Source organism: Lysinibacillus sp. NPDC093692 (assembly GCF_050280125.1).
Taxonomy (GTDB): domain Bacteria; phylum Bacillota; class Bacilli; order Bacillales_A; family Planococcaceae; genus Lysinibacillus.
This window is the reverse complement of sequence record NZ_JBNNUW010000005.1, coordinates 1-57,671: the sequence shown is the minus strand read 5'-3', so window position 1 is coordinate 57,671 and position 57,671 is coordinate 1. Positions and strand designations below refer to the sequence as shown.

At 37.6% G+C, this 57,671-nt stretch carries 49 protein-coding genes, 1 tRNA gene, 1 riboswitch and 1 other annotated feature (1 of these 52 running past the window's edge); of the genes, 42 read left to right on the top strand and 8 right to left on the bottom strand.

Annotated elements, in window-relative coordinates; genetic code table 11:
* On the top strand, positions 1–175 hold the final stretch of the coding sequence (locus ACQKN4_RS07315) for a sigma-70 family RNA polymerase sigma factor (RefSeq protein ID WP_427483074.1). The gene continues 347 nt to the left of window position 1, outside the view; the window shows 175 of its 522 coding nt (coding positions 348–522); its start codon lies off the left edge, out of view; the stop codon is at positions 173–175.
* 198 nt (positions 176–373) lie between these two features.
* Positions 374–2,536 (top strand): bifunctional diguanylate cyclase/phosphodiesterase, encoded by a 2,163-nt coding sequence (locus ACQKN4_RS07310; RefSeq protein ID WP_427483072.1) that lies wholly within the window; start codon positions 374–376, stop codon positions 2,534–2,536.
* 333 nt (positions 2,537–2,869) lie between these two features.
* Here the strand turns inward: ACQKN4_RS07310 and ACQKN4_RS07305 are convergent, their stop codons facing one another.
* From ACQKN4_RS07305 to ACQKN4_RS07295, 3 genes are all read right to left on the bottom strand, one after another.
* Positions 2,870–3,061: an H-type small acid-soluble spore protein gene (locus tag ACQKN4_RS07305; protein ID WP_079563186.1), complete on the bottom strand. Its 192-nt coding sequence runs from the start codon at positions 3,059–3,061 to the stop codon at positions 2,870–2,872.
* A gap of 13 nt (positions 3,062–3,074) precedes the next feature.
* Positions 3,075–3,236 carry a YfhD family protein gene (locus ACQKN4_RS07300; RefSeq protein WP_197144730.1) on the bottom strand — a complete coding sequence of 54 codons (162 nt, stop codon included), beginning with the start codon at positions 3,234–3,236 and terminating at the stop codon, positions 3,075–3,077.
* Between the two features lie 224 nt (positions 3,237–3,460).
* Positions 3,461–4,876 carry a LysM peptidoglycan-binding domain-containing protein gene (locus ACQKN4_RS07295; protein ID WP_427483069.1) on the bottom strand — a complete coding sequence of 472 codons (1,416 nt, stop codon included), beginning with the start codon at positions 4,874–4,876 and terminating at the stop codon, positions 3,461–3,463.
* A gap of 168 nt (positions 4,877–5,044) precedes the next feature.
* Between ACQKN4_RS07295 and ACQKN4_RS07290 the strand changes: the two genes are divergently transcribed.
* Positions 5,045–6,394 (top strand): FAD-binding oxidoreductase, encoded by a 1,350-nt coding sequence (locus ACQKN4_RS07290; protein ID WP_427483258.1) that lies wholly within the window; start codon positions 5,045–5,047, stop codon positions 6,392–6,394.
* Between the two features lie 331 nt (positions 6,395–6,725).
* Here the strand turns inward: ACQKN4_RS07290 and ACQKN4_RS07285 are convergent, their stop codons facing one another.
* Complete coding sequence (locus ACQKN4_RS07285) at positions 6,726–7,121, bottom strand: (deoxy)nucleoside triphosphate pyrophosphohydrolase (RefSeq protein WP_079563184.1); 396 nt, start codon at positions 7,119–7,121, stop codon at positions 6,726–6,728.
* Between the two features lie 499 nt (positions 7,122–7,620).
* Here ACQKN4_RS07285 and ACQKN4_RS07280 point away from each other — a divergent pair, with 499 nt between their 5' ends.
* The 5 genes from ACQKN4_RS07280 (at position 7,621) to ACQKN4_RS07260 (ending at position 17,750) form a co-directional block, all read left to right on the top strand.
* Positions 7,621–8,385 carry a TrmH family RNA methyltransferase gene (locus ACQKN4_RS07280; RefSeq protein WP_079563183.1) on the top strand — a complete coding sequence of 255 codons (765 nt, stop codon included), beginning with the start codon at positions 7,621–7,623 and terminating at the stop codon, positions 8,383–8,385.
* 1,191 nt (positions 8,386–9,576) lie between these two features.
* Entirely contained in the window at positions 9,577–10,614 is a 1,038-nt protein-coding gene (pheS, locus tag ACQKN4_RS07275; protein ID WP_427483067.1) for a phenylalanine--tRNA ligase subunit alpha, read from the top strand.
* Between the two features lie 12 nt (positions 10,615–10,626).
* Positions 10,627–13,044 (top strand): phenylalanine--tRNA ligase subunit beta, encoded by a 2,418-nt coding sequence (gene pheT, locus ACQKN4_RS07270; protein ID WP_427483065.1) that lies wholly within the window; start codon positions 10,627–10,629, stop codon positions 13,042–13,044.
* 530 nt (positions 13,045–13,574) lie between these two features.
* The gene (locus ACQKN4_RS07265; RefSeq protein ID WP_427483063.1) at positions 13,575–15,542 is read left to right on the top strand and encodes a methyl-accepting chemotaxis protein; all 1,968 of its coding nucleotides are present in this window, start codon (positions 13,575–13,577) and stop codon (positions 15,540–15,542) included.
* Between the two features lie 240 nt (positions 15,543–15,782).
* Entirely contained in the window at positions 15,783–17,750 is a 1,968-nt protein-coding gene (locus ACQKN4_RS07260) for a methyl-accepting chemotaxis protein (protein ID WP_427483061.1), read from the top strand.
* 125 nt (positions 17,751–17,875) lie between these two features.
* On the opposite strand, the gene rnhC is transcribed toward ACQKN4_RS07260, so the two are convergent.
* The gene (rnhC, locus tag ACQKN4_RS07255) at positions 17,876–18,802 is read right to left on the bottom strand and encodes a ribonuclease HIII (RefSeq protein WP_427483059.1); all 927 of its coding nucleotides are present in this window, start codon (positions 18,800–18,802) and stop codon (positions 17,876–17,878) included.
* 133 nt (positions 18,803–18,935) lie between these two features.
* Between rnhC and zapA the strand changes: the two genes are divergently transcribed.
* From zapA to ACQKN4_RS07180, 15 genes are all read left to right on the top strand, one after another.
* A complete protein-coding gene (gene zapA, locus ACQKN4_RS07250) occupies positions 18,936–19,196 on the top strand; it encodes a cell division protein ZapA (RefSeq protein ID WP_079563177.1) in 261 nt (86 codons plus the stop codon).
* 5 nt (positions 19,197–19,201) lie between these two features.
* The gene (locus tag ACQKN4_RS07245) at positions 19,202–19,741 is read left to right on the top strand and encodes a CvpA family protein (protein ID WP_079563176.1); all 540 of its coding nucleotides are present in this window, start codon (positions 19,202–19,204) and stop codon (positions 19,739–19,741) included.
* A gap of 59 nt (positions 19,742–19,800) precedes the next feature.
* Entirely contained in the window at positions 19,801–21,510 is a 1,710-nt protein-coding gene (polX, locus tag ACQKN4_RS07240; protein ID WP_427483057.1) for a DNA polymerase/3'-5' exonuclease PolX, read from the top strand.
* Between the two features lie 18 nt (positions 21,511–21,528).
* Positions 21,529–23,895: an endonuclease MutS2 gene (locus tag ACQKN4_RS07235; protein ID WP_427483055.1), complete on the top strand. Its 2,367-nt coding sequence runs from the start codon at positions 21,529–21,531 to the stop codon at positions 23,893–23,895.
* A 21-nt stretch (positions 23,896–23,916) separates the two neighbouring features.
* Positions 23,917–24,330 (top strand): DUF350 domain-containing protein, encoded by a 414-nt coding sequence (locus ACQKN4_RS07230; protein WP_079563173.1) that lies wholly within the window; start codon positions 23,917–23,919, stop codon positions 24,328–24,330.
* Between the two features lie 889 nt (positions 24,331–25,219).
* Complete coding sequence (locus tag ACQKN4_RS07225; RefSeq protein ID WP_427483053.1) at positions 25,220–26,911, top strand: AMP-binding protein; 1,692 nt, start codon at positions 25,220–25,222, stop codon at positions 26,909–26,911.
* 164 nt (positions 26,912–27,075) lie between these two features.
* Positions 27,076–27,657, top strand: a complete 582-nt coding sequence (locus ACQKN4_RS07220; RefSeq protein WP_079563171.1) for a TetR/AcrR family transcriptional regulator — start codon at positions 27,076–27,078, stop codon at positions 27,655–27,657.
* 14 nt (positions 27,658–27,671) lie between these two features.
* Positions 27,672–28,445: an enoyl-CoA hydratase gene (locus tag ACQKN4_RS07215; protein ID WP_427483051.1), complete on the top strand. Its 774-nt coding sequence runs from the start codon at positions 27,672–27,674 to the stop codon at positions 28,443–28,445.
* A gap of 117 nt (positions 28,446–28,562) precedes the next feature.
* Positions 28,563–29,336, top strand: coding sequence for an electron transfer flavoprotein subunit beta/FixA family protein (locus tag ACQKN4_RS07210; RefSeq protein ID WP_079563169.1), 774 nt, complete (start codon positions 28,563–28,565; stop codon positions 29,334–29,336).
* Positions 29,337–29,387: 51 nt separating this feature from the next.
* The gene (locus ACQKN4_RS07205) at positions 29,388–30,365 is read left to right on the top strand and encodes an electron transfer flavoprotein subunit alpha/FixB family protein (protein WP_079563168.1); all 978 of its coding nucleotides are present in this window, start codon (positions 29,388–29,390) and stop codon (positions 30,363–30,365) included.
* A gap of 220 nt (positions 30,366–30,585) precedes the next feature.
* Positions 30,586–30,819 (top strand) — a binding site (T-box leader).
* Between the two features lie 185 nt (positions 30,820–31,004).
* Positions 31,005–32,354, top strand: a complete 1,350-nt coding sequence (locus tag ACQKN4_RS07200) for an amino acid permease (protein WP_079563167.1) — start codon at positions 31,005–31,007, stop codon at positions 32,352–32,354.
* Between the two features lie 133 nt (positions 32,355–32,487).
* Positions 32,488–32,799 (top strand): thioredoxin, encoded by a 312-nt coding sequence (gene trxA / locus ACQKN4_RS07195; protein WP_004226420.1) that lies wholly within the window; start codon positions 32,488–32,490, stop codon positions 32,797–32,799.
* A 153-nt stretch (positions 32,800–32,952) separates the two neighbouring features.
* On the top strand, positions 32,953–34,749 hold the full coding sequence (gene uvrC, locus ACQKN4_RS07190; protein WP_427483049.1) for an excinuclease ABC subunit UvrC: 1,797 nt from the start codon (positions 32,953–32,955) through the stop codon (positions 34,747–34,749).
* A gap of 623 nt (positions 34,750–35,372) precedes the next feature.
* Positions 35,373–35,551: riboswitch (Lysine riboswitch) on the top strand.
* 214 nt (positions 35,552–35,765) lie between these two features.
* The gene (locus ACQKN4_RS07185) at positions 35,766–36,998 is read left to right on the top strand and encodes an aspartate kinase (RefSeq protein WP_427483047.1); all 1,233 of its coding nucleotides are present in this window, start codon (positions 35,766–35,768) and stop codon (positions 36,996–36,998) included.
* A gap of 385 nt (positions 36,999–37,383) precedes the next feature.
* A complete protein-coding gene (locus tag ACQKN4_RS07180; protein ID WP_079563163.1) occupies positions 37,384–38,643 on the top strand; it encodes a methyl-accepting chemotaxis protein in 1,260 nt (419 codons plus the stop codon).
* A 50-nt stretch (positions 38,644–38,693) separates the two neighbouring features.
* Here ACQKN4_RS07180 and ACQKN4_RS07175 read toward each other — a convergent pair whose 3' ends face one another.
* A complete protein-coding gene (locus ACQKN4_RS07175; RefSeq protein ID WP_079563162.1) occupies positions 38,694–39,128 on the bottom strand; it encodes a YslB family protein in 435 nt (144 codons plus the stop codon).
* 272 nt (positions 39,129–39,400) lie between these two features.
* Between ACQKN4_RS07175 and ACQKN4_RS07170 the strand changes: the two genes are divergently transcribed.
* From ACQKN4_RS07170 to ACQKN4_RS07110, 13 genes are all read left to right on the top strand, one after another.
* Positions 39,401–40,009, top strand: a complete 609-nt coding sequence (locus ACQKN4_RS07170) for a succinate dehydrogenase cytochrome b558 subunit (protein WP_079563161.1) — start codon at positions 39,401–39,403, stop codon at positions 40,007–40,009.
* 66 nt (positions 40,010–40,075) lie between these two features.
* On the top strand, positions 40,076–41,830 hold the full coding sequence (gene sdhA, locus ACQKN4_RS07165) for a succinate dehydrogenase flavoprotein subunit (protein ID WP_079563160.1): 1,755 nt from the start codon (positions 40,076–40,078) through the stop codon (positions 41,828–41,830).
* A 5-nt stretch (positions 41,831–41,835) separates the two neighbouring features.
* Complete coding sequence (gene sdhB, locus ACQKN4_RS07160; RefSeq protein ID WP_079563159.1) at positions 41,836–42,615, top strand: succinate dehydrogenase iron-sulfur subunit; 780 nt, start codon at positions 41,836–41,838, stop codon at positions 42,613–42,615.
* Between the two features lie 385 nt (positions 42,616–43,000).
* Entirely contained in the window at positions 43,001–43,459 is a 459-nt protein-coding gene (locus ACQKN4_RS07155) for an acyl-CoA thioesterase (RefSeq protein WP_079563158.1), read from the top strand.
* Between the two features lie 168 nt (positions 43,460–43,627).
* A complete protein-coding gene (locus tag ACQKN4_RS07150; protein ID WP_004226437.1) occupies positions 43,628–43,849 on the top strand; it encodes a helix-turn-helix domain-containing protein in 222 nt (73 codons plus the stop codon).
* Positions 43,850–43,924: 75 nt separating this feature from the next.
* A complete protein-coding gene (locus tag ACQKN4_RS07145; RefSeq protein ID WP_053484913.1) occupies positions 43,925–44,377 on the top strand; it encodes a MarR family winged helix-turn-helix transcriptional regulator in 453 nt (150 codons plus the stop codon).
* Between the two features lie 10 nt (positions 44,378–44,387).
* On the top strand, positions 44,388–45,185 hold the full coding sequence (gene racE, locus ACQKN4_RS07140) for a glutamate racemase (RefSeq protein WP_079563157.1): 798 nt from the start codon (positions 44,388–44,390) through the stop codon (positions 45,183–45,185).
* A gap of 131 nt (positions 45,186–45,316) precedes the next feature.
* Positions 45,317–46,066 (top strand): ribonuclease PH, encoded by a 750-nt coding sequence (gene rph, locus ACQKN4_RS07135; RefSeq protein ID WP_427483043.1) that lies wholly within the window; start codon positions 45,317–45,319, stop codon positions 46,064–46,066.
* Between the two features lies 1 nt (position 46,067).
* Positions 46,068–46,661 (top strand): XTP/dITP diphosphatase, encoded by a 594-nt coding sequence (locus tag ACQKN4_RS07130; protein WP_427483042.1) that lies wholly within the window; start codon positions 46,068–46,070, stop codon positions 46,659–46,661.
* Between the two features lie 12 nt (positions 46,662–46,673).
* Positions 46,674–47,177, top strand: a complete 504-nt coding sequence (locus ACQKN4_RS07125; protein WP_427483040.1) for a metallophosphoesterase — start codon at positions 46,674–46,676, stop codon at positions 47,175–47,177.
* A gap of 137 nt (positions 47,178–47,314) precedes the next feature.
* Positions 47,315–48,775, top strand: a complete 1,461-nt coding sequence (locus ACQKN4_RS07120) for a protein adenylyltransferase SelO (RefSeq protein ID WP_427483038.1) — start codon at positions 47,315–47,317, stop codon at positions 48,773–48,775.
* Positions 48,776–49,406: 631 nt separating this feature from the next.
* Complete coding sequence (locus ACQKN4_RS07115; RefSeq protein ID WP_427483036.1) at positions 49,407–49,586, top strand: DUF2639 domain-containing protein; 180 nt, start codon at positions 49,407–49,409, stop codon at positions 49,584–49,586.
* Positions 49,587–49,647: 61 nt separating this feature from the next.
* A complete protein-coding gene (locus ACQKN4_RS07110; protein WP_427483034.1) occupies positions 49,648–50,355 on the top strand; it encodes a YqjF family protein in 708 nt (235 codons plus the stop codon).
* Here ACQKN4_RS07110 and ACQKN4_RS07105 read toward each other — a convergent pair.
* Positions 50,352–51,017, bottom strand: a complete 666-nt coding sequence (locus tag ACQKN4_RS07105) for a hypothetical protein (protein WP_427483032.1) — start codon at positions 51,015–51,017, stop codon at positions 50,352–50,354. The genes ACQKN4_RS07110 and ACQKN4_RS07105 overlap by 4 nt on opposite strands.
* 550 nt (positions 51,018–51,567) lie before the next feature.
* On the opposite strand from ACQKN4_RS07105, the gene ACQKN4_RS07100 reads away from it, so the two are divergent.
* Positions 51,568–51,641, top strand: a tRNA-Arg gene (locus tag ACQKN4_RS07100).
* Positions 51,642–51,802: 161 nt separating this feature from the next.
* On the opposite strand, the gene ACQKN4_RS07095 is transcribed toward ACQKN4_RS07100, so the two are convergent.
* Positions 51,803–52,462 (bottom strand): site-specific integrase, encoded by a 660-nt coding sequence (locus tag ACQKN4_RS07095; RefSeq protein ID WP_427483256.1) that lies wholly within the window; start codon positions 52,460–52,462, stop codon positions 51,803–51,805.
* Between the two features lie 96 nt (positions 52,463–52,558).
* Between ACQKN4_RS07095 and ACQKN4_RS07090 the strand changes: the two genes are divergently transcribed.
* From ACQKN4_RS07090 to ACQKN4_RS07070, 5 genes are all read left to right on the top strand, one after another.
* Entirely contained in the window at positions 52,559–52,882 is a 324-nt protein-coding gene (locus ACQKN4_RS07090; protein ID WP_427483030.1) for a hypothetical protein, read from the top strand.
* A gap of 22 nt (positions 52,883–52,904) precedes the next feature.
* Positions 52,905–53,690: a caspase family protein gene (locus ACQKN4_RS07085; RefSeq protein ID WP_427483028.1), complete on the top strand. Its 786-nt coding sequence runs from the start codon at positions 52,905–52,907 to the stop codon at positions 53,688–53,690.
* 299 nt (positions 53,691–53,989) lie between these two features.
* On the top strand, positions 53,990–56,176 hold the full coding sequence (locus tag ACQKN4_RS07080) for a YecA family protein (protein WP_427483027.1): 2,187 nt from the start codon (positions 53,990–53,992) through the stop codon (positions 56,174–56,176).
* 301 nt (positions 56,177–56,477) lie between these two features.
* Positions 56,478–56,672 (top strand): DUF7695 domain-containing protein, encoded by a 195-nt coding sequence (locus ACQKN4_RS07075; protein ID WP_427483026.1) that lies wholly within the window; start codon positions 56,478–56,480, stop codon positions 56,670–56,672.
* Positions 56,673–57,142: 470 nt separating this feature from the next.
* Positions 57,143–57,535 (top strand): hypothetical protein, encoded by a 393-nt coding sequence (locus tag ACQKN4_RS07070; protein ID WP_427483025.1) that lies wholly within the window; start codon positions 57,143–57,145, stop codon positions 57,533–57,535.
* Positions 57,536–57,671 lie beyond the last annotated feature (136 nt).

The window sequence follows — 57,671 nt, the reverse complement described above, 5'->3', positions numbered from 1 at the left end:
GTTTATGTCTCATTTGAAATTAGAGGAAGGAAAAATAATACTACTTTTTTATGTAGAAGGTTATAGTTACTTGGAAATTGCTAAAGAACTAGGTGTATCTGTCGAGGCAGTTAAAAAAAGACGTACAAGAATAATGATTAAGCTTCGTGAGTTGTTAAATTCTATAGAAGAATAGTACTATAAAGCATTAAAGGTATGCTAATATCAGTGAAAAATGAATATTGGCATACTTTTTAAATTTGCATACAATTTCCAATAAAAATGCTATGATTTGTAAGAAGTCAAAGAAAAATACAATTTTTAATTTTATATTTCCTTTGGATAGAACATATTACCTATCTAATTTGATATATATTGGTATGGAGGGTTTCTGTTGGAGAATAGGTTGAATCAATTTGAGATAAAACAGAAAGAGATTTGGTATATAGTATTGCCACTATTGCTAGTGTTACCATTGTTAGGTTTAAGTAATCAAGTACTTGGTTCTTTTAACGAAGAAAGTTATATTTGTTTGAACTTGATTATACAAGTACTAATTATTGTATTTACAATGGCAATCGCTATTCAATCGTGGCTCGTTTTTTCGCATTTATTATCGAATCAAACATTATACATAGGTAATTTATTTTTTATCATCGCCTTGTTTGAATTAGTGAACTTGGCATTGGCTCAATATCCAATGGCTGAAACACTATATTTGGAAATATGGTTGGATTTAATAATGAGTTTATGCTTATCAATCGGTTTTCTCTTTATTATATTAAAGCGAAAAAAACGCTTAACGATGAAAGATCGTAATTATACATATAGCAGTTCCTTATTATTTGTACTACTGAGTCTTTTTCTAGTGTATCTCTCTTCAAAATATTTTTTACTCGAAGAACAATTGTTACTGGAAGCAAGCGCTATTGTTCATTTATTGTCTGCTGTCTTACAAGGTGTAACGATAGTGATTTTAAGTAAGTATAAAAAAGAGTTGCCTAAACGAGTTATGTGGCTTATTAGCGCAGCAATGTATTTAATTATTAGTGATATTTTCTTTGCGTTCATCAAAGATTTGAAATCAATTTGGGGCCTTTCAGCATTAATTTATCAATTTTTTGCATTCTTCTTTTTCCTAAAAGCCATTTACTATACAACTGTTGAAAAACCATTTCAGCAACTTCTAAAAATAAAGCGAGATCTTGAGTATTCGCAGCAGGAGCTTCATTTTCAAGCTTTTCACGATGACATTACAAAGCTTCCAAATGAACATTTATTATTGAAAACTTTAAAAGAGGATTTACAAGACAATAGTCGTCAAAAAGCAATCATTGCGATTGAGATTGATCGCCTTGCCGCTATCCGCTCATCTATAGGTATTAATTATTCTAATACCATGATGAAGCTTGTAGCAGAGAGAATTCAAGCTATATTACCACCTCATTATTTTGCAACAAAGCTTCTTGAAGGGCAGTTTATTATTTATATTAATCATGTGAAGACGAGAGAGGAGTTAGTACAATTTTGCTTGAATTTGAAGAGCGCTATGAAAAGACCATTGCAAGTACAACTATTCACACTCACCGGTAATCTTAATATTGGAATTGCCCCGCGTGAAGAAAATTGCTCAGGTGAAGAGCTTTTAATGCATGCTCAGTTAGCAATGAGAGAAGCGAGCCAAATACCTCAAAGAGTTCTCTTTTATAAGCCGGATATGTCAAATGGTCTTGCTGATCGTCTATTGCTTGAACAAGAGCTCCATAAAGCATTAGCTAATGAAGAATTTTACTTAGATTTTCAGCCACAAGTAAATTTAAAAACGGGTAATATTGACTCTGTAGAAGCACTAGTACGTTGGCGTCATCCAACTCGCGGATTTGTTTCACCTGAGTTGTTTATCCCCATTGCAGAAGAATCTGGCCTAATTATTCCTTTAGGGAAATGGATTTTAGAGACGGCGTGCGCTCAAGCAAAAATATGGAGGGAGCAAGGTTTGCCACCGATGAAGGTTGCCGTAAATTTATCTATCGGACAATTATTCCAGCAAGACTTAGTGCATATGGTACAAGAAATTTTACAATGTACAAAATTAGAACCAAAATACTTACAATTAGAAATTACGGAAAGTATGACGATGAACATCGATCAAATTACGCAGCTACTTCATGAATTAAAGGAAATCGGTATCCAAATCGCTGTTGATGACTTTGGGACAGGGTATTCGTCGCTTTCATATTTAAAAGATTTTCCGATTGATTGTTTGAAAATTGACCGGGCTTTCGTACGAAATATTCAACATAATCCAAATGATGAAGCGCTCGTTTCTATGATTTTATCCATGGCAAAGCATTTAAGATTAAAGGTTGTTGCCGAAGGAATTGAAGAAGTGGAGCAGCTTGCTTTCCTCATAGCCGGTGGCTGCGATTATATTCAGGGCTATTTATTTAGTAAACCGATTTCCGCAGAAGAGATTTCCAATAACTTTCACGAATTACATAGTCGAGCAAGAGATGTTTTAAAAGAGTTTAAATATGAAGAGGGTTTCGTAATATAAAGTTAGGCTTATAGAGGCGGGAAATAGAGCGACGGGAAGAAGAGCCTGAGCGATGGAAAGAAGCCAGGGCGACGGAAAGTAGAGTCAAAGCGACGATAGAACGGCCAATCGTGGATAGAACCCTCGAAATCGCGGATAGAACCGCCAAAATCGTGGATAGAACCGCCAAAACTACGGATAGAAATTGGGATGACATGCCAGAATAAACACTCATTTTACCGAATTACAATACTTTTTTAGATAGGATACTTGCCTTAATTCATTGAAATAGTTTTTCTCAACATAAAAACTGCTTACTTCAATTTCATCATTGAAAGTAAGCAGTTTTTTTATTTAATGTGCGAGGTACTCTTCTTTTAATTCTCCTATGTCCACTTCGGATCGTTCCTCTAAAGAACGCCGTAAATGAACAGTTGCTGTTTTACCATCATCGTGAAGCTTGTCAATCCAGATTGATACGCCATTATAGCTTACTTCATATTCTTTTGGTGAGGCGACAATTTCTTGTGCACGTTCAAAATCCAATTGAAGCCCCCCCTTATTTTTTTGTCTTACCTTCTTTAGTAACCGTATTAATCAGGTTCATAAACTCTTGAGAAAATTCTTCACTAACTTTGTTTGGTGCTATTTTTTGGTTTTTTGGTGTTTGAGGTAATGACCCCTTGTTAGCGCTTTGGCCTTGCTTATTGTCTCTTCCCATGTTTAGTTTCTCCTTTCGTTTTGATATTTCTTAATATGGCTTTGATTTGATTTTTTATCATGGGAAAAAATAGGGAAAGGTAAGAATTTATTGTAGAAATGTTTAGAACTTTTTGGGTTAATAATAAAGCCTTAAATGCGCAAACTAAGTCATAATAACACCTTCGTAAAACCGCACATCGGACATTCTAGAAAGCATCTAGTCTAGCGAAGTCACCCCACGTTTTATAATGAAACTTTTTGAATGGAAAAATCATTATTTAATAGCGCCCAGTTTTGAGGGAAAGGAAAACCTAATGCCCAATAACTTATACCTCGAAGATTATATTGCTTCGTCATGTCAAACTTAGCTTGCGCACTTCTAGCATCTTCAAACCATACCTCATGATTTCTACCTTGTTCATCGACATAACGGAAATACGGTGACTGTGCGGTCCTATCATATTGAATGGTTGCGCCATATTTTCTTGCTCTGTTAAGTGCTTCTTGAGAGCTAAATGTTTCTGCCTCTTGACCTTTAACATGCGGTAGAAGCCAATCGCGAGCATAAATTTGAAAGCCTAAAAATATTTTGTCAGCAGGCATAACTGATAATGCATATTCCACAACTTTTCTCATTTCGTTAATAGGTGAAATTGCTTGTGGTGGACCAAGTCGATATCCCCACTCATATGTCATCAAAATAACAAAGTCTGCAATTCTTCCGTGTGCTTCATAATCATGTGCCTCATATAAAGTGCCTGCCTGCGTTGCACTCGTTTTTGGCGCAAGTGCCGTTGATACTAGGAATCCTTTTGGATGAAGAGTATCAACAGCTAATTGGAGGAAAATGTTATAATTTTCCCGATCTGCCGGAAGAACGTTTTCAAAATCGACGTTTAGAACTTTATAGCCCTTTTCCTGCATCACTTGTAAAGTGTTGTCGATGACCTTTTTCCTTAATTCTGCACTAGATAAAATAACATGTGATAAGTTGGAACCGGCTTCTGTGGAAGAGAAATTCGTAAGTGTCAGCATAGGAGTGACGTTTTTGGCAATGGCAGCATCAATCATTTCTTTATCCTTTATAGGCTGTAGTGTTCCATCCTCCTTCACCATATAAGCAAAGGGGCTAAAATAAGTTAGTAGATGACCAACCGCGTTTATCGACTGCACAGCTTCTTTAGGCTCTTCATACGTATAAGCATTTACTTCAATGGAAGGCTTTGCTCTCGGGATAATCAAATGCGTACCAGCGTAAATCATGTTTGGATTTGAAATTTCATTTTCTAAAACAATTGCTTGCACAGTCGTTCCATATTGCGTGGCAATTTGCGATAAAGTCTCCCCTGGTAGCACAATATGTGTAGTGGGTGGAATAATTAGTCTAGTGCCAGGTGTTAAAACATCTGGATTCGTTAAATGGTTTTCTGTGATAATCGATTGCATAGACACCCCATATTGTTGGGAGATTGACCATAAGGTATCACCCCTTTTTACAATATGGGTTGTGTAAGGAGAAGGGATAACGAGTGATTGTCCGATTACTAATTGATTTGGATTAGATAAAGCGTTTAATTGGATAATGGAATTGATAGGTACGGAATAGCTGTTTGCAATTTGCCAAAGCGTTTCACCAGCGCTCACCACATGAATAATCATTAGGACACCTCCTTAGTGGTTTCAATATAGCATCATATGTATGAATAAAGGGAATGAGCATTTATCTTTCATTTTTATGTGATAAAAATTGCAAACTTCATATTCTTTCGAAGTGATATGCATAGGATAAAACATATGCAATGCATCATTTGAGAGAGGAGCTGTATGTTGAAGAAAGTAAAGCTCACAGGAAGAATTGTTACCCCTAAAGATCCGGACTATGAGCAAGCAAGAACAAATAATAATTTAAATGATCCTAAATTTCCGAGTATTATTGTATTTTGTCAAAAGGCGAAAGACGTTATCCATGCATTAAGATGGGCGAGAGAAAATAACGAACCATTTCGAATCAGAAGTGGGAGACATAACTATGAAAATTATTCATTACTAAATGAAGGTCTTGTTATAGATGTTAGTGAAATGAATGAAATAACAATTAACCAGAAAGATATGACAGCGAGAATTGAAGCGGGTGCTAATTTAGGAAAAGTGTATCGAGTATTATGGGAAAATGGTTTTACAATCCCGGCAGGAACTGAAGGTAGTGTAGGGGTTGTTGGTTTGGCGCTTGGTGGAGGGATTGGTATGCTATCTCGTCCATTTGGGCTAACATGCGACAATCTGCTAGAAGTTGAAATGGTTGTTGCAAGTGGTCATGAAGGGGCTGAAGTAATCCAAGCTGACAAGCAGAGAAATAGTGATTTATTTTGGGCGAGTTGTGGCGGAGGCGGTGGGAATTTTGGCATCGTTACAGCACTTACATTTAAACTGCATCCTATTTCAAACGTATCGATTTTCTCCATTACATGGGGATGGGAAGATTTTGAACGAGCCTTTGACGCATGGCAAAAATGGGCACCCTATACAGATGAACGCTTGACTTCACAGATTGAGCTTAAATCAAAGGAAGTTGGAGAAATTGTAGCTCAAGGTGAATTTATAGGTACAGCATCTGAGCTAAAGAAACTACTCCGACCTATAAGAAAAACAGGCTCACCAACGAGCATATGGATAAAGGAAGTACCGTATATTAAAGCTGTAGAATTTTTTGACTTACCGAGCGGCAATAAACCAGCTCTTCGTAAAAGGTCAGGGTCCTTTATTGAAAGGCCATTCCCTCATGCTGCCATTGTACAAATGAAAGAATTTTTATCTAACGCACCCAATAGAAATGCGTCCATTTGGCAGCAATCGCTTAGAGGAGCAGTAAGTCAAATTGCATCAAGTCGAACAGCTTATTATTATAGAAATGCTTTAATTGCTCAGGAGTATATTACTTCGTGGAAAAAGCCTAAAGAGGAAGAAAAAAATATTCAATGGGTAGAGAATTTAAGGCGGGCTCTTTCACCGTTCACTACTGGTGATTATGTGAATTTCCCAGATCGTTTTATAGAAGATTGGCCAACTGCCTATTATGGTCGTAATCTTAGAATGCTTAGGGAAGTAAAGGGAAAATACGATCCGTTTAATGTATTTAATTTTCCTCAAAGTATTCCACCAAATAGAAAATGGCTTTAACTTCTTTCAGCAAAAACATCCGCTGAAATAGAGGAACTCAATCTAAGAACGCCACGTCCTATGGCATTACCGAAATGACCGACATCGTGTCGTCCCTCGTGTTGCTGACGCTACGTTAGCACCGCGCTTTCGCACAAAAAACATCTGCAAGCCTAAGCACAAAGCTGATTCCGGACACAATTATGCCGAGGCATAATTGATATGAAAGTCAAAAAAGAGCAGTATGCAGAGATTAAACAAGCATTGCTGCTCTTTTAAGCCCGATTGATGAGGACGACTACTCAGTGGGAGATGAAGAAAATCCCATTGAATTAATTCACTTTATCACTACTTACTTTTCTGCAAGTATTTTATTTATCGCTGGAATATCAGCAGGTGCAAAATTAAGATTTAGAAGTTCATGTCGAGGAACCCATCTAATGGCAGTATGTTCAAGTAGAACGGGCTCTCCTTGTATAATCGATGCTTTAAATGTTTCTAAGCGTACTATAAATTTTTCGTATTCATAAATGGTATCCTCAACCTTTTTATCAACCCGTATAGAGCAATTAAATTCCTCTAATATTTCACGAGTTAAAGCTTGCTCAGGCGATTCTCCCTCTTCGATTTTACCACCAGGAAATTCCCAATAATTTGCTAGTACCATATTAGGATTTCTTAACGCACAAAAAATTTCATGCTTTTCATTTTCAATAATGGCACCTACTACATGTACATTTTTTTTCATTTATTATCATCCCCGCTGTGCATTCTTAAAATATTGAAAATTATAACATATATCACTGAATTCCCCCATTATCTAGTAGGGAATAATTTTGCTCATTTCCATAGCGTGGGGTTGATTTCCGTTCCGGCTGTGCGTTTTGTAGCTGCCGCTTTGCTTTCGCTACAGAAAACATTTGTTGTTGCTGCCGCTTCGCTTTCGCACAGAGCAGAGCTTCCTAGGAGCATCCGATGAGCCGCCCATCCTCTACTACAATCAACTTATTCACATGGTATACGTTTTAACAAAATGTCATTCCAAAATTCAGATGATGGCAATTTTATTAGCATGTATAGCTCATCGTCATAGCGTGGGGTTGATTTCCGTACCGTATAGGGGGCTTTTTTCCGATAATTGGTAAACAGAGAAATAACAATAAACTGTTTTTTGCATGACTATGTAATTGTCGTTTTCTACTGTATAATAATGAACATTATATAGGAAAAAGGCGGTACGAGGAACGATGAAAAAAATTGAATCTACGCAAAATGCGTTAGTGAAATATTGGAAGAAACTAGCAACTACGCGAAAAGAGCGTGAAAGATCTGGAGAATTCATAGTAGAGGGATTCCATTTAGTGGAGGAAGCATTAAAAAATAAGGAGCAGGTGCTGCAGCTAATTGTACGTGAAGGTGTAGATTTACCAATGCTTTGGCCGATTGATAATGTAGCGACAATAGAAGTAACTGCGGCTGTTGTCAAAGAGTTTGCTGAAACGGAGACATCTCAAGGTGTATTTGCAGTTTGTAAGCAGCCTTTGTTAAAAGATGATGTAATGGCTTCATGGCGCAAGGTACTACTAATTGATGCCGTCCAAGATCCAGGAAATATTGGGACGATGATTCGTACTGCTGATGCCGCTGGTTTGGATGCAGTAATTCTCGGCAAGGGCTGTGCTGATCTATATAACCCTAAAACGCTTCGTTCTGCACAAGGATCACATTTCCATATTCCTGTCCTTCGTGGTGATTTAGAGGAATGGATTGAGCAGCTACAAGATAATGATGTGCCGGTATTTGGTACTGCTTTAGATGAGGATGCAGTTGTCTATAGTGATATTGAACATACTGGTGCGTTCGCTATCATGATGGGGAATGAAGGTAGTGGCATTCAACCACAACTACTTTCAATGACAGATCAAAATATGATTATTCCAATTTTGGGACAAGCAGAGTCTTTAAATGTAGCAGTAGCAACAGGAATCGTTTTATATGGATTTGTGAAGTAGGTAATAAAAGCAATCACAACTGTAATTGCAAGAATAGGGTGAAATCGTTAAAATTGATGGTCATTACCATAAAGTGTGGTTGATTTCCGTTCCGACGGGGCGCTTTGTTGCTGCCGCTTCGCTTTCGCACAGAAAACATCCGCTACGCTGCAGGGTCTTGGGCCAACAGATGTCTTTTGCGCGAAAGCATGGGTGCAACGTAGCGACAGCAACAGGATGTTGGTCACGAAGGCGTTATCACAGGACGTGATGTTTTTAGCCTTCGTTCCTCTATATCGCTGATCCCCAATGAGTCGCCCAGTCTCCACTCCAATCAACTAATATATGGAATGTGTTTTCACAAATGTCATCTGCAACTTTTAGTGATGAGCCTAAAAATTGCCGTTAGAACCATTATTATTGATGCAATAGGCACATGGCTCTTGATTTGAATTGGTATAGTATTGTATAATCACATGTAAAATGTATATATGAATACTAAATGCTTTGACCGGGAAGTAGTAAAGATTGTGAATGGACAACAGGGAGCGTAGGCCGGAGATTGAGAGCCAGCGCCGTACCAATGCAGTTTTGAATTCATCTCGCGAGCAGCTACCGGGACCAGCGAAATGCTGTAAAGGTTTGCCGGCTTTAATCTAGTCGTTATGTCAATGAAGTGATTGTGAGGAGTTTGCCTTGCAATAACTAGGGTGGTACCGCGAATATGTCCTCGTCCCTTTTTTTAGGGGCGAGTTTTTTTGTGCCATCGAAGTATCGGCATTAATCTTCATTCAGCAAATCTTTTTGAGCGAAAGTGAAACGTCAGCTACAGAAGGCTCCCACCTTTGAAGGTGGTGAGATAAATGCGGATGTGGTTCCTTTTCAGTTGGTGTCCAAAAAACTATTGAATGAAGATAAAGCCTCCGGCGGGTGTCACGGATTTTCAAAGGAATGCATTTAAGGATGTTAGCCTAAAAATCTTCGCATCCTGCGAAAACGGCTAGCTGACCTGCATCGGTTAAAACGCCACGTCCTGTGGCATTACCGAAATGATCGACATCGTGTCGGCCCTCGTGCAGGCCTGGGCACAATTCAAAATCCGGACGCATTGTTTATCTGTAGCGACAGCTACAAATGTTTTCTGTGCGAAAGCGAAGCGACAGCTACAATTACGCCAAGGCGAAATTGATTTAATCAAGGAGGGTTTATTACATGGAAGAGCAATTAAAACAATTAGAGCAAGAAGCACTTGCTAAAATTGAAGCGGCAGCAAATTTAAAGGAATTAAATGATGTGCGAGTAGCGTATCTAGGAAAAAAAGGACCTATCACTGATTTATTAAAGGGGATGGGGAAATTATCAGCTGAGGAACGTCCTAAAATGGGTGCCTTAGTTAATACAGTTCGTGAAAATGTAACTGCTGTATTAGAGGAAAAGGTTACTTTACTAGAGGAAGCGGCAATTGCTGAAAAATTAGCAAGTGAGTCGATTGATGTCACTTTACCTGGTCGTGAAATTAAAGTTGGGAATCGTCATCCTTTAACACGCGTTATTGAAGAAATTGAAGGTTTATTTATCGGTATGGGCTATGAAATTGCAGAAGGTCCGGAAGTGGAGAAGGATTATTATAACTTCGAGGCGCTGAATTTACCGAAGGGACACCCTGCTCGTGATATGCAAGATTCGTTTTATATTTCCGAGGAAATATTATTACGTACGCATACATCTCCTGTGCAAGCTCGCACAATGGAAGAGAAAAAAGGTGAATCGATTCGCATTATTTGCCCAGGGAAAGTATTCCGTCGTGACAACGATGATGCTACACACTCTCACCAATTCATGCAAATTGAAGGATTAGTGATTGGTGAAAACATTCGCATGAGTGACCTTAAAGGTACTCTTGATACATTAGCGAAAAAAATGTTCGGTGCAGACCGCGAAATTCGACTTCGCCCAAGCTTCTTCCCGTTCACAGAGCCATCTGTTGAAATGGATATTTCTTGCTTCAAATGTGGTGGTTCTGGCTGTAACGTATGTAAAGGTACAGGCTGGATTGAAATTTTAGGAGCTGGTATGGTGCATCCAAATGTACTTGAAATGGCTGGCTATGATCCGAAGAAAGTATCAGGCTTTGCATTCGGTATTGGTGCTGAACGTATCGCAATGTTGAAATATGGTGTCGACGATATTCGTCATTTCTATACAAGTGACACACGTTTCTTATCACAATTTGAGCGAACAGAGGCGTAAGGAGGATAAATAATGTTAGTATCATTAGAATGGTTAAAAGATTATGTAAGTGCACAGGATTTAACGCCTGAACAGTTAGCTGAAAAAATTACGCGCTCTGGAATTGAAGTAGATGCAGTAATTGACCGTGCTAACGGAATGGATAAAATTGTTGTCGGCTATGTCGTATCAAAAGAGAAACATCCAGAAGCTGATAAATTAAATATTTGCCAAGTGGATGTTGGTGAAGCTGAGCCACAACAAATTATTTGTGGTGCTCCAAACGTTGATGCTGGTCAAAAAGTAATTGTCGCTCGTCCAGGCGCACATTTACCAGGCGGCATTAAAATAAAAAAAGCAAAACTTCGTGGACATGAATCAAACGGTATGATTTGTTCATTACAAGAGGTAGGAATTGAAGGTAAACTTGTACCTAAAGCATATTCTGAAGGGATTTATGTGCTGCCTGCCGATGCTGAGGTTGGTTCAGATGCCCTTGCTATTTTAGGTCTACGTGACACAGTATTAGAGCTTGGCCTAACACCAAACCGCTCAGATGCATTGTCAATGCTAGGTGTAGCGTACGAGGTTGGCGCAATTCTATCTGAAGAAGTGAAGTATCCAGAAATCGTCTACAACACATCTTCTGAAAAAGCTGAAGACATGTTAAAGCTTCGAGTGGAAGATTTACAAGCAAACCCAATGTATGTAGCAAAAGTTGTGAAAAACGTAAAAATCGCAGAGTCACCTATGTGGCTACAAAATCGCTTAATGGCAGCAGGTGTACGCCCGCATAATAACGTTGTCGATGTAACGAACTACATTTTAATGGAATACGGTCAACCGCTTCATGCCTTTGACTACGATAGCCTAGCAACAGGTGAAATCGTAGTGCGTAAAGCAATAGAGGGCGAAAAAATTACTACTTTAGATGAGCAAGAACGCACATTAAAAGCTACAGATTTAGTCATTACAAATGGCAAAGAGCCAGTAGCTATCGCAGGTGTAATGGGCGGTGCAAACTCTGAAGTAAATGATTCTACAACAACTGTTGTAATCGAATCTGCTTACTTCGACGGCTTATCTGTACGTCAAACATCGCGTCATCTTGGACTTCGTTCAGATGCTTCTGCTCGCTTTGAAAAGGGTGTAGACCCTAACCGTGTGTTACCTGCTGCAGAGCGTGCTGCAGCGCTACTAGCTGAATTAGCTGGTGGTGAAGTGTTAGAAGGAACGTGCATCGTTGATGAACTAGATAAATCACCAGCACGTGTTGTCGTTTCGCCAGATTTCATTAATGAACGTTTAGGTATGAAAATTTCATTAGAAGATATGCTATCTATTTTAGAGCGTCTTAAATTTGGTGTAGAAGCAGCAAATGGTTTACTAATCGTTGATGCACCAACACGTCGTCAAGATATTAAAATTGAAGAAGATATAGTAGAGGAAATTGCTCGTCTATACGGCTATGATGAAATTCCGCTGACTTTACCAGAGGGAGCAAACCAAGTAGGCCGTCTAACACCATATCAAGCGAATCGTCGTATAGTTCGTAATTATATGGAAGGCGCAGGTCTTTACCAAGCTGTAACTTACTCATTAACTTCAGAGGCATTGTCACAACGCTTTGCATTGAAAGCTGAGCCAGTAACACGTTTACTAATGCCAATGAGCGAGGACCGTTCAACTCTACGTCAAAGTCTTATCCCGCATTTAATTGAAGCGGCTGCTTATAATGTTGCTCGTAAGGCTGACAATGTGGCATTGTATGAAATTGGTTCAGTATTCCTTGGTCAAACAGAAGAAGGGCTACCATATGAGGAAGAGCATGTGGCGGCAGTAGTAACAGGAAAATGGCTTGACCATGCTTGGCAGGGTGAGAAAAAAGCAGTAGATTTCTTCGTCTTAAAAGGCATTGTAGAAGGTGTTATCGGTAAGCTTGGTTTAGAGGACCGTATTTCATTTGTGAAAGCTGAGGTAGATGGGTTACACCCAGGACGTACTGCAAGCATTCTTTTTGATGGTGAACAAGTCGGTATTATCGGTGGATTACATCCAGCAGAACAAAAAGCATGGGGTGTAAAAGACACATATGTAATGGAGATGAATCTCGTAACATTATTAAATGCTAATGCAAAAGAAGCGCCTCTTGCCTATACACCAGTGCCTCGTTTCCCAGCAATGTCTCGTGATATTGCGCTTATCATGAACCGTGCAACAACTGCTGGTGAGGTTATTACTGCGATTCGTTCTGCAGGCGTGAAATTATTGAAAGACGTTCGTGTATTCGACGTATATGAAGGTGAAAAAATGGAAGCTGGTAAAAAATCAGTCGCATTCTCCCTAACATACTTCGATCCAGAACGTACATTAACAGATGAAGAGGTTGTTGCAGCACATAATAAAGTGTTAAAAGCTATTGCAACAATTGAAGGCACAGAAGTACGCTAAATTAATTATTTTTTTGTGAGCTGTCTCGTAATGAGGCAGCTTTTTGTTTTGTTTAACTTCTTTCAGCTAGTGTCCAAACACCCGCTGAAATTTTTGTACTCAGACTAAGAACGCCACGTCCTGTGGCAAAGACTGAGTGATCAACATCGTGTTGGCCCAAAGCCCCAGCGGATGTCACGGAATCGGAGAGGAGTTCAGAGGATTTTAGGCTAAATGACCTGCATGGTGTTGTTGTTGCCGTTTCGCTTTCGCACAGTCCAAAACCAGTTGCTGCTGCTTCGCTATCACTGCGCTTTCGCACAAAAAACATCTGCAGGCCTAAGCACAAAGCCGATTCCGTACGCAATTATGCTGAGGCATAATTGATAATCATACAACTGCTACAAGTAGATTTTTGCAGGAAGTGTTAGAAAAATAAAGCACGAGAGAAAAGGTTATCAATATTTAGAAATAACAAAAAATAAATTTTTGATCCATATTATATGTATAGTAAGTTTTGGATAGAAAATTTTACTATAGGGTGGGTTATTATGAAAAATCATCGAAAAAGAAGAGGCCTTTCTGTGCGAGCCCGATTAATATGGGCGTTTGCTTTGACACTTTTAATTCCCAGCATTGCTATTGGTTCGTTTTCGTATTTGAAGTCTTCTGATCAATATCATAAGGAATTAAGTGAAAGTTCACGCGAAAATGTAGATTTATTAAATACACTCATCTCAAATGAGATATCACCTATTCAAAGTGATGTGGAATATTTAGCTGCTTCTTTTAATAAGAATGTGCAAGATGCAGATGCTTTGAAGGAAATGGAAAAATATAATGCTTTACATAGCAACGTCTCTGTTGTCAATTTGGCAATTGAGGGGCATAAATTTATGCGTGAACCACAAGCTGAATCTTCAACGGATTATGATCCATTTACACGACCATGGTACTTAACAGCTATTGAATCACCTGGCAAAAACGTTATGATTGATCCATATAAATCAACGATTACAGGTGAATTAATATTAGCAGTATCAGCTGGTTTACAGGATCGTTCAGGGGTTATTTCTATTGGTCTAAATTTAGACGGAATTTCCGAGCTAGTGAAATCAGTGGAAATTGGTGATAATGGCTATGCTACATTAGTAAATGCCAATAATCTTATTATTGCTGATCCACAGTTAGAGGTAGGATCGGAACTCAAAAAGTCATATATAGAAAAGATGCAAGGAAAAGAAGATGGTAGTTTTACCATTAAGGAAGATGGAAAAGAGTATCAAGTATTTTTCACTACCAATAAACTTACAGGTTGGAAAATCGTTGGTACTATGGATTTAGCAGATGTAGCAACTGTCACAAAACCAATTTTAACAAACACTATGACAGTCATTGTTATTGCTCTTATCATGTTTGGAATCATTGGTACCTTCGTTATAAGATCAATCATTCAGCCATTACAAAAGTTGTCAACAGTAGCTGAGCAGGTAGGAGACGGTGATTTACGCAATTTAATTGAAATTAAAAGAGAAGATGAGATAGGTAAATTGGCGGATATATTCAATAAAATGATCTTATCTTTGCGTGGTGTAGTTGGTAACATTGGTGAGGAATCAAATCAGTTAGCTGCATCATCGGAGGAACTTACAGCAAGTACATCAGAAAATAAACGAGCGACATCACAAATTGTTGATTCCATTCAAACATTTGCTGAAACGGTTGATGTGCAAGCAGAAACAATTAATGATAGCACTAACGCTGTACTTGAAATGTCTTCATCGATTCAACAAATTGCAGTAAAGGCTGATACTGTTAATGAGATGTCGAATAAAGCAATGGAAGCTGTTAAGATAGGAGACAAAACTATTCAAACAGCAATTGGCCAAATGGAAATGATTCAAAGTACTGTTCAGGAACTGGAAAGTACGGTACAAACATTAAGCGATCGTTCAAATGAAATCGGACGTATTGTAGAGGCAATTACGCAAATTGCTGATCAAACAAATCTTTTAGCTTTAAATGCTGCAATTGAAGCTGCTCGTGCTGGTGAGCATGGAAAAGGTTTTGCAGTTGTTGCTGATGAGGTACGAAAGCTTGCAGAGCAATCCGCACAATCAACAATGCAAATAAAAGATATCATTGGTTATATTCAAACCGATACAAGACTAGCAGTTGAATCAATGACTGCTGGCTCAGCTGAAGTCGTAAAGGGAATTGAAGTAACAAATATGGCAGGAAAGTCATTCAAAGAAATTAATAATAATGTACAAAGCGTAACCTATGAAATAGGAGAAATTTCAGAGACAGCAAAAGTTATTTCTGAACACTCCAATCAAGTGGCAATCGGAATTGAAAGTGTGCTTCAGCAAACAAATGAAAATACAGCAAATACACAAAATATATCTGCCGCAACAGAGGAACAGCTTGCTTCTATGGAAGAAATCGCTGCATCGGCCGAAGCCCTTGCTAAAATGTCTGAAAATCTACAACAAACAATTAAACAGTTTAAATATTAAGGCTAAACAAAAATCCAGAAATAATTTTTTTTGTGAGCTGTCTCGTAATGAGGCAGCTTATTTAGTTGGAAGACCGTCAGGCGAACGTATTAATATTTTATGAGTAAGTAGCCACTGTGTACTTTTTGGATATTTTGCGTTTTTAATAATATTTTGAAATTACAAAAAATAAATCTTAAGTATTTATTATGTGTATAGTAGAAATTGGATAGAAAAAAATAGTAAGAGGAGATAATGATTTTGAAAGAGTATCGAAAAAGAAAAAGCTTATCTGTGCGTGCTCGGTTAATCTGGGCTATTACAATGACACTCTTAATTCCGAGTATTGCAATTGGTACGTTCTCATATTTGAAATCAGATAATTTATATTATAACGAATTAAGTAATAAATCTCTTGAGAATGTCGATTTAATAAATACTTTAGTAACAAAAGAAATTTCCCCAATCATAAGTGATGCAGAATATTTGGCTGCTTATTTTAATAAGGATTGGGAAGATGCAGCTGCATTAAAGGAATTAGATAAATACAATGCTTTACATAATAGTGTTTCAGTAGTCGCTTTAACTCTAGAAGGCCATGATTTTTTACGAAATCCATATCATGAAATGCCTTCTGATTATAATCCATTTTTGCGTCCTTGGTATATAAAGGCTATAGAGTCGCCAGGTAAAGGCGTCGTGATGGACCCCTATAAATCAAATATTTCAGGCGATTTAACTTTAACTGTAGCGGCAGGATTGCGTGACAAATCCGGGGTTGTTTCTATAGATTTGAAACTTGGCGAAATTTCAGAGCTCATAGATGCTGTAGAGATTGGGAAAAGTGGCTATGCCTCATTAGTGAATGCCAATAATCTTACGATAGCAGATCCGAATGTTGAAGTAGGAACTAAGCTGAAAGATTCATACATAGAAAAGATGCAAGGAAAAGAAGAAGGTAGCTTTACAATTCAGGAAGATGGCGAGGAGCATCAAGTATTTTTCACTACTAATAAACTAACAGGATGGAAAATTATCGGTGTTATGGATGTAGCGGATGTTACAGCTGTCACAGCGCCAATTTTAAAATCGACTATAGCAGTCATTGTTACTGCTTTAATTATTTGTGGGATCATTGGTGGTATGATCATTGCCTCAATCATTCGTCCACTAAAAGAACTATCGACAGTTGCTGAACAAGTAGGAGAAGGCGATTTACGTAACTTTATCGACATAAGAAGAAATGATGAAATCGGTAAATTAGCTACTATTTTTAATAAAATGATTTCTTCGTTACGTGAAGTAGTTGGTAATATTGGTGAGGAATCAAATTTATTGGCCAATTCTTCAGAGGAGCTGACTGCAAGTACTGCAGAGAATAAGCGAGCAACATCACAAATTGTTGATTCCATTCAAACACTTGCTGAGACGATTGATATGCAGGCAGAGACTGTTAGTGAAGGTAATAGTGCTGTACTGGAAATGTCATCATCTATTCAGCAAATTTCTGCAAAAGCAGGTGCAGTAAGTGATATGTCTAATAAAGCTATGGACGCTGTTATGATCGGTGATGAAACTATTCAAACAGCTGTTCAACAAATGACCATGATTCAAAATACTGTACAAGCACTAGAAAATACAGTGCAAACATTAGACAAGCGTTCTCACGAAATTGAGCACATTGTTGAGGCTATAACCCAAATTGCTGATCAAACGAACCTATTAGCTTTAAACGCAGCAATTGAAGCCGCACGTGCGGGTGAACAAGGAAAAGGCTTCGCGGTCGTAGCTGAAGAGGTACGAAAGCTAGCGGAACAATCCGCACAATCCACGCTGCAAATTAAGGGTATTATTTCACAGATTCAAGAAGATACAAATCTAGCAGTTGAATCAATGGCTGCTGGTTCAGCTGAGGTCGTTAAGGGGATTGATATAACAAACATGGCAGGAAAGTCATTTGAAGAGATTCGTACGAATGTACAAAGTGTAACCTCTGAAATAGGACATATTTCAGAAGCATCTAAAGTTATCTCTCAACACGCCAATCAAGTGACGATAGGGATTGAAAGTGTGCTTGAACAAACGAATGAAACTACAGCAAGTGCCCAAAATATTTCCGCTGCAACTGAGGAGCAACTTGCCTCTATGGAAGAAATCGCAGTATCAGCCGCTACTCTTGCTAAAATGTCTGAAAATCTTCAACAGACGATTCAACAATTCAAATATTAAGTTGAAACGAAAACTTTTTGATAAGTTTTTAATATAAAAAATTTCGCTAACTCCAGTAGAAAGCAAGTTGTATAAAACTTGTCATCTGCGGGAGTATAGCGAAATTTTTTGTCTATAAGTCCAATTTATTTCATCTTTTTAGCTTTCTCGGTATTCGCAAAATGCCATTTCGTAATGCAACGTAAAAATTCCTCACCTTGTTTTCGCCAAATGCGAGCTGCTAAGGCATCTACTTTTGCTGAAGCCCCCTTCAACAACTCTATCCCGGCAATCTCACTCAGTCGGTCCATTTCTTTTAAAAACGCCGCACGAGCTAATATCGATGCAGTTGCTACTGAAACATGTAATTGCTCGGCCTTCGTAGAAAATAGCACATCATCTCGAACAATATCTCGTTCATTTTTTAAATAATTGTAATACACGCCACGTTCCGCAAACTGATCTATCAAGATCTGTTCTGGTTTTTCGGGAGCCATTTTTGACAGTGTATTTTTAAGTGCCTTATTATGCATCATAGCTTTCATTTTACCTTGTGAGTAGCCTCGTGACTGTAATTCGTTGTATTTTTCATTGCGTAGTACAAGTACACTATGGACGCAAGCTGCACGTAAATCGGGTGCTATTTTACGCATGTAATCATCTGTTAGCATTTTGGAGTCTTTGACACCAAGTTCGTTAATAAGCGCAATTTTTGATGAAGGGACATATACGGCTGCAACTGTAATTGGACCAAAGTAATCGCCAGTACCTGTTTCATCTGAGCCTAGCACCGACATCGTAGCAAAACCTTCTGGCAGGGTGTCACCCTTTGCTCCAATCGATGATGTTTTCTGTGTGTTTGTTACTTCTACGCTTCCCCAGCGTGCAGCTTCTCGCTCAGCGCCTCCCCCTTGGAACATTAATTTTCCTGATTTGTACATCGTAATGGCTGTATCAGGGAGCTTTGCAGCAAAGATTACCCCTGGTGCTTTACGTTCTACAAAATGGTTTGCGTAGTAGGACATCACCTCTTTTTGTATATTTGTTGATATTGAAAGTACAATATTTGACATTTCCTCGTTCCTTTCTGTCCTCGTTGTTCACAATTTTATACCTTTCATGGTATGATAATAAATAGCTTTTTTGTGTAAGTTGCTCACAATCGGAAAAATCGTGAGCACAAAAATTAAAAAGGGGGGTGCGACTATGGGAAATCAAGAAAAGAATAAAATTTCTGTGGAAATATACGGTCATACTTATAAAATGGTCGGCTCTGAATCCATTGGACATATGCGACTTGTCGCTTCTATTGTTGATGACCGTATGCGCGAAATGAATGTACATAATCCCTCTCTTGATAGCACAAAGCTTGCCGTTCTTACAGCAGTAAATACCGTTCACGATTATTTACTATTAAAAGAACGAATGGAGCAACTAGAAGAAGAAGTGAAAAAATTAAAGGGTTGAAGTGAATGTTAGATCTAATCATATTAGCGGTACTATTAGCCGGGCTCATCGTTGGAGCAAAACGTGGTTTCATTGTACAGATGATGCATATCGTTAGCTTTATAGTTGCCCTAATTGTTGCGTATATCTATTATAAACCATTAGCACAAAAAATGGTGTTTTGGGTCCCGTATCCAGGGGTAACGGATTCAGGTAGTCTTGGAGTAGTCATTGATAGCCTGGATATAGACCGTACTTTTTACCGTGTCATTGCGTTTGCTGTTATATTCTTTGCGGTGAAAATTACAATGCAAATTGTGGCATCGATTTTTGATTTTATAGCGTATTTACCTGTATTAGGTACAGTGAATCGTTGGCTTGGAGCATTGTTAGGCATGATTGAAAACTATTTAATTATGTTTATCTTGCTTTACATTCTTGCTTTATTACCAGTTGATTCTATCCAAAGTTTAATGTCGAAGTCGTTGTTAAGTGGTCTCATTTTGGAGCATACCCCAATTATTACGAGCATGTTCCAAAACTGGTGGTATATTTATATGCAATAGCAAACTGTGCACTTCTCTCGGTTTTGAGGGAAGTGTTTTTACGATAGGAGGAATTCCCAATGAACAAAAAAACAATTATTCGCACATTAGAAAAGATTGCATTGTATATGGAATTACAAGGGGAAAATCCATTCAAAGTGTCGGCCTTTCGAAAAGCTGCTGCTGCACTCGAGGGCGACGAGCGCTCATTGAGTGAGATGGAGGATGTAACAAAGCTTAAAGGTATAGGTAAAGGTACAGCTGCTGTTATTGAGGATTTAATAACAAATGGTGAATCGAGCTTATTAAAAGAATTAGAGGACATTGTACCAAAAGGATTGCTGCCGTTATTAAAACTTCCAGGCTTAGGTGGTAAAAAAATAGCTAAGCTTCATCAAGAGTTAGGAATTGATTCTGCCGAAAGTTTAAAGGCAGCTTGTGAAGCTTGTAAAGTTCGTGAGCTAGCAGGCTTTGCGGCAAAAACTGAAGAAAAAATTTTAAAAGAACTTGCAAATTTATCGAATCGATCAGAACGTTTGCCGATTTGGCAGCTTGAGCCTGTTGTTTTACAAATTGAAGCGCTTCTAGGTAGTATGGAAGCAGTTGAGCGTTTTTCTGTTGCTGGAAGCTTCCGCCGTGCAGCAGAAACAAGTAAAGATATTGATTTTATTGTTGTAACGGAAGCAGTTGAGGCTGTACGTGAAAAGCTACTGAATGAGCTTTCTGTACAAGAAGTAGTAGCTGCTGGCGATACGAAGATTTCAGTTATTTTAGATTTAGAAGAGCCTGTAAGTGTAGATTTTCGATTAGTGAGAGATGTTGAATATGCAACGGCCTTACATCATTTCACAGGCTCAAAAGATCACAATGTCCGCATGCGTCAGATTGCAAAAGCCCGTGGTGAAAAGATTAGTGAATACGGTGTGGAACAAGCGGATGGCACTGTTTTAACGTTTAAGGATGAAGCGGAATTTTTTGCGCATTTTGATTTACCATTTATCCCACCTAGCTTGCGTACAGGAACAACGGAATTCGATAAAACGGATGACATTCAACATCTTGTGAAATTAGAAGATATTAAAGCAGATTTACATATGCATACGACGTGGTCTGATGGTGCATACTCTGTAGCTGAAATGGGCGAGGCATTAATAGCACGTGACTATCAATATAGCGTTATTACTGACCATTCACAATTTTTAAAAGTAGCAAATGGTTTAACGCCAGAGCGTTTAACAAAGCAACGTGTTGAAATTGAGGCATTTAATGAGGCACATCCAGATTTCCATTTATATGCGGGGACAGAAATGGACATTTTGCCAGATGGTTCACTCGATTTTGAAGATGATGTGCTGAGAGAGTTAGACTTCGTCATTGCCTCTATTCACTCTAGCTTTACACAATCGCAGGACAAAATTATGGCACGCTTACTGACAGCAATGCAAAATCCGTATGTTCATATGATTGCACATCCAACTGGCCGCATTATTGAGGATCGTACTGGCTATAATCCTGATATGGAGCAATTAATTGCTTGGGCGAAGGAATATGGTAAAATTTTAGAGTTAAATGCGAATCCATATCGTCTTGATTTATGTGTTGAGCATTTAGAAATGGCTTTAACAGCTGGCGTACCCGTAGCAATCAATACGGATGCCCACGATATTGCTCACTTACGCTTTATGGATATCGGGGTACGCTACGCAAACAGAGCATGGTTGAAAAAGGATATGATTGTGAATACATGGACGCGAGAACAATTTGAAGCGTTTATTCGACGAAATAAATAGGTTGAGGAGGTGTTCTCAGTGATTGCAGAACGCGCATTGAAAACACTAGAATATGATAAAGTACGTCAGCAAGTGGCTACATACTGTACTTCTTCAATCGGTAAATCTGCCGTTGATGAACTTGTACCACAGACAGACTATGAAAAGGTTGTTCAATTATTAGAAGAAATGGACGAAGGACTATCCATTTTACGTGTTAAAGGCAATGTACCAATGGGTGGGATTTTTGATGTACGACCAGCTGCAAGGCGTGCACAAATCGGGGGCATGCTTTCAGCGGTAGAATTAATGGAAGTATCAAGTACGATTCGAGCAAGTAGAATTCTTCGTAATTTTATTGAAGATATAGAATCAGAAGAAGTGATTAATATTCCTCATTTCATCGCCAAAAAGGAAGCAATGCCTGTTTTGACGGGCTTGCAGCATGAAATCAATAACTGTATTGATGAAAACGGCTCAGTGCTAGACTCTGCAAGCCAAACGTTGCGATTGATTCGCCAATCTTTGCGCGCTGAGGAAGCTAAAGTACGATCTAAGCTAGAAAGCCTTACACGCGGGAGCAATGCTTCAAAAATGCTCTCAGATACACTTGTAACGATTCGAAATGATCGCTTCGTTATCCCTGTTAAGCAAGAATACCGTCATCATTATGGTGGAATTGTGCATGATCAATCATCTTCTGGTCAGACATTATTTATCGAGCCAGATTCGGTTGTTCAAGCGAATAATGAAATTCATCGCTTAAAAATGAAAGAGCAAGCTGAAGTTGAACGCATTTTACTTACATTAAGTGCGATGGTAGAGGAAGTAGCTCCAGATCTATTTAACTTAGTAAAAGTACTAGGCGAGATTGACGTCATTTTAGCTAAAGGTAAGTACGGTCAAGCGAACAAATGTACAATGCCTAAAATGAATAACGATGGCTACATTCGACTTGTGCGTGCACGTCATCCGCTATTACCGATTGAAACGGCCGTTGCTAACGATATTGAATTCGGGAAAGATATAACGGCAATTGTCATTACAGGACCAAACACTGGTGGTAAAACTGTCACGTTAAAAACAGTTGGATTGTGTACATTAATGGCACAGGCTGGCTTACCAGTGCCTGCACTTGATGGTTCAGAGCTTGCTGTTTTCAAACAGCTTTTCGCGGATATTGGAGATGAACAGTCAATTGAGCAATCACTGTCAACATTCTCTTCCCATATGGTCAACATAGTAGATATCTTACAAAAATTTGATGACGAATCACTCGTACTATTTGATGAATTAGGTGCCGGTACAGATCCTCAGGAAGGGGCGGCTCTGGCCATCTCCATTTTAGATGAAGTACATGGTCGCGGTGCCCGCGTGATGGCAACGACGCACTATCCTGAGCTAAAAGCATACGGCTATAATCGTCCAGGAGTAGCAAATGCGAGTGTAGAGTTCGATATCGAGACATTGAGCCCAACATATCGTCTACTAATCGGAGTACCAGGCCGCTCTAATGCATTTGAAATTTCAAGTCGTCTAGGTTTACCTGAGTCGATTATAGACCGTGCGAAAAGCTTTACAGGTACAGATCGCCATGAGGTGGAGTCCATGATTGCTTCGCTTGAAGAAACTCGTCGCCAATCAGAAGATGATGCAGAACGCTCACATGAATTAATGATAGAATCTGAAGCCTTACGCAAAGAGCTACAAGGGAAACTACAAGCTTACGAAGACCGCAAAGAGGCACTCGATAAAAAAGCGAAAGAAAAAGCACGTAAAATTGTTGATGAAGCAAAGAGAGAAGCAGAATCAATTATTGCGGAGCTTCGAGAAATGCGCAAAAATGCAGACCAAGTTGTTAAGGAGCATGAACTCATCGAAGCTCGTAAACGATTGGAAGAAGTTACACCGCTTGAAAACAACAAAGTGTTGAAAAAAGCAGCACAAGTAAAGGCCCGTACACAAAACTTAGTTGTCGGGGACGAGGTAAAGGTGTTAAGCTATGGACAACGGGGAACATTGCTCGAAAGAGTATCGAATTCCGAATGGGTTGTCCAAATGGGCATTTTGAAAATGAAAATCGCAGATAGTGACCTAGAGTACATTAAACCAGAAAAAGAACCTGTGCAACGTATGGCTGGTGTAAAAAATCGCAGCAACCATGTAAAATTAGAATTAGATTTACGCGGCGAACGATATGAAGATGCCATTTTACGTACAGAAAAATATATTGATGATGCCTTGCTTGCTAACTATGGGCGTGTATCAATTATTCATGGTGTCGGTACAGGTGCACTACGTCAAGGAATTCAAAGCTATTTGAAAAAGCATAAGCGTGTAAAATCCTTCCGTTTTGGTGAAGCCGGCGAGGGGGGCTTAGGCGTCACAGTTGTGGAATTGAAATAAGCTGTAAAGGGGACGGAGAAAATGCTGAATTCTAGCTTTTGGCGATATCCAATTATCGAAACGGCAGGATATTTTAGTGTTGTCGTATTGTGTTTAGTCGTCTCGATGGCATTGTTCGAAGTCGTTACGAAATATAAAAATTGGGAAGAAATTAAAAAAGGTAATATCGCTGTGGCACTCGCAACAGGTGGGAAAATACTAGGAATCTGTAATATTTTTCGCTTTTCCATTGCGCGCCATAGCACTTTAAGTGAAATGATTGGCTGGGGCCTTTTTGGTTTTACATTACTAATTGTTGCATATTTCTTATTTGAATTTATGACACCACGTTTTAATGTCGATGAAGAAATCGCAAATGACAATCGCTCAGTCGGCTTCATTTCCTTTACCATTTCAGTCGGTCTATCGTTTGTTATTGGGGCAAGTATTGCATAGGAGTGTAATGACATGGAAAAATTAGCAAAAGTACTAATCGTTGTCTGCATCGCATTTTTGGCAGTCGGTGTCTATTATATGATGACCGTTTAAACAAAAAACGCATCCTTTTATGAGGATGCGTTTTTTATATTGATAGGGTGAAGAGAAGAACTGCTGCTCGGTTGTCTAGATACGGAAAGAAGAGCCGGGGCGACGGAAAGAAGAGCTATGGTGACGGAAAGAAGAGCTGGGGCGATGGAAAGAAGAGCCAGGGCGACGGAAAGAAGTTGGGGTGACGGAAAGAAAAGCCGGGGTGACGGAAAGAAGAGCTAGGGTGACGTAAAGAAGAGCCGTGGTGAAGGATAGAACAGCCAAAATCGTGGATAGAACAGTCAAAATCGTGGATAGAACCGTCAAAGCAACGGAAAGAAAAGCCACAGCGATAAGTACTTACTTCTAAATGTCTAGAGTAGCTTCGAAAACTGCTTAGATGAGTTAAGAACTGCACAGGTCCGGAGAGGAAGCGGTCAGTTGAGTGTGTCATCGCATTAATAAATAATACCCCCGAAAAAATCATAAGTTACATCAACCTCATATCAAACCATCGCAGAATACTACTAACATCTATTAAGTTTCCTTCATCTATCTAAAAAGTTAGCAATAAAAAATTATTTTTCGAATATAGAAATATGAACTCAGTCTTGAGTATAAAAAAAGTAAGAGTGAATGAGTATTCATAAAGCGCATTGATCCAAACCCCAAGAAATACAGTTATATAAATGTTGTTAAATGCATAATAATTAATCGTAAATGCATTTATTTTCTATTTTATGTTTGAAAGAGTATTTCTTTTTCATTATAATTAAAATAAGAGTTTACAAAGTTTGGAACAAAGGGGAGAGGACGTATGACAACAAAACCATGGCTATCAAATTATCCTGAAGAAGTACCATCGTCTTTAACGTTTGAGGAAATTCCTGTGCAAGAGTTTTTGACACGCGCCTATAAAAAGAATCCATCCAAAGTTGCGATTCATTTTATGGGAAAGGATTTGACGTATACTGAGTTATATGAGTCAGCGCTTAGGTTCGCAAACTATTTACAAGCCCTTGGGGTGGAAAAGGGAGATCGAGTAGCGATTATGCTACCAAACTCACCACAAAGTGTAATCGCTTACTACGGGGCAATGTATGCTGGAGCGATTGTCGTACAAACAAATCCACTTTATACTGAGCGTGAACTTCAATATCAAATGGCTGATTCAGGTGCGAAAGTAATTTTATTGATGGATATTTTGTATCCACGTGTTATGAAAATTATCAAAGAAACTGCGCTTGAAAATGTAATTGTCACAGCTATTAAAGATTATTTGCCATTTCCTAAAAATTTGGTCTATCCATATATTCAAAAAAAGCAGTACGGTTTTAGTGTCAAGGTTGAACATAGTGGTCAAAATCATTTATTCACAGAAATTATGCGCTCCGCTCCTATCAAAATGATTGATATTCCATTTGATTTTGAAGAGGACATTGCACTGCTTCAATATACAGGTGGAACGACTGGCTTTCCTAAGGGTGTGATGCTAACCCACAAAAACTTAATTGCTAATACAATGATGTGTGATACATGGATGTATAAATGTATACATGGAGAGGAAACCATTATGGGCATCCTACCATTCTTCCATGTCTATGGTATGACTACTGTTATGTTATTATCCGTTTTCACGCAAAATAGAATGGTGTTATTACCAAAGTTTGATGCAGAGACAGCGTTGAAAACGATAGATAAGCAAAAACCGACTCTTTTCCCAGGTGCACCGACCTTATATATTGGTCTATTAAATCACCCGGATATTGCAAAGTATGACTTATCGTCTATAAAAGCATGCTTAAGTGGTTCTGCTTCATTGCCAGTAGAGGTGCAAGAGAAATTTGAAGCGGCAACAGGGGGAAAGCTTGTAGAAGGATATGGGTTAACAGAAACTTCTCCTGTCACACATGCTACACCTATTTGGGGAAAGCGTGTCATGGGCTCAATTGGTTTACCTTGGCCAAATACGGATTCAGTAATTTTACGTACAGGGGATACAGAGGTGCTTCCAGTCGGTGAGGTAGGAGAAATAGCTGTAAAGGGACCACAGGTTATGAAAGGTTATTGGAATCGCCCTGAAGATACGGCAGCGTCGTTCGTAGATGGCTGGTTTTTAACAGGCGATTTAGGCTATATGGACGAGGGAGGCTATTTCTATGTAGTTGACCGTAAAAAAGATATCATTATCGCAGGTGGCTTTAATATTTACCCTCGTGAGGTAGAGGAAGTACTATATGAGCGAGAGGAAATCCAAGAGTGTGTCGTTGCGGGCATACCAGACCCGTATCGTGGAGAAACAGTAAAAGCTTATATTGTTTTAAAAGAAGGATATTCGATTACGGAAGACGAATTAAATAAATATTGCCGTCAAAACTTAGCCTCTTTCAAAGTTCCGCGCTATTATGAGTTTAGAGATGAGCTACCGAAAACGGCTGTTGGGAAAATTTTACGTCGCTCGTTAGTAGACGAAGAAAAAACAAAATTGGTGAATAAAGAAGCAAAATAAATACGTGGTAAAGTATTGACAAGCAAAGTTGTAAATTATAATATGAAAATATGAATGAATGACCATTCATATTTTCATGTTTTTTTAGGTTAACACGTCACATCCTTCACAATACATCAGCATGAATGGGACGTGTGCAAGTTTTTTTAGGTGGTGATATAAAAGTGAAACGTGATAAGCCAAAGTATAAGCAAATTATTGATGCAGCTGTCATCGTTATTGCAGAAAATGGGTATCACCAAGCACAGGTATCGAAGATTGCTAAACAGGCAGGGGTGGCCGATGGAACAATCTATTTATATTTTAAAAATAAAGAAGATATATTAATTTCTGTCTTTAATGAAAAAATGGCTGTTTTTGTAGAGTCATTACAAGATATAATAGAAAATGGAAGTACGTCTAAGGACAAACTTTCACGAATGATCGCAAATCATTTTAATGTTCTAGCGACTGATCGATATCTAGCAACCGTCACACAATTGGAACTACGACAATCGAATAAAGATTTACGACTAAAGATTAATTCGGTGTTAAGAGAGTATTTAAAATTACTGGATCAAATTTTAATCGAAGGTATGCTATCAGGTGAGTTCAATCAAACGATGGATGTGCGCTTGGCGCGTCAAATGGTGTTTGGAACCATTGACGAAACCATTACGTCGTGGGTCATGAATGAATATCGATATGATTTGATAGAACAGGTTCCAAAAGTTCAGGCATTAATCTTGAACGGTATTAAAGCTTAAAAGGATGTGGAGAAATGGAATTTCTAAGTTGGAAAGCAGAGGATGGAGTAGCGATTATTACAATTGCACGCCCACCAGCAAACGCATTATCTCGCGGAATCATCGCCGAAGTAAATGCTGTGCTAGATGAAGTAGAAAATGATGACACTGTACGTGTCCTTGTACTTCATGGCGAAGGTCGTTTCTTCTCAGCAGGTGCAGATATTAAAGAGTTTACAGAGGTTGTTTCTGGTGATGAATTTTCAAAGCTAGCGAGCAATGGTCAACAAGTTTTTGAACGAGTTGAAACGTTCTCTAAACCTATTATTGCTGCAATTCATGGCGCTGCACTAGGCGGGGGACTTGAACTAGCGATGAGTTGTCATCTGCGCTTTGTGACAGAATCTGCGAAATTAGGACTACCTGAATTACAATTAGGTCTTATTCCAGGTTTTGGGGGTACACAACGTCTACCACGATATGTAGGAGTTGCAAAAGCTGCAGAAATGATGTTCACAAGTGAGCCGATTTCTGGTACAGAAGCTGTACAATGGGGTTTAGCAAATCGTGCATTTACAGATGAAGCATTATTAGAAGAAACGTTAAAGGTAGCAAAGAAAATTGCGAAGAAGAGTCCGGTTGCTTTAAAAGCAGTTATTCAAACATTGCAATATGCAAAGCATGCTTCATTCTATGAAGGGATTGAGGCGGAAGCAAAATCCTTTGGTACAGTATTCGTTTCGGAAGATGCAAAAGAGGGAATTCAAGCATTTATTGCAAAACGCGAGCCTGTGTTTACTGGTAAATAATATTCCATCAGTGTCGATAGCGACTTGAAAGAGTGTTATCGACGTTATCGACACTGAAAATATATAATATTTATAAGTTTACTTAGAAATAAAAATCGTTTCAGGGGGTATGGATATATGAATATTTTTGCATTAATTAAACGTACGTTTGATACAGAAGAAAAAATCGTTGTGTCGGGTGGTAAAATCCAAGAGGATGGCGCAGAATTCATCATCAATCCTTACGATGAATATGCCATTGAAGAAGCTATTCAAGTACGAGACGCTGCTGGCGGTAAAGTAACAGTTGTTTCAATTGGTGGCGAAGATGCAGAGAAGCAATTACGCACAGCTCTTGCAATGGGTGCTGATGAAGCGGTTCTGATTAATACAGAAGACGATTTAGATGAACTAGATCAAAATGCAGCTGCATATATTTTAGCTGAATATTTAAAAGATAAAGACGCTGATTTAATTTTATCAGGAAACGTTGCAATTGACGGAGGCTCTGGTCAAGTAGGACCCCGTGTTGCAGATTTACTAGGCATTAACTATGTTACAACAATTACAAAGCTTGAAATTGATGGCACATCTGCGAAAATTGTACGTGATATTGAAGGTGACTCAGAAGTGATCGAGACATCTTTACCACTTTTAGTAACAGCTCAGCAAGGTTTAAACGAGCCGCGTTACCCATCTTTACCAGGGATTATGAAAGCAAAGAAGAAACCGCTTGCAGAACTTGAGTTAGATGATTTAGATATCGATGAAGATGATGTAGAAGTTAAGGTAGAAACAGTTGATATTTTCTTACCAGCTCAAAAGGCAGCAGGTCGTGTTCTTGAGGGCGAACTTTCAGCTCAAGTAAAAGAGCTAGTAAACCTACTTCATACAGAGGCAAAAGTAGTTTAAGTCATCTGATGACACAAATCGAATCTTAAAGGGTAACGGAGGGAATATACTATGTCAAAAAAAGTATTAGTATTAGGTGAAGTTCGTGAAGGAAGCTTACGTAATGTTTCTTTCGAAGCAATTGCGGCTGCAAAGCAAATCGCTGATGGCGGTGAGGTTGTTGGTGTTCTTTTAGGAGATGCCGTAGCAGGTTTAACAGGTCCATTATTTGAATATGGTGCTGACCGTGTTGTAACGGTGGAGCATCCACATTTAAAACAATATACATCTGATGGCTATGGTCAAGCTTTATTAGCTGTAATTGAGGAAGAAAAGCCAGCAGGTATCGTGTTTGGTCATACTGCAAACGGTAAAGATTTATCACCGAAAATTGCCAGTAAATTACAAGCAGGTCTTGTATCTGATGTAACGTCTATGGAAGGTACTGGTGATGATGTTGTATTCATCCGTCCAATTTACTCTGGTAAAGCTTTTGAAAAAGTGAAAGTAAAAGACGGCATAGTTTTAGCTTCAGTTCGTCCAAATAATATTGCGCCATTAGAAAAAGTAGCAGGAAAATCTGGTGACATCACTTCTCTTACTGTAGATATTACAAACCTTCGTACAATTATTAAAGAGGTTGTACGTAAATCTTCTGAGGGTGTCGATCTTTCAGAGGCAAAAGTTGTTGTAGCAGGTGGTCGTGGCGTAAAGTCTGAGGATGGCTTTGAACCATTAAAAGAGCTAGCGGATTTACTTGGTGGTGCAGTTGGAGCTTCACGTGGAGCATGTGATGCTGAATATTGTGACTACTCACTTCAAATTGGTCAAACAGGTAAGGTAGTAACACCGGACCTTTACATTGCAGCAGGTATTTCTGGAGCAATTCAGCATTTAGCGGGAATGTCAAATTCAAAAGTAATCGTTGCTATTAATAAGGATCCAGAGGCAAATATTTTCAAAGTTGCGGACTACGGTATCGTAGGCGATTTATTTGAAGTAGTGCCTCTTCTAATCGAAGAATTTAAAGCGTTAAAAGTGAACGCATAATAAATGTGCAGGGAGGATGTATCTTCCCTGCTTTTTTTGTTGAATTTTTCGACTTTTTAAAGTTATTGCAAAATAAAATGTTGACATAATTAATTTTAGAACGTATAGTGATGAATATTAATTTAACTTATTTCAGCGGATCAAACACTCAGTGAAATAAGTTAAAGCCTCCGGCGGATGTCACGGAATCATGCCGAGGCATAATTGATTTTTATTCAAAAGAAACGCAAAGATTAGGAGTAGTAAAAGCTCATTATTTGGTGAAGAGAGCTGCGGGTTGGTGCAACGCAGTCCAATAAGACTTTGAACTTGCCTATGAGCGGTAAGATAAATAGAATTTGCAGAATATTCTATTTGTTGGACGGTTAACCTTCGTTACTAGGTTTTTAAGTAGGGTTCTAAAAGAACCAATTAGAGTGGTACCGCGGTTTGCTTATGGCATATCGTCTCTTCTTTCATTTATTAATGAAGGAACAGACGATATGCCTTTTTTTGTCTAGGCTAAACGCTACATCCTCGAGGTCGCTTCGATCCCTCGGGAAAAAGTGGAGGAGCGCTTACTTTTGCTTCGGGCTCTCCAGCGCTTGTCGGATGTAAACGAGCGCTATAGCGCATTTGTTGATTTTAGGAGGTAAGGAAATGGAAAACGACAATCAGAAATTAAAAAGAACGATGACCTCACGGCATATTACGATGATGGCTTTAGGTGGTGCCATTGGTGCAGGGTTATTTAAAGGAAGTAGTGCAGCTATTGATATGGCAGGGCCATCAGTACTTATTGCGTACTTAATTGGTGGGATTATCCTGCTGTTTGTTATGCAAGGTTTAGCAGAAATGGCAGTCCGTAATAGCGAAGCCAGAACATTTAGAGATCTAGTGCAAGCTGTTTTAGGAAAGTTTCCAGCTTATTTCCTAGATTGGATCTATTGGAAAATGTGGGTGTTGAATATTGCTGCAGAATCTATAGTTGCGGCCATTTTTATTCAATATTGGTTGCCAGATTACCCGATTTGGATACTTGCATTATCTGTTTCGGTGTTAGTTACAGCCGTAAACTTGTTATCAGTGAAAGTCTTTGCTGAAACTGAATATTGGCTGGCGTTAATTAAAATTACCGTTATTGTGGTGTTCATTATAGCGGGATTAATTTTATTGCTTGTTACTTTTGGTAATCATACAGCTGTTGGCTTTTCTAATTTAACGGAACATGGTGGTTTCTTCCCGAACGGATCAATGGGATTGATTTCTGCAATGCTTGTAGTTATTTACTCTTATGGTGGTACTGAAATTATTGGTATTACACTAGCTGAAACGAAAAATCCTGAAAAAGTAGTGCCAAAAGCTGTTCGCAGTACATTAGTACGTATTGTAACTTTTTATTTAGTTCCTTTCTTTATTATCGTTAGCTTGATTCCTTGGAATGAAGTAAATGGGGTGCCGGAAAGTCCGTTTGTGATGGTCTTTAAAATGGTTGGGATTCCTGGTGCTGACCATATTATGAACGCTGTAGTTATACTCGCAATTATTTCGTCAATGAACTCGGGGCTTTATGGTTCATCGCGAGTTCTGTATACACAAGCTGTAGACGGGCGTGTTCCTAAAATCTTTGCATATTTATCAAAAAGAAAAGTTCCGGTATATGCCATATTAATGTGTACCTTCGCTTTATATGTAGCTGTAATATTTTCTTTATTTGCGGGAAGCAGAACTTTTGATTTCCTAATGGGTTCACTTGGATATACCGTGTTATTTATTTGGCTAATTATTGCGATTGCACATCTGAAATCGCGTAAAAAACAGCCAGAAAAAACAAGTACCTATGCAGTAAAATTGTTCCCTTACACAACTTGGATAGCTATTATTGCGTTAAGTGCGATTCTAATTGGTATTATTTTTACAACATCTATTATCATAACAGGTATTACTTTAGCTATTTATCTCTTTATTACGTTAACCTATGTCTTTAAAGGTCGTTTTCAAGAAAATTAGGCTACACTAAAAATGAACTTAATGTCTTATTCGACCTAAATTTTCATAAATTAAGCATACTAGGCAGATTGTTCGCTCAAGAGAATTTATCCATGCTATACTACAAACATAGTAAGTTTAAGGAGGATTTCAAATGGCAATTGTACATGCAACAGATGCAACTTTCCAAGATGATATTAAAGAAGGGTTAGTACTAGTAGACTTTTGGGCTGCTTGGTGCGGACCTTGTAAAATGATTGGACCAGTTCTTGAAGAAATGGATGCTGCAGGTAGTGCGGCTAAAATTGTAAAAGTAGATGTAGATAACAACCAAGGTACTGCAGCGCAATACCAAATTATGTCTATCCCATCTTTATTACTTTTCAAAGACGGTGAATTAGTAGACAAAACTGTTGGTTTCCAACCAAAAGAAGCGTTAGAAGCATTTATCGCAAAACACGCTTAATCTATTAGAAAAAAAGAGTCGAGCCATCAATAGATGTGCTTGGCTTTTTTTCGTTATATAATAAAGGGAGAGCTATGGATAGGCAATGTGGTGTGCAAAGCTCTATAAAAAGGAACGAAAGCTAGTTTTAACAAAAAGGGGGGCAGGTAGGCGATGAATGATTTAATTAAACGAAAGCTTGAAATTTTACCAGATCAGCCTGGCTGCTATTTGATGAAAGATCGACAAGGTACTATTATTTATGTCGGGAAAGCAAAAGTGCTGAAAAATCGAGTACGCTCGTATTTTACTGGTACGCATGAAGGGAAAACACAGAGACTTGTAAGCGAAATAGAAGATTTTGAGTACATTGTGACATCCTCCAATATCGAGGCATTAATTTTAGAACTTAATCTTATAAAACTACATGACCCGAAATACAATGTTATGTTGACGGATGATAAAACGTATCCGTATTTAAAAATTACAAATGAAAAACATCCACGACTTATTACAACACGAAAAGTGAAAAAGGATAAGGCAAAGTATTTTGGTCCCTATCCAAATGCGTATGCAGCAAGTGAGACGAAAAAGCTGCTAGATCGTTTATATCCTCTTCGAAAATGTGTACAACTTCCTTCAAAGGTTTGTTTATATTATCACATGGGGCAATGTCTAGCTCCTTGTGTGAAAGAGATTGATGTTGACACTTACAACGATATGATTGAAGATATGACAAAATTTTTAAATGGTGGGGTTGAAGAAGTAAAAAAAGAGCTAGAGGTAAAGATGCTAGCGGCCGCAGAAAATTTAGAGTTTGAACGTGCAAAGGAATTTCGCGATCAAATTGCACATATTGATACAGTCATGCAAAAGCAAAAAATTGTATCAAGTGATACAACTAACCGCGATGTATTTGGTTATGCAGTCGAGAAGGGCTGGATGTGTGTGCAAGTTTTCTTTGTCCGTCAAGGAAAGCTCATTGAGCGAGATGTCTCGATATTTCCGATTTATCAAGAGGCAGAAGAGGAATTTTTAACGTTCGTTGGGCGCTTTTATGACAAGCTAGAGCATATCAAGCCTAAAGAAATTTTTATCCCACAATCTATTGATGCGGATATTTTAACGGAATTATTAGAAGTGAAGGTACTAACACCAAAACGTGGGCAAAAAAAAGAGCTTGTTGATTTAGCGATTAAAAATGCTGAAATTGCTGTTGCAGCGAAGTTCCAGCTTATTGAACGTCAGGAAGAACGAACAATAGGAGCATGTGAGGCGCTCGGTGAAGCTATGGGCATTTCTGTGCCTTTACGGATCGAATCTTTCGATAATAGTCATATGCATGGAACAGATGCTGTATCTGCAATGGTTGTATTTATCGATGGTAAACCTGCAAAGAAGGAGTATCGAAAATACAAAACACGTACAGCTGCTAAGCACGATGATTACGGGGCAATGCAGGAAGTGATCCGTCGTCGCTATACACGAGTATTAAAGGAAGGTCTACCTTTACCAGATTTAGTACTAATTGATGGCGGGAAGGGGCAAATGGAAGTCGCGCGGGAAGTATTAGAGGATGAGCTCGACCTTGTCATTCCAATTGCCGGATTAGCAAAAGATGACAAGCATAATACGTCTCAGCTTCTATTTGGTGATCCACCTGAAGTAATTGCATTAAAGCGCACAAGTGATGGCTTCTATTTACTGCAACGAATTCAAGACGAAGTACACCGCTTTGCTATTACTTTCTTACGACAGCAGCACGAGAAGCATGCTATACAATCTGTCCTCGATCAAATAGAGGGAGTTGGTCCAAAGCGAAAACAGCAATTACTTAAGCATTTTGGCTCTGTCAAAAAAATTCGTGAGGCAAGTGTGCAAGCATTACAGGAAGCGGGGATGCCAGCAAGTCTAGCTAGTAATATCCACACTTATTTTCATTCAGAAGAAAACACTACATCCGAAGGGTAAGTGAGATGAATGTAGATGGAATTCCTTTTCGGTGGGTGTCCAAACGCCTGTACCTGTCACTACGCTTTCGGTACCAAAGACATTTGCTGAATGAAAATAGAGCCTCCGGTGGATCTCACGGAATCGGAAAAGAGTTCACAGGGGATGTTAGCCTAAAACCATCGCATCCGTGCGATAACGGTTAACTGACCTTCATCGGTAAAAACGCCACGTCCTGTGGCATTACCGAAATGACCGACAACCTGTCGGCCCTCGTGTTGTTGCTGTCGCTACGCTTTCGCACAGACAAAAACATGTTGCTGTCGCTACGCTTTCGCACAGACAAAAACATGTTGCTGTCGCTACGCTTTCGCACAAAAAACATCTGCAGGCCTAAGCACAAAGCCGATTTCAGACGCATTGTTTATCTGTAGCGGAAGCAAAGTCGTAGCTACAATTACGCCAAGGCGAAATTGATTTTATACAAGAGACATTGTCAAAGGATTAGACGTATGCTAAGGTTTGTATATAACATAGCTATTCAATATAGCAATGTCATACACAGCATCTTAGTTTTCAAGTAGTTTCTACTTATTAAATTGGAAATTTCTTCGCTAAGATTCAATTAAATACAATCACTTTTTAGTGATGATAGAGGTGCAAGGTTCAAGAGTAGTACATACGAGGACGAACAAGTCCAGTGAAAATGTATGAAAGGGGAACTTGCCGAAGTGGAGCATCGTTGTTTCCGATGTTGTGCTGGTTTTACATTTAAGAGATGTAAGACTGTCGATTCTAAACGTTTCGGAGAGCTATCACACATGCGCAAGTTACTTTTATTGTACATGTTATAGGCAGCTTTCACGTTATGTGAGAGCTGCCTTTTTAGATTCCTCGAAACAACATTTTTTCAAGGCTGTTACTCTTACCTAAGAGTTGAAGGGTGTTATTTGCTTTTGCGATGTTTTTTGTGAAAAGCTGCAAAATTATAGCTACTTTATAATCAGCGAAATGATTAAATACGAAGGAGAATGAAGATGGAGAGAATTGTGATGAAATTTGGTGGTGCTGCATTAGCATCATCTGAACACATTCAAGATGTTGCAAAAAAGGTGATTGCACAAAAGGAAAGTGGTTTTGATATTGTCGTTGTCACTACAGGAATGAGAGGGACGTCTAAAGAATTAGCAAAGATGGCTTGTAATCTATCAGACAATGCGTCTAAACGTGAACTAGACGTACTATTGTCAACAAGCTCACAACTATTATGTGCATTAGTGGCAATTGCTTTGCAGGAAGAAGGTTATGATGCAGTGTCATTAACAGGCTGGCAGGCAGGTATTCAAACCGATGAGGTGTATGGTAATGCACGAATTGATGGGCTAGAAGCTAGTCGAATAGAAGAGTATTTTACTCAGGGAAAAATCGTCGTCGTTGCAGGGGGACAGGGAATCAATAATTCACGGAATATTACGACGCTTGGTAAAGGTGGTGCGGAGACGACGGCTTTAGCTATTGCTGCAGCTTTAGAGGCGGAGCGCGTAGATATTTATACGAATGTGGATGGAGTTTATACAGCTGATCCAAGTCAGGTTGCTGGGGCACAAAAGTTAAAAGAAATTTCCTATGATGAAATGCTAGAGCTATCAAACTTAGGATCACAAATTTTACACCCACGGGCTGTAGAAATAGCAAAGAAGTTTCAAATCCCAGTTACCATTCGGTCAAGCGAAAAAGATACAGAAGGTACTTTATTGAAGGAGGAAGTTGAAATGGAGAAAAATTTAATTGTCCGTGGTGTTGCCTATGAGTCAGACGTTATTCGCCTCACGGTAGGGTATGATGCTTATTCTAAAGCTTCGTTAGCAGATATATTCACAATACTTGCAGAAAATCGCATAAACGTTGATATAATCGTACAAGCAATAATTGATGGCTTAAAGCTGACTGTATCATTTACTATTTTAAAAGAGGAGTTCGCTGATGCATTACGTGTCCTAGAAGATAGTAAAGTATCACTAGGGTTTAGTTTTGCTGATTTTGAAATCGGTTTAGCGAAAGTTTCTATTATTGGTTCAGGAATGGCATCTAATCCGGGGGTGGCTGCCCGTATGTTTGATCGTTTACGCCGTGAAGATATCCCTGTAAAAATGGTAAGTACTTCTGAAATAAAAGTGTCTGTCGTTGTTCCTCAGGACGAAATGATTCGTGCAGCAAATGCATTACATGACGAATTTAACCTCTTTCAGCAAATGTCTCCGAAAGCGTAGCGACAGGTACAGAAATCTCCTTTAAGTCACTTTTTAGAGGGTATCCAAACATTTGCTGAAATAAAGGAACTCAGTCTAAGAACGCCACGTCCTGTGGCATTACCGAAATGACCGACATCGTGTCGGCCCTCGTGTTGCTGACGCTACGTTAGCACTGCGCTTCCGCACAAAAAACATCTGCTGGCCTAAGCTCAAAACCGATTCCGGACGCAATTATTCCGAGGCATAATTGATTTTAGAACAAGCGCTTTACATATAATATTGAATAGGATGTGTCATTAAATGGCACATCTTTTTTTGTTTACATTAATTTCATACTTTATCTAATTTTATTATTATATAATAAAATGTGACATGTTTTTCCAAGGGGAAGGTGGGAGTTAATATGGTGTTATTCGGTTTGTTTCAAAAGCCAGTGGATGAAAGCGTTGAGCAACACAACGATTTAGAAATACAAATATTAAAAAAGCGAATTCTGGAATTAGAACTTGAGCAGGACAGTATTGATGTGAAAAATGCGATTTTAGACTTTGTACTTGCACATATGAAGTTAATAAATTTTCAAACGGCTTTAAAGGTTCAAAATGTCTCAGCAAGTGTAGGGGATATTTCAGCAATGAGTGAAGAAATGTCGTCAAATACAGAAGAGATACTTGCAGTTGAGCAAAATGTTAATGCAAACATTCAAGAAATCAAACAACATTCAATACTCCTTGTAGAGGAAATGGAATCGTCCATTACAAAAGGTGAACTGGTTCAGGAGTTGCTGTCTAAAGGAGCTCATTCAACAGAGCAGTTGTATAATGAAATAACTAAAATGGATGAAATCGGAAAAGGTGTAACTGGGATTGCTGATCAAACACAACTACTATCCTTAAATGCCTCTATAGAAGCTGCACGTGCTGGTGAGCATGGAAAAGGATTTAATGTTGTTGCGATGGAGGTAGGGAAGTTAGCTAACAGCTCGAAAGGTTCATTGCAAGAAATGACGAAGATTCGATCAGTCATTGATAAGAAATTACATAATACAATAACAAATATCAAAGAAGTCGAACATTATTTAACGGACTTTTTAAGTATCATGAAGAACAATATTACTAATTTGACTGTAACAAGTAAAAATATTGAAGAAACAGCACATGGCATTGATCAAATAACAGTCGCATCAGAAGGAAATGTAATAGCTGTAGGACGTTTAGCAGAAACAACGACGGAATTATCTCATACTAGTGATTTCTCGGATATAATACAAAATCAAGTATCTGAAATGCTAAAAGTTATCGCCCCTACAATCCGTAAGCCCAAAGAGCAAACGGTAGTTAGCCAATTGGCAGCAAGGTTAATGGATCATGCAAGCTTTTTAAGAAATGCTATACAAAAGGCTGGCCATAAAGAAATTATAAAAACGCATCATGAATGTAAGTTTGGGGAATGGTATTATGGCCATTTTGAAGAATATCGGAATTTACCAGAATATCTTCATATAGAACAACCTCATGAATTAGTACATATAGCTGCACAAAAATTAGTGAATGAACTGTCAATCAAAAACTTAGAGGAAATGATTCAATACTCACTAAATATTTTAGAAGCGTTTATTTCGTTAATAGATGTACTTTTAAAAGAAAGACATGCCCTGTTATAAATATTAAAAGGATTGTCATCCATAAATTTGGAATGACAATCCTTTTCGTTTTATTCTGAAGGAACGGTGTTCATGATTCGTTCCTTGACGTCCCATTTAACTGTAAATGTAACGTTCTGTTGCTTTTCACGTTTTTCATCATAGCATTCGGTTAAGTAACCTTTTGCTTGCTGGATTTGTTCAGCTATAAATCCTGCCTCGAGTCTAAAGCTACGAAGACCGATTTGTAACAGTTCTGGATCATTTGTCAACTGGAATGTACGTCCATCCTTCGATTCCTTGACAAGCTCTAAATTACCCCAGCAGGCATCTGCGAAAAATGCGATAAGTTCATCTTGACTTTTACATGGGAACTTCCGTGCTAGGTCTTTTCCTGCCCAGTAAAGAACATCACCTTCATGTTTACCAAGAATGGAAGATAAAATATAATCGCGAATTATCTCATAGCCAAAAGCTGAGATTGTAGGTGATGAAGTGTTTAACATTTAAATCCTTCTTTCTTAGAATTTTCTTATAATTCGACACTGATAAAGTAAAGATAGATTTTTCGAGAAAAAACGATGCATCATGTACTAGATTATTACTTTAATAAGGAATACGAAAAACTCTTAGTTGCCTTGACGCTCGTAGCTCTTGAGAGTACAATAAACATGTCATAATATTGTACCATGATGAAATACACAGTCAATGAAGTATCAGTTACAAAATGATGACTTCTTTTGTTGTGATATTTTAAGTACTAAGGGGGGTAACAGTCTTGTCGAAAGATCGAGAGTTTTTATGGCGTCGCTTACATTCTCTACTTGGTATCATTCCAGTAGGTCTGTTTTTAACGATGCACCTGTTAATTAACTTTACAGCAACAGGCGGAGCAGAAAGTTACAACGCAGCTACCGCAAATATGGAAAAGATTCCATTCCTTATCCTAGTTGAATGGATTGTCATCTATATTCCATTAATGTTCCACGCATTTTATGGTGTCTTCATTGCATTCACTGCTACACCAAATACAGGACGTTTCAGCACATACCGTAACTGGATGTTCTCATTACAACGTTTCACAGGTGTATTCTTAGTGATTTTCATTGCATGGCATATTTTCCAAACTCGTATTCAAAAAGCACTTGGTGCAGAAGTTGATTACGACATGATGGCGGAGATCGTTTCTAATCCATTCATGCTTGGATTCTACATCGTTGGTATTATATCAGCAACTTTCCACTTATCTAACGGTTTATGGGCATTCTTAGTAAGCTGGGGTATTGTACAATCTCCTCAGTCTCAAAAGATTGCTACTTATGTAACAAACATTATTTTCGTAATTCTAAGTGTAGTTGGTGTGGCTGCTATTTTAGCTTTCGTTTAATTTTATAGAAGCTACTATAGAGTACATGCAATCATTGCAATTTTTTAAGAGGAGTGAGAAATAATCATGGCGAAAAGCAAAATAATTGTTGTCGGCGGCGGTTTAGCTGGTCTGATGGCAACGATTAAAGCAGCTGAAGTTGGTACTGAAGTTGATTTATTCTCATTAGTTCCTGTAAAACGCTCACACTCTGTATGTGCGCAGGGCGGAATTAATGGTGCGGTAAATACAAAAGGTGAAGGGGATTCTCCTTGGATCCACTTTGATGATACAGTATACGGTGGGGACTTCTTAGCGAACCAACCACCAGTTAAGGGTATGTGTGATGCAGCCCCTGGTATTATTCACTTAATGGACCGTATGGGTGTAATGTTTAACCGTACACCAGAAGGTCTTCTTGACTTCCGTCGTTTCGGTGGTACTTTAATGCACCGTACAGCCTTCTCAGGTGCAACAACGGGTCAGCAATTACTATACGCACTAGACGAGCAAGTTCGCTCTCACGAAGTAGCTGGTTTAGTGAACAAATATGAGCACTGGGAATTCCTTGGTGCAGTAGTCGATCCTGACGGCGTTTGTCGTGGTATCGTAGCGCAAGATATGCGTACAGAAGAAATCAAATCATTCCGTGCAGACGCTGTTATTATGGCGACTGGTGGCCCTGGTATTATCTTCGGTAAAACAACAAACTCTGTAATTAATACAGGTTCTGCTGCTTCTATCGTTTACCAACAAGGTGCTTCATACGCGAATGGTGAGTTCATTCAAATTCACCCAACAGCGATTCCTGGAGATGACAAAAACCGTCTAATGTCAGAATCAGCTCGTGGTGAAGGTGGCCGTATTTGGACTTACAAAGACGGTAAACCTTGGTACTTCCTAGAAGAAAAATATCCTGCATATGGTAACTTAGTACCACGTGATATTGCAACACGTGAAATTTTCGACGTTTGTGTAAACCAAAAACTTGGTATTAACGGCGAAAACATGGTATACCTAGATCTTTCTCATAAAGATCCGCATGAATTAGACGTTAAACTAGGTGGTATCATCGAGATCTACGAAAAATTCGTAGGGGATGACCCACGTAAATTACCAATGAAAATATTCCCGGCAGTTCACTACTCAATGGGTGGATTATGGGTAGACTATAACCAAATGACTGAAATTCCTGGTCTATTTGCAGCAGGTGAATGTGATTATTCTCAACATGGTGCAAACCGTCTTGGTGCGAACTCATTATTATCTGCTATCTATGGCGGTATGGTTGCTGGACCAAATGCAGTAGATTACGTTAAACATCTTAAAAAGCATGCTGAAGATCTTCCGCAAGAAATTTATGATGCTCGCGTAAAAGAAGAGCAAGAAAAATGGGATGCTGTCATGAAAATGGATGGCACAGAAAACGCTTACTTACTTCATAAAGAGCTTGGCGAAATGATGACAGCTACTATGACAGTAGTACGTTACAACGATCAACTTCAAGATACATTGAATAAACTTGATGAATTCCAAAAACGTTGGGAAAACATTAACATCAATGATACACAAAAATGGAGTAACCAAGGTGCTCACTTTACGCGTCAGTTGAAAAATATGATTTACCTAGCAAAAGTAATGACAAAAGGTGCATTATTACGTAACGAATCTCGTGGTGCACACTATAAACCAGATTTCCCGAACCGTGATGATGAGCAGTTCTTAAAAACTACAATGGCGAAATTTGACCCAACTACTGGTGATCCAATTATCACGTACCAAGAAGTCGACGTTTCATTAATTCCACCACGTAAACGTGATTACTCTGCGAAAGGAGACTAAGAATTATGAATATCGCAGCTAATACTGGAAGAATGGTCAAAGTTGAAATTTTACGTCAAGATACACAAGGTGGCAACGGCTACTGGCAGAAATTTGACATTCCTTACCGTCATGGTATGAACGTCATTTCTGTATTAATGGAAATTCAAAAGAACCCGGTTATGTCAAATGGTGAAAAAACAACACCAGTTGCATGGGATATGAACTGTCTTGAAGAAGTTTGTGGTGCATGTTCAATGGTTATTAATGGACGCCCACGTCAATCTTGTTCAACACTTGTTGACCAATTGACTGAGCCAATTAAACTTGAGCCTATGAAAACTTTCCCAGTTATTCGTGACTTACAAGTTGACCGTGAACGTATGTTCAATGCACTTAAAAAAGTTAAAGCATGGGTTCCAATCGATGGTACTTATGATTTAGGTGAAGGTCCACGTATGCCAGAAGGTAAACGTCAATGGGCTTATGAATTATCTAAATGTATGACTTGTGGTGTATGTATGGAAGCATGTCCAAACGTGTCTGAAAAAGCTTCATTCATCGGACCTGCACCATTATCACAAGTGCGTCTTTTCAATACTCACCCAACTGGTGCAATGATTAAAGACCAACGTTTAAATACGATCATGGGTGATGGAGGCCTTGCAAACTGCGGTAACTCACAAAACTGTGTTGCTGCTTGTCCAAAAGGTATTCCTTTAACAACATCTATCGCATCATTAAACCGTGCAACTACAGTGCAAATGTTCCGTAACTTCTTCGGTTCTGACCACTACGTTGACTAATAGTACAAGCTTTTACTCCCTTACACTCATTGTGTGAGGGAGTTTTTTTCTATGGAAATTATCAAATAAGTTTATAGATTAACTACTTGTAAATGCCCGATTTGTAAAGACTGATAAAACTCGCTCTGACTAATGTTTCGCATGATAGGAAGTTCTCAATAGGGGTATTTTTATGAAAAACTAAATATGATGATTTAAGTACAGTATAGAAAGATTTTATTGCATAAAATAAGGGATTCTTAAATATAACGAGCTAAAATGTAAATTTTCTATGATAAAATAGTATTTTGCTTTATAATGAATGCATATTCATTTATCAATTGCTAATTCCATCTACTATTTACTGTTTGGGAAGAGGCGAATGAAAATTAGGGGGATGGCTAAGATGAAAGCAAATTATATCGGAGATTTTCAGGAATGGACTAAGGATTTTGCATTTTATATTGAGATCCGTGTACGTTTTTCAGAAACGGATATGTACGGTCATATGAATAATACAGTTAGCTTTACATATTTTGAACAGGCACGAATTGATTATTTCCGCCATTTAGGTGTTCTCATGCCATCAGCAATGGATGAGAATGTAGAGGGGATTCCGATTGTAGCTGACTTACAGTGTGATTACGTGAAGCAAGTTTTCTTTGATGATGTGCTCAGAATTTACACGAAAGTAGCGACAGTAGGGAACTCATCAATGGATATTCATTATTTAGCGAAAAATCAGCATGATGAGGTTTGCTTTACAGGTAGGGGGACGGTTGTGCAAATGAACCCTCGAACTGGGAAGAGTGTACCCTTATCTGAAGAGACCAAAACTCAGCTAGCAAGCTTGGTGATTATTTAATGATCTGTCGACGGTTGAAATTGCATTTTCCCATTGAATTTATTCTTTTATGGAAGCAATTTCCGATTTTTTTTAGGAAACACGAGATATTAATGAAAATAGCCGTCACCGCTCCTCATTCCTTAACATAAGTTACAATACGTGCGGGGGAGGAGGGTGTAACTGAAAATGAATGGCTCTCATCATCGTTCTCTTTTAACAAACCGAGAACGTGAAATATTTGCGCTTTTATTAGCTGAAAAAACAACGAGGGATATTGCAGAGCAACTAGGTATTAGTGAAAAAACAGTGCGAAATCACATTTCCAATACAATTCAAAAGTTAGGTGTAACAAATCGATCTCAAGCGTTAATTGAGCTGTTACGCTTAGAAGAATTTAAATTAGACTAAAAGGACACTTGCTATTTTAGAAAAAAAACGACAAAATAGAACTATTCAACGTATTTTTAGGAGTGAAATAGTTATATGTCGGATGAAGTAACAAAACACTCACCTGAAACCGTTGCAACGGTTGAAAAGGAATTACGCTATATAGCGGCGATTGTGAAGCAAAAAGGAAGAGAGATTGTTTCGCAATATGCGATTACGCCGCCACAATTTGTTGCATTACAGTGGTTAGAAGAGCTTGGCGATATAACAATTGGCGACCTGTCAAATCGACTATACTTAGCTTTTAGTACAACAACAGATTTAGTGGACCGTATGGAGAAAAATGAATTAGTGAAGCGAGTGCGTGACGAAAATGATCGTCGTGTCGTTGTTGTTCATCTTCTCGAAAAGGGCGAACGTATTATTCAAGAGGTTATTGAAAAAAGACAGCAATATTTGCAAGAGAAGCTTGTTGGTTTTAACGAACAAGAAGTCGCGCAATTATCAAGCTATTTAGAAAAACTACATGTACACATGAAACAGGATTGAGGCGGAAAGTATGAATGCCCCGATAGGCGTTATTGACTCAGGAGTAGGCGGTTTAACCGTAGCAAAAGAAATAATGAAGCGATTACCAAATGAAACGATCTATTACATTGGTGATACAGCAAGATGTCCGTATGGTCCAAGAACTCGACAAGAAGTGCGGAATTTTACTTGGCAAATGGCTAAAGCACTAGAAAAAATGAATATCAAAATGCTCGTCATTGCTTGTAATACAGCGACTGCAGTAGCACTCGAAAGTTTACAAAGAAATATGCCTTTTCCGGTACTAGGCGTTATTAATGCTGGCGCACGTGCAGCTGTAAAGAAAACGAAGCGACATGAAGTCGTTGTGCTTGCAACTGAAGGAACAATTAAAAGTGGGGCGTATGAGGAAGCCTTATTATCACTGAATACGTCAACTCATATTATTCCACTTGCTTGTCCAACATTCGTACCACTTGTAGAAAGTGGCGAATATAAAGGTGAATTTGCAAATGAATTAATTGCGGAAGGCTTAAAGCCACTGAAAAATGAACAATTTGATACGGTAATACTAGGATGTACGCATTATCCAATTTTGCAAAAACAAATTGAAGCTGTTGTGGGAGAAGAAGTTTTTGTGCTATCTTCCGCAGAGGAAACAGCAAAGGATGTTCAAGAAATGCTTGCTTATAATGGCACTTTGGCTGACCCAGACACTGTGCCTGTTCATAGATTTTATGCAACGGGTTCTGTGCCAATTTTCCGTTCAATTGCTGAAAATTGGCTTGAGCAAGGTACTCTTCAAATAAAACGTATGACATTAAAATAAAAAATCAGCTTAGCTATGAGCTAGGCTGATTTTTGACGTTTTTAGCATGGTACATAGGGAATGAGCACTTTTTTGAAGATCAAAATTATGTTAAGATGAGTGCGCGAAAGTTTTTAGGAGGAACGAAAAATATGACAAGATTTGATGGAAGAAATGTAGATGCACTGCGTCCAGTGAAAATAGATAGTGAGTATTTATTGCACCCAGAAGGCTCAGTTTTAATTCAAGTAGGTAATACGAAAGTAATTTGTACAGCAACGATTGAAGATAAGGTTCCTGGTTTTTTACGTGGACAGGGCAAAGGGTGGATCACTGCAGAATACTCGATGCTACCTCGTGCGACAGCACAGCGTACAGCACGCGAATCTTCTCGTGGCAAAGTCAATGGCCGCACAATGGAAATTCAACGATTAATCGGTCGTGCATTACGTGCAGTCGTGGATTTAGAAGCACTTGGTGAACGAACTGTGTGGATTGACTGTGATGTGATTCAAGCAGACGGCGGGACACGTACAGCTTCAATTACAGGAGCATTTGTAGCGATGACACAGGCAATTGCTAAGTTTGCTGAAGAAAAACAATTAAAAAAATTCCCAGTAACAGACTATTTAGCTGCAACAAGTGTTGGTATTGTAGAGGATCATGGGGCCGTTTTAGACTTGAACTATGTAGAAGATGTCGCTGCTGCTGTAGATATGAATATCGTCATGACAGGAGCAGGACGATTTGTTGAGCTTCAAGGTACAGGTGAAGAAGCAACCTTCTCTCGTGAAGAGTTAAATGAACTACTGGAGTTAGGTGAAAAGGGCATTCAACAATTGATTTCACTTCAAAAAGAGACACTAGGTGAATTAGCTAACAAAGTGGGAGGTAATGAATAACATGAAACAAGTAGTAATTGCGACAAAAAATAAAGGAAAAGCAAAAGATTTCGAAGCGTTATTTGGACCACTTGGCTATGAAGTTGTAACGATGTTTGATGTTGCCCCAGAGATGGAAATAGACGAAACAGGCACTACCTTTGAGGAAAATGCTATCCTAAAGGCAGAAACATTAGCAAAAGAGCTTGGTACAATTGTTATTGCTGATGATAGTGGCTTAGCTGTGGATGCATTAAATGGTGAACCAGGCGTGTATTCTGCACGTTATGCTGGTGATCATGATGATGAAGCAAACATGGTTAAACTACTAGAAAACTTAAAAAATGTTGAGGATGAAAAGCGTACAGCACGCTTTTGCTGTTGCATTGCTATTGCAGGGCCTGGTTTTGAGACGACAACAGTTTTTGGTACTTGTGAAGGTGTTATTGCTCACGAAAAACGTGGCACAAACGGATTTGGTTATGACCCAGTCTTCATTGTCCCAAGCTTAAACCGCATGATGGCAGAGCTTTCAGCCGATGAAAAAGGAGCAATTTCCCACCGTGGGAATGCGATTCGTAAGTTAAAGGAACAATTACCTAATCTTATAAAATAAGAGGTGATATCCATGCAAATACTTGTCATGAGTGATACACATGGCGATAGTAATGTGATTGAAAAAGTTCGTGGCTTTTACCCAAATGTCGATGCAGTCATTCATTGTGGAGATAGTGAGCTTCCTTTCTCTCATAAAGCATTAGAGGGAATGAAGAAAGTGCGAGGTAATTGTGACATTGATAAAGCTTTCCCTGATGAGGAAGTATTCGATTTAGAGGATGCTACAATCTTTGTCACACATGGCCATTTATTCAATGTTAAAACTTCTATCTTGTCTTTATCCTATCGTGCCAAAGAAGTAAACGCGCAAATTGCGTGCTTTGGTCACTCTCATGTTCTTGGGGCGGAAATGATTGATGATGTATTATTTTTAAATCCGGGGAGCTTATTAAAACCACGAGGTCGTAAAGAAAAAAGCTTTGCCCTTGTAGAGGTTGAAGATACTTATTTTGAAGTAAAGTTCTTTACGGATGATAATAGCTGTCTTTCCACCCACAAGTTTATGCGAAAATGATGAAACAAAAACGCTTAAGTTATAGAAACTCTAAGCGTTTTTGTTTTATCCCAGAATCAGTACAAATGGTAAAAATGGCTATGAATTGTTTATGATGAAGTAGAAAAAATAAATATAAACGATACGAAGGAGAAAACATGGAAAATAAAATGGGATGGAATTTTGATAATAGCTATACCCGCCTACCAAGCATTTATTATACAACAATCAATTTAAATCCAGTTTGCTCACCAAAGTTAATCATGTTAAATGAATCAGTAGCCAATTCACTTGGATTAAACAGCAATGCTCTGCAAAGCGAAGAAGCGGTAGCAATTTTTGCAGGTAACTCCAATCCGACCGGAGGCACACCCATTGCACAAGCTTATGCAGGGCATCAATTTGGTCATTTTAATATGCTAGGAGACGGAAGAGCACTGTTATTAGGTGAACAACTAACACTAGCTCATGAACGCTTTGATATCGCACTAAAAGGCTCAGGAAGAACGCCTTATTCCCGCAGAGGAGATGGCAGAGCAGCACTTGGTCCAATGCTACGTGAATATATTATGAGTGAAGCTATGTATGCACTTGGCATTCCAACTACTCGAAGTTTAGCTGTCGTGACTACAGGCGAAACGATTCTCCGCGAAACAGAGCTTCCAGGTGCAATTTTAACGCGTATTGCAAGCAGTCATTTGCGTGTTGGAACTTTCCAATATGGAGCGAATTTTGGAACGGAGGAGGAGCTAAAAGCATTGGCAGATTATGCTTTAGAACGGCACTTTCCCAATGCTGATAAAGCTCAAAATCGTTATTTAACCCTACTACAAGAAGTTATAAAGAAACAAGCGTCTCTTATTGCAAAATGGCAGCTAGTTGGTTTTATTCACGGGGTCATGAACACAGATAATATGACCATTAGTGGGGAGACAATTGATTATGGTCCATGCGCTTTCATGGATACTTATGATCCTGCGACAGTATTTAGCTCGATTGATCGACAAGGTCGTTATGCATATGGTAACCAGCCTAATATCGGAGGATGGAATTTAACACGATTTGCCGAATCATTAATACCGTTAATCCATGAGGATGAGGAAGAAGCTATACAAGTAGCTCAAGAGGCTCTAAAGCAATATCCTCAATTGTATTATGCAAACTGGGTAGCAGGTATGCGAGCAAAGCTAGGGATATTCAACGAAGAAGATCAGGACGTAGCACTTATTGAAGAACTTTTAAAGTTAATGCAACAACATCAAGCAGACTATACGAATACATTTATCGCATTAACCTTTGAAAAATTCACTGAATCAGCGTTATTTAATACAGAAGAATTTAAAGAATGGCATAAAAATTGGCTAGCAAGACTAGAAAGACAGCAAGAAACAAAAGACATGTCTCAGCAATTAATGCGTGAGCACAATCCAGCGGTTATTCCACGAAACCACCGAGTAGAAGAAGCATTAGAGGCTGCTGTTGAACAAGAGGACTATAGTGTAATGGAGCGATTACTAGAAGCTCTTGCTCAACCTTTTGCACATTCTAAAGAGCAGGAGAAATACGCGACATTACCAACACCATCTAATCAACCATATCGCACGTTTTGTGGCACATAAATTGAAAGTACAATTGCCAAGGAAATTTTTATGAGTGTTGTGGCGCTTTAATTGAAGGTATTTCTGAGCACAGATAAACAATATCGCTCAATGCATTGCTTTCGCACGAAAATGCATCTAACTGAAATTTCTTTTTATCACGATAAAATTTGAGTATATGGCAGAGGACATGCTAAGTGAAGTGGTTGATCTTCGTTACGACTGGGCGACTCCTTGGGGATTAGCGATAGAGGTACGAAGGCTAAAACCATCACATGCTGTGATAACGCCTTCGTGACCAACGTCGTGCTGTTGCTGCCGCTGCGCTTTCGCACAAACAAAAACCTCTGCTGTCGCTACGTTGCACTCACGCTTTTGCGCAAAAGACATCTGTTGGCCCGAGACCCTGCAGCGAAGCGTCTCATCCGATGCCCCCAGGAAGCTATGCACTGTGCGAAAGCGTAGCGACAGCAACAACAAAGCGCCCAGTCGGAACGGAAATCACCCCCTCGTTTTGTAGAAGAGCCATATCTGAATATGATATTTTAATTTCATTGAAAACGAAGGATAAATTCTTCGTTTTTTATTTTTTAAAAATAGTCACTACATAAATTCCTGAGCATACGCTATGTATGAATAGTAGTGAAGGGGAATGTGTACAGTGCATAAGTATTCAAAAGGTTGGTTTGTAAAGCAACTTCGAGATCATGGTATTTTGGTGCATCCACAATTTAAAAGTCATTTAGGTAATTATAAAGAATCTGAACTGCGCAATTTATATTACCGATATATAGAAAAAGACACGGAAACGTTAGATTCAGAACAAAAATAATCATGTTCGTTTGAATAACTCCTTCGTAGGAAATAATTTAACTACAGAAAGGAGTTATCTTATGTGGAGTAAATCATGGGTTTTGACGCAAATTTGGCAAGATGTGTTGTTCTTACATTGGCCGGTATCTCCTAAGGATTTAGAGCAGTACATTCCGCAAGAGTTACAATTGGATCTCTATGAAAATAACGCTTGGCTTAGTGCTGTCCTTTTTAAAGTTAATGGACAACGACTAAGATTTCTACCACCATTACCAGGAGTGGATTCCTATTTGCAGCTAAATGTCCGGACATATGTTACATATAACGGCATGAAGGGAGTCTATTTTTTTAATTCAGATATTACGGATAGCTTTATTGTCCAAATAGCTAAAAAGGGCGGTTTAACATATCGCCATTCTAAAATATCTATAAAGCAAAATGAGAACAATTTTTCGTTTGCAAGTTTATATTACGGTGCACTGGCAGAAAGGTTGAAAATTTCATATCAACCGATTGCCAGTGAAATAAATAGTTCTACATTTGAAAAATGGTTAGTGGAACGTTATCATTCTTGGTCAAAATGGAAAAATTCTTTATTTCGCATAGATATAGAGCATCTGCCGTGGCAGCTACAACGAGTCCACATTAATATTGAAAGAAATACAATAGCGCCATTTGTGAAGGAATCAATACAAGGCATTCAACCAATTGCTCATTATTCAAAGAGTAAACAGGCTAAAATTTTCTCGCCAACTTTGGAAAAGAAAAAACCGATTTATTTACGTTAATAAAAGAGGTAATAAAATTGCTTAACAATGGCGCTTGCAATCATATCCGACATAGCAAGTGCCTCTGCTTCAATGTCATCAAAAACTTCAACATCCTCTTGATAGTTTTTCTGAATCATAGTCACGGCTTCTTTTTTTGTTAAAGCTAGATGTGTATAGAACATTTTTTGCACTTCCTCCATACTCAAGTATGGATTAATTTGACTTAAAAATCTGGCAATGTCGTCAGCATTACGATACCATTCTTTTTCCTTTGCATCCGCTGTTGCTGTATCTCCTTTGGCAGCTGCAGTTACTAGCTGCGCAGCAATAAGAAGATGTTCTTTAATCAGCTCAGCATAACGATCAGCAATTTGGTCGCCGTAAAATGGACGTAGACAATTGCCTAAGTCCGTCGCATTTTGTAACAGTCGCTTCTGCACAAAGGGTAAATCAGGTAAGCCAAACACTATACTAATAATCGTCATCCTCGTCCAATTGACATGCTCCATCCATAATAACCGATTCATAGCCATAAAATCTGCTTCAGCTCGACTGATATAGCGACGAGAATCGTTCTGTGGCAATAAAAAATGGCGAACAGGTGCAGTATATTGCGTGGAAGTAGCTTTATATAACGCACTTAAAGGACTAACGTAATATCCACTTGAATATGGGTACAATGTATATCCACTCCCTCTAGTTTTTCCTTCTACTGTAGAATACTCTGAGGTTTTTCCATATATGAAAATACATTGTTATGAAAGGAGTGAATATGGCTATTCTTCATACATCATTTTCTTTGTCCTCCCACCATTAACTATTAGATTAATGCCTGTGAAAAATTATTTGTTTGAATCAAATCATTTTATTCACCATCGTTACATCATAAAAAAATTTATGTTGAAATTTACCTGCCTTATTAATTAAAATATGTATAGTATCGAATTGATCAACAAGATATCCTGTTCTTTCGTATTAGCTGTCCAATCCCATGTGTACCGCCAGTTACGACAACTACTAAATCTTTAAACATGTTAGCTACCACCAGTCTTTTGCTTTGTATTATTTAACAAAAATAGAGTAGAGAGATGGCATAATGAGGTACAGGAAATCATATAATATTAATAATGAGGCAAACCTTGCCTTCATAGTAAAATTAATGTTGACTTTATCGTGAAAAGGACATATAATAAATATTGTCCTTGATATGGACTACATAAATAACATCATGTCTCAGTAGCTCAGCAGGATAGAGCAACGGCCTTCTAAGCCGTCGGTCGGGGGTTCGAATCCCTCCTGGGACGTCGAAGGGTTCAGATTGATGAATTTTGAACCGAAGTAAAAGCGCTTCAAATCCTTATGTGATAAGGGTTTGGGGCGTTTTTTGTGTTTTAGGGGTAAAGTTAGAAAACGTTAGGAAAAGGTGCGATTTATACACGTGTTTACACAAATTATACACACGATCTTACACGTTATATAAACGCTCAAAAATGTCTGTTGTTTGTTTTGAATCTTTTTCTCGTAGCTCTTTCATTAGGTGTGCATATGTAGAAGTTGTGATGTCTAATGATGCGTGACCAAGCCGCTCTGATACATTGAGCAAACTAATACCTTTATAAAGCAATATACTCGCATGTGTATGTCTTAGCCCATGTGCAGTAATAACTGGTGTGATTTTTAAATTACGGATGCAGCGACGCAACACATCGTTTAAACGATCATTTGTTACCACTTGAATAGGGGGGGCGGGTTGATAAAAAACAAGCTGGTTCTCGTTTCCTACATCATTCTTCACTTTCAGTATTAATTCTTTCAAGACAGTTAGAGTTAGCTTATCAACGCTAATTTTCCGTTCACTAGCCTCATTTTTAAGGGGACTAAATCCACCGCCCTCTTTGTATTGCCACTGTCTAACTATAGCTATTCTACTAGCTTTTAAATCTACATGATCAATCGTTAAACCAATTAATTCTCCAAATCGTATGACTGTACTCAAACTAACGATTAGCATTGGGTATTCTAAACATTCATGACGATGCTCAGCTAAGTATTTTAGAAGCTTTTGGCTCGACTTATAATCAAGAAACTTCTCGGATGATTTTTTACTCGCTAGGTAAAATGAAATGTTAGAAGCTCTAAATTTTCCAGAAGATAGTATATTTATTCAGCCTGACTGTTATAATTTTAAGCCACAATTAATTAATAAAGGAGAATGATAATAATGAAAAAGCCATATATCGTTAATTATAGTGAGGAAGGAACATTAAATACTAATCATATATTGTATTATGATAATAAAACTCAGCTAAATTATTTGAATAATGAACTTAGTATTAAGGCAATTGATTTTGGACCGGATAAAACAACTATTACTGAAACTATAGAAAATTTCGATCATGATGAACAATACTTAATCGGACCAGATAGAACTCATACAACTTTTGTTATTGAGAATGCTGATACTGATGAATTTGTTTTTGGACCAGTTTCTAAAGTATCTACTAGATCCATAGAAAATTTGGATGATGATGATTTTTTAATATAGTTAGTAATAGAGGGGGATTAGTTTGAATAATATCTATAAGAATAAATATTCGAATAGTAGAGCTATTATTATAGGTATTGATCATTACAAGCATATTAATGACCTGAGCTATGCTTGTAACGATGCTGTGGGAATAAAAAAAATATTAATAGAAAAATTTGATTTTGAAGAAGAAAATATTACTTTATTATTAAACGAAGAAGCTACAAAATCTAAGATAATGTTTGAATTCTACCAATTTAGAAACGATTTTGTCGAGGTAGATGACCGGATTATTTTTTTCTATGCTGGACATGGTTATACTTTTGAAGGCCAAAGAGGAGATATAGGTGTATTAGTACCTCACGATGGTGATATTAACGATTTTTCTAGTTTAATTAGATGGGATGATTTAACAAGAGGTTCTGACTTAATAAGAGCTAAACATATTTTGTTTATCATGGATGCTTGTTATAGTGGTTTAGCAATAACTAGAAGTTTATCAACAGGTTCTACAAGGTTTTTGAAGGATATGCTGAGAAGAAGCTCTAGACAAGTAATAACCGCAGGTAAAGCAAATGAAGTAGTAGCTGATTCAAATGGACCAATACCTGGTCATTCTATTTTTACAGGACATCTTTTGCAAGGTTTAGAGGGAAATGCAGCTAATCTAGAAGGTATTATAACTGCTAATAACTTAATGGCTTACGTATATGATAAAGTTTCGAAAGATCAATATTCACAACAAAATCCGCATTATGGCTTCATATTAGGAGATGGAGATTTCGTATTTAAAGCGCCGATTTTAGACACTGAAATAGCCAGTTAGTATAGCTGTAAGATTTTTAATTTCGAAGAGGTGATTTAGAACTGTTAAAATAAGATCAATATGTTTCTTTTAAAATTATCATGTAAAATATAGGTATATTAATAGTGAGGGAGGATAGAAAGGTGCTTTATGAAGTAGTTGTAAGTGTAGATTAAAGAAGGTAACCGCTGTGAAATAAAATACTAGATTTTAAAAATTCTAGAGGTAATAGAAGCAATTGGCGACAATGAACAAAGATTGATATATATTGGAGATATATGGTATTAAAGAAGGACAACAATGTAAGGGGAGTAATTAATGTGAATTTGGATAATTTTAAACAAGCAATAAATGATCATGATACAGCATTAGCATCATCAATTATTGTTGATTTATATGGGACTAACCCAAAGAATTTTAAAAAAACTTTGCTCCTTAGCAATAGCTTGCCAGAGCCGTTAAATAGGGACTTCACTCAAGAAAAGTTCAATACACTTTGGCTTTCATTTACTTTAGCTGCTAAAGAATTATTAGATAGAGAAAAAGATATTATTCCTTTTATAAAACAATTCTTAGAAATTACTGGTGCTATTGAATGTATTTACAAAAATTCAAGAAGTAATTTAGAGAGATTAGAGCAAAATGAATTTTCGGATTATACACTTTCACAACAAATACAAATGTATTGTATTTATATAGAAGATCAAAATAGACTTTCTAATACGATGTTACTGAAAAAAAATTACGTAACAGGTATGGAGAGAGATTTGGCTAATTATAAAGCTGATAATGCAAAAGATGTTAAGGTGTCGCTAACCGATAATTTTGAAGCGATATTAGAAATGGCTGATACCCTCTTTAGACTTTTATATTTTAATACTGGCAAAAAGATTGAGAAACAAGAAAATTTTAATCATGAGGGAATATGGCCATATGAAATTAAAAGTTTAGAGGAAATAATGCATTTAGCGTCAGAAAGAAATTTACTTAATATAACATGGGGGAAATTTAAATATAGGGATTGGGAACTTTTAAAAGAAAAGAATGAACTTGAAGAACAATTTTTTATTTTCAAACCGCAAATCAAAGAAGATTATATGAAAGAACTTATAGGGATTAATAGATACAGATATCAAGATCACGTAAATCTTCACAAAGAGAGTGTTAGAAGCCCAGAAAATACTAATTCTTTTAAATATATTGAAGAGTGCAGTGAAATGATAGATAGTAATAATATTGAAACATTATTCAAATTAAGCAAAAAAGAATATTTTATGGCATGTGAATTTATTAAGCCTATTATAAAAATTCAAATTGATTCAATAGATGATATTTATTTAAGGATAGAATATAACGGTATAAAAATTGAGGAATACATAAAAGGATTTGAATACTTATATACTCTTGCAATTATTTATCAACAATCAGCTTTATCAAATTTTGAGGAAGATGATAGACTGCAATATAAAAAATTGGCTCCAATAATTCAAAAGGAAAATTTTATAGATCATTTTACAAACCTTTATAATCTTGAACGTTCAATCGCGGAGAAAGTTATCGATAGTTTTGTATTTAGAAGTAAAACAAAAATGGATATTTTCTCTCAACCACTTATATATGTAGGGAAAAACAATATTGTTTTTTGTCCTACTTTAATAATGCAAATGAACATGGTTAGAATTATTCAGTTACTTTCAACTGACCTTGATATTGATGTGTCTGAAAAGGGGAACGAGTTTGAAAGAAGTTTAAGGTTTATACTTTCTTTTAACCAACATATTAAAGTTAATACTAATAAAATTGAGTTTAAAGCCTATGATGGTAGGGATATTGAGTTTGATTTTATTGGAATGTTTGAAGACCATTTATTACTAATTGAATTTAAGCATTTAAAAATACCATATTCAGAAAAACAGTATAAAAATGCTTTTGATACAATAAAATATGGAATTAATCAGGTTAAAAGAAGAGTAGACGTCATTAGAAATGATTGGGAAATAATAAGGGATAAATGTAGTTTTAAATTACCGGATGAACCTATAGAAGAAAGTAAGATATTAAAATTGGTGTGTACAAATATTTTTAACTTTTCTACGGTAATACATAAAGGTGTGGAAATTATAGATTCTTCGTCACTTCTAAAGTTTTTTATGGCACCTGAGATACAAGGGATAGCAGTTGGTGAAGAAGTTGAAGAAGTTTTTAAACGAAATCTTTGGATAAATAAATATCCTACCGTAGCTGAGTTTAAGGAGTATTTGAAGTGTCCAATTGCGATTGAGCCATATGTTGATTGCTATAAAGAAACTTATAAACCTATTCCAAAAGTAAATGAGGATGATTATAATATTTTATTTTTCGATTATGATTTAATAAAAGATCCATTTGAATTTTTATATAAAGCTGCAGAAAGTTCGAATAAACAAATTAAAAGTATTAAGATTGGCCGGAATGAGCCATGTCCATGTGAAAGTGGAAAGAAATACAAAAGATGTTGTGGTAAATAAATTAAGGAGAATTAGAACCTTTGATGTTACTTGTGTTTAAACATAAATACACTTTTAGATTTTCTGTGGTATTAAACTATTTGAAAGTTTAATTGTTTTGTTATGAAATCGAAAATCTCATCTCAGGGACATTTTATATCAGAATGTTAGCTATTGATAAAGGGGGATTATTTGTTTATTATACTTGCTCAAAGTGGAAATATTGATCCTTCAATGTAAGAGTAATATTTGATTTTCTCAGCAATATGGCATAATTTACTTTTAAAGATATTTAATTTAGAATTAATATAGAGGTAAGAGTATGACAAAAAAATTAAAAAGAAATAAGATTCGATGTAACCATTGCGATGATCTTATAGAATCTAAAAAAGAACATGATTTTAAAATGTGTAGTTGTGGAAAAGTAGCAATAGATGGAGGATTAGAATATAGTAAAAGAATTTTCCCTTCTAATCCATCAGAAGCACATTTTGTTGATTTATCAGAATATGAATAATTGTTACATGAAGTTATAATAGAGAAATGATGAAAGCTTATTTTCTTAACATTCAGTTGAGGATTTAGGCTTTTTAATATTAAAATTTGTATATCAGCGGCACAATAAAACTGTCTATCTTTATCGATGAGACTTTTAGTAAGCATAACATTATAATCAGAAATCAATAAATATTTATATGTTTTTAAACTGCAATTTCATTTGTAAATTGCAGTTTTTCTTATATTTATATATCCATCTATAATCTTGTGTAACCTGTTTATCGGTTGTGTGCTGATTATATTTACAAGATTAATCAATTTGGAACTTGAGGAATAAGAAAATCAAGTTTTCATTAATTAGTAATCCTTCTCTATAAAGTCCAAATTTATATGTTTTTTATAATAATATAGCAATTCATTTTCTAATTGGAAGAGTATTGCTTACGATTAATAAAAATTTTAGATATGATTTTATAGGAGGTTTACAAGATGTTAGATGCAATAAATAAAGTAGTGCTGCATATAGAAGAGAATTTTCATGAAGAACTAAATAAAGCAATAATAGAGTCAAAAAAAGGGTACACATATAATCATATTCGAAAAAGGTTTAAGGTTTTAGTGGGTATGACAATGGATAAATACCGCATTCGAAGACAAATTGCTCTGATATTAAATGAAATAAATTTATCAGGAAAGTTCATAAAAGATTGTAACTTGGAACCTTGGAGTGATTATAACAGTTTTCGATTAGCCTGTGAGAGAGAATACAGTTGCTCACCAAGTGCCTTAATAAAAAGTTATGCATTTATATTACAAGATAAAATAGATGTAAATAAAATTCAAAAAGACAGGAAATGTTCAGTTTTACAAAGTCATAAATGATTCTGTTTATGGGTGTAAAATAAGTCCATTTTTCAGTTTATTGAACTGAACCCTATAAAGTAGACAGTTTAATAAAAGACCATTTGCTACATTAAACAGCGATTAAATGACTTCGGTATGCTGCCGGAGTCATTTT

Bases quoted from the DNA above. Each gene is read 5' to 3' on its own strand.
- ACQKN4_RS07300 (WP_197144730.1), bottom strand. From the start codon at position 3,236: ATGGGAAGAGACAATAAGCAAGGCCAAAGCGCTAACAAGGGGTCATTA.
- ACQKN4_RS07295 (WP_427483069.1), bottom strand. From the start codon at position 4,876: ATGATTATTCATGTGGTGAGCGCTGGTGAAACGCTTTGGCAAATTGCA.
- ACQKN4_RS07285 (WP_079563184.1), bottom strand. From the start codon at position 7,121: ATGAAAAAAAATGTACATGTAGTAGGTGCCATTATTGAAAATGAAAAG.
- ACQKN4_RS07280 (WP_079563183.1), top strand. From the start codon at position 7,621: ATGAAAAAAATTGAATCTACGCAAAATGCGTTAGTGAAATATTGGAAG.
- pheS (WP_427483067.1), top strand. From the start codon at position 9,577: ATGGAAGAGCAATTAAAACAATTAGAGCAAGAAGCACTTGCTAAAATT.
- pheT (WP_427483065.1), top strand. From the start codon at position 10,627: ATGTTAGTATCATTAGAATGGTTAAAAGATTATGTAAGTGCACAGGAT.
- ACQKN4_RS07265 (WP_427483063.1), top strand. From the start codon at position 13,575: ATGAAAAATCATCGAAAAAGAAGAGGCCTTTCTGTGCGAGCCCGATTA.
- rnhC (WP_427483059.1), bottom strand. From the start codon at position 18,802: ATGTCAAATATTGTACTTTCAATATCAACAAATATACAAAAAGAGGTG.
- zapA (WP_079563177.1), top strand. From the start codon at position 18,936: ATGGGAAATCAAGAAAAGAATAAAATTTCTGTGGAAATATACGGTCAT.
- ACQKN4_RS07245 (WP_079563176.1), top strand. From the start codon at position 19,202: ATGTTAGATCTAATCATATTAGCGGTACTATTAGCCGGGCTCATCGTT.
- polX (WP_427483057.1), top strand. From the start codon at position 19,801: ATGAACAAAAAAACAATTATTCGCACATTAGAAAAGATTGCATTGTAT.
- ACQKN4_RS07230 (WP_079563173.1), top strand. From the start codon at position 23,917: ATGCTGAATTCTAGCTTTTGGCGATATCCAATTATCGAAACGGCAGGA.
- ACQKN4_RS07225 (WP_427483053.1), top strand. From the start codon at position 25,220: ATGACAACAAAACCATGGCTATCAAATTATCCTGAAGAAGTACCATCG.
- ACQKN4_RS07215 (WP_427483051.1), top strand. From the start codon at position 27,672: ATGGAATTTCTAAGTTGGAAAGCAGAGGATGGAGTAGCGATTATTACA.
- ACQKN4_RS07210 (WP_079563169.1), top strand. From the start codon at position 28,563: ATGAATATTTTTGCATTAATTAAACGTACGTTTGATACAGAAGAAAAA.
- ACQKN4_RS07205 (WP_079563168.1), top strand. From the start codon at position 29,388: ATGTCAAAAAAAGTATTAGTATTAGGTGAAGTTCGTGAAGGAAGCTTA.
- ACQKN4_RS07200 (WP_079563167.1), top strand. From the start codon at position 31,005: ATGGAAAACGACAATCAGAAATTAAAAAGAACGATGACCTCACGGCAT.
- trxA (WP_004226420.1), top strand. From the start codon at position 32,488: ATGGCAATTGTACATGCAACAGATGCAACTTTCCAAGATGATATTAAA.
- uvrC (WP_427483049.1), top strand. From the start codon at position 32,953: ATGAATGATTTAATTAAACGAAAGCTTGAAATTTTACCAGATCAGCCT.
- ACQKN4_RS07185 (WP_427483047.1), top strand. From the start codon at position 35,766: ATGGAGAGAATTGTGATGAAATTTGGTGGTGCTGCATTAGCATCATCT.
- ACQKN4_RS07180 (WP_079563163.1), top strand. From the start codon at position 37,384: ATGGTGTTATTCGGTTTGTTTCAAAAGCCAGTGGATGAAAGCGTTGAG.
- ACQKN4_RS07175 (WP_079563162.1), bottom strand. From the start codon at position 39,128: ATGTTAAACACTTCATCACCTACAATCTCAGCTTTTGGCTATGAGATA.
- sdhA (WP_079563160.1), top strand. From the start codon at position 40,076: ATGGCGAAAAGCAAAATAATTGTTGTCGGCGGCGGTTTAGCTGGTCTG.
- sdhB (WP_079563159.1), top strand. From the start codon at position 41,836: ATGAATATCGCAGCTAATACTGGAAGAATGGTCAAAGTTGAAATTTTA.
- ACQKN4_RS07155 (WP_079563158.1), top strand. From the start codon at position 43,001: ATGAAAGCAAATTATATCGGAGATTTTCAGGAATGGACTAAGGATTTT.
- ACQKN4_RS07150 (WP_004226437.1), top strand. From the start codon at position 43,628: ATGAATGGCTCTCATCATCGTTCTCTTTTAACAAACCGAGAACGTGAA.
- ACQKN4_RS07145 (WP_053484913.1), top strand. From the start codon at position 43,925: ATGTCGGATGAAGTAACAAAACACTCACCTGAAACCGTTGCAACGGTT.
- racE (WP_079563157.1), top strand. From the start codon at position 44,388: ATGAATGCCCCGATAGGCGTTATTGACTCAGGAGTAGGCGGTTTAACC.
- rph (WP_427483043.1), top strand. From the start codon at position 45,317: ATGACAAGATTTGATGGAAGAAATGTAGATGCACTGCGTCCAGTGAAA.
- ACQKN4_RS07130 (WP_427483042.1), top strand. From the start codon at position 46,068: ATGAAACAAGTAGTAATTGCGACAAAAAATAAAGGAAAAGCAAAAGAT.
- ACQKN4_RS07125 (WP_427483040.1), top strand. From the start codon at position 46,674: ATGCAAATACTTGTCATGAGTGATACACATGGCGATAGTAATGTGATT.
- ACQKN4_RS07120 (WP_427483038.1), top strand. From the start codon at position 47,315: ATGGAAAATAAAATGGGATGGAATTTTGATAATAGCTATACCCGCCTA.
- ACQKN4_RS07115 (WP_427483036.1), top strand. From the start codon at position 49,407: ATGTGTACAGTGCATAAGTATTCAAAAGGTTGGTTTGTAAAGCAACTT.
- ACQKN4_RS07110 (WP_427483034.1), top strand. From the start codon at position 49,648: ATGTGGAGTAAATCATGGGTTTTGACGCAAATTTGGCAAGATGTGTTG.
- ACQKN4_RS07090 (WP_427483030.1), top strand. From the start codon at position 52,559: ATGAAAAAGCCATATATCGTTAATTATAGTGAGGAAGGAACATTAAAT.
- ACQKN4_RS07075 (WP_427483026.1), top strand. From the start codon at position 56,478: ATGACAAAAAAATTAAAAAGAAATAAGATTCGATGTAACCATTGCGAT.
- ACQKN4_RS07070 (WP_427483025.1), top strand. From the start codon at position 57,143: ATGTTAGATGCAATAAATAAAGTAGTGCTGCATATAGAAGAGAATTTT.